This window comes from Micromonospora sicca (assembly GCF_003172935.1).
Taxonomy (GTDB): domain Bacteria; phylum Actinomycetota; class Actinomycetes; order Mycobacteriales; family Micromonosporaceae; genus Micromonospora; species Micromonospora sicca.
In genome coordinates this window covers 1-57671 of sequence record NZ_QGKS01000493.1, presented here as the reverse complement: position 1 = coordinate 57671, position 57671 = coordinate 1, and the positions used below count along the sequence as shown (strand labels likewise).

44 protein-coding genes and 4 pseudogenes (1 of these 48 running past the window's edge) are annotated in these 57671 nt (G+C 69.8%); 27 read left to right on the top strand and 21 right to left on the bottom strand.

Features of this window, described 5'->3' with window-relative positions:
- Positions 1-1823: the 5' portion of a discoidin domain-containing protein gene (locus DKT69_RS35685; RefSeq protein WP_161558014.1), read on the bottom strand. 301 nt of this gene lie to the left of the window's left edge; the window shows 1823 of its 2124 coding nt (coding positions 1-1823); its start codon is at positions 1821-1823; its stop codon lies off the left edge, out of view.
- 958 nt (positions 1824-2781) lie between these two features.
- A complete protein-coding gene (locus DKT69_RS35680; protein WP_236648648.1) occupies positions 2782-3222 on the bottom strand; it encodes an AAA family ATPase in 441 nt (146 codons plus the stop codon).
- Positions 3223-3614: 392 nt separating this feature from the next.
- Between DKT69_RS35680 and DKT69_RS35675 the strand changes: the two genes are divergently transcribed.
- On the top strand, positions 3615-6023 hold the full coding sequence (locus DKT69_RS35675; RefSeq protein ID WP_161558013.1) for a low temperature requirement protein A: 2409 nt from the start codon (positions 3615-3617) through the stop codon (positions 6021-6023).
- Between the two features lie 90 nt (positions 6024-6113).
- Here the strand turns inward: DKT69_RS35675 and DKT69_RS41565 are convergent.
- From DKT69_RS41565 to DKT69_RS35660, 4 genes and pseudogenes are all read right to left on the bottom strand, one after another.
- Positions 6114-6255 (bottom strand): annotated as a pseudogene (locus DKT69_RS41565) (IS256 family transposase); the annotation flags it as partial.
- Positions 6256-6321: 66 nt separating this feature from the next.
- Positions 6322-6723 (bottom strand): annotated as a pseudogene (locus tag DKT69_RS35670) (HD domain-containing protein); the annotation flags it as partial.
- A gap of 67 nt (positions 6724-6790) precedes the next feature.
- Positions 6791-6872, bottom strand: a pseudogene (locus DKT69_RS35665) (transposase); the annotation flags it as partial.
- 28 nt (positions 6873-6900) lie between these two features.
- Complete coding sequence (locus DKT69_RS35660) at positions 6901-7350, bottom strand: nuclear transport factor 2 family protein (protein ID WP_201750029.1); 450 nt, start codon at positions 7348-7350, stop codon at positions 6901-6903.
- A 36-nt stretch (positions 7351-7386) separates the two neighbouring features.
- Between DKT69_RS35660 and DKT69_RS35655 the strand changes: the two genes are divergently transcribed.
- Positions 7387-7854, top strand: a complete 468-nt coding sequence (locus tag DKT69_RS35655) for a MarR family winged helix-turn-helix transcriptional regulator (RefSeq protein WP_109805761.1) — start codon at positions 7387-7389, stop codon at positions 7852-7854.
- A 524-nt stretch (positions 7855-8378) separates the two neighbouring features.
- The gene (locus DKT69_RS35650) at positions 8379-9719 is read left to right on the top strand and encodes an FAD-binding oxidoreductase (protein ID WP_109805760.1); all 1341 of its coding nucleotides are present in this window, start codon (positions 8379-8381) and stop codon (positions 9717-9719) included.
- Positions 9720-10041: 322 nt separating this feature from the next.
- Here the strand turns inward: DKT69_RS35650 and sigJ are convergent, their stop codons facing one another.
- Positions 10042-11037 (bottom strand): RNA polymerase sigma factor SigJ, encoded by a 996-nt coding sequence (gene sigJ / locus DKT69_RS35645; RefSeq protein ID WP_236648645.1) that lies wholly within the window; start codon positions 11035-11037, stop codon positions 10042-10044.
- An 89-nt stretch (positions 11038-11126) separates the two neighbouring features.
- Between sigJ and DKT69_RS35640 the strand changes: the two genes are divergently transcribed.
- Positions 11127-11510 carry a DoxX family protein gene (locus tag DKT69_RS35640; protein WP_109805758.1) on the top strand — a complete coding sequence of 128 codons (384 nt, stop codon included), beginning with the start codon at positions 11127-11129 and terminating at the stop codon, positions 11508-11510.
- A gap of 163 nt (positions 11511-11673) precedes the next feature.
- Here DKT69_RS35640 and DKT69_RS35635 read toward each other — a convergent pair whose 3' ends face one another.
- A complete protein-coding gene (locus tag DKT69_RS35635; protein WP_109805757.1) occupies positions 11674-12876 on the bottom strand; it encodes an erythromycin esterase family protein in 1203 nt (400 codons plus the stop codon).
- A gap of 58 nt (positions 12877-12934) precedes the next feature.
- Between DKT69_RS35635 and DKT69_RS35630 the strand changes: the two genes are divergently transcribed.
- Complete coding sequence (locus DKT69_RS35630) at positions 12935-13657, top strand: TioE family transcriptional regulator (RefSeq protein ID WP_109805756.1); 723 nt, start codon at positions 12935-12937, stop codon at positions 13655-13657.
- A gap of 248 nt (positions 13658-13905) precedes the next feature.
- Here the strand turns inward: DKT69_RS35630 and DKT69_RS35625 are convergent, their stop codons facing one another.
- The gene (locus DKT69_RS35625) at positions 13906-14112 is read right to left on the bottom strand and encodes a hypothetical protein (RefSeq protein WP_146231308.1); all 207 of its coding nucleotides are present in this window, start codon (positions 14110-14112) and stop codon (positions 13906-13908) included.
- A 109-nt stretch (positions 14113-14221) separates the two neighbouring features.
- Positions 14222-15304: an acyltransferase family protein gene (locus DKT69_RS35620; protein WP_109805754.1), complete on the bottom strand. Its 1083-nt coding sequence runs from the start codon at positions 15302-15304 to the stop codon at positions 14222-14224.
- 218 nt (positions 15305-15522) lie between these two features.
- Here DKT69_RS35620 and DKT69_RS38025 point away from each other — a divergent pair, with 218 nt between their 5' ends.
- Positions 15523-15726, top strand: coding sequence for a hypothetical protein (locus DKT69_RS38025; RefSeq protein ID WP_146231307.1), 204 nt, complete (start codon positions 15523-15525; stop codon positions 15724-15726).
- Positions 15727-15786: 60 nt separating this feature from the next.
- Here the strand turns inward: DKT69_RS38025 and DKT69_RS35615 are convergent, their stop codons facing one another.
- Positions 15787-17178, bottom strand: coding sequence for a hypothetical protein (locus tag DKT69_RS35615; RefSeq protein ID WP_109805753.1), 1392 nt, complete (start codon positions 17176-17178; stop codon positions 15787-15789).
- Positions 17179-17337: 159 nt separating this feature from the next.
- On the opposite strand from DKT69_RS35615, the gene DKT69_RS35610 reads away from it, so the two are divergent.
- The 13 genes and pseudogenes from DKT69_RS35610 (at position 17338) to DKT69_RS35540 (ending at position 32839) form a co-directional block, all read left to right on the top strand.
- On the top strand, positions 17338-18039 hold the full coding sequence (locus DKT69_RS35610) for an alpha/beta fold hydrolase (RefSeq protein WP_109805752.1): 702 nt from the start codon (positions 17338-17340) through the stop codon (positions 18037-18039).
- Entirely contained in the window at positions 18036-19118 is a 1083-nt protein-coding gene (locus DKT69_RS35605; protein WP_201750027.1) for an SDR family oxidoreductase, read from the top strand. The genes DKT69_RS35610 and DKT69_RS35605 overlap by 4 nt, the downstream gene beginning before the upstream one ends.
- Before the next feature lie 103 nt (positions 19119-19221).
- Complete coding sequence (locus tag DKT69_RS35600) at positions 19222-19632, top strand: VOC family protein (RefSeq protein WP_109805750.1); 411 nt, start codon at positions 19222-19224, stop codon at positions 19630-19632.
- A 23-nt stretch (positions 19633-19655) separates the two neighbouring features.
- Positions 19656-19965, top strand: a pseudogene (locus DKT69_RS35595) (excinuclease ABC subunit UvrA); the annotation flags it as partial.
- 45 nt (positions 19966-20010) lie between these two features.
- Entirely contained in the window at positions 20011-20475 is a 465-nt protein-coding gene (locus DKT69_RS35590) for a helix-turn-helix transcriptional regulator (protein WP_109805791.1), read from the top strand.
- Positions 20476-20480: 5 nt separating this feature from the next.
- Complete coding sequence (locus tag DKT69_RS35585; RefSeq protein WP_109805790.1) at positions 20481-21107, top strand: VOC family protein; 627 nt, start codon at positions 20481-20483, stop codon at positions 21105-21107.
- Positions 21108-21231: 124 nt separating this feature from the next.
- Positions 21232-21423, top strand: a complete 192-nt coding sequence (locus DKT69_RS35580; protein ID WP_201750026.1) for a hypothetical protein — start codon at positions 21232-21234, stop codon at positions 21421-21423.
- 422 nt (positions 21424-21845) lie between these two features.
- On the top strand, positions 21846-22247 hold the full coding sequence (locus tag DKT69_RS35575; RefSeq protein WP_109805749.1) for a PPOX class F420-dependent oxidoreductase: 402 nt from the start codon (positions 21846-21848) through the stop codon (positions 22245-22247).
- Positions 22248-22856: 609 nt separating this feature from the next.
- On the top strand, positions 22857-25001 hold the full coding sequence (helR, locus tag DKT69_RS35565) for an RNA polymerase recycling motor ATPase HelR (RefSeq protein WP_201750032.1): 2145 nt from the start codon (positions 22857-22859) through the stop codon (positions 24999-25001).
- A gap of 431 nt (positions 25002-25432) precedes the next feature.
- Entirely contained in the window at positions 25433-26074 is a 642-nt protein-coding gene (locus DKT69_RS35555; protein ID WP_109805747.1) for a GNAT family N-acetyltransferase, read from the top strand.
- Positions 26075-26389: 315 nt separating this feature from the next.
- Positions 26390-29203, top strand: a complete 2814-nt coding sequence (locus DKT69_RS35550) for an AfsR/SARP family transcriptional regulator (protein ID WP_109805746.1) — start codon at positions 26390-26392, stop codon at positions 29201-29203.
- Positions 29204-29317: 114 nt separating this feature from the next.
- Entirely contained in the window at positions 29318-29842 is a 525-nt protein-coding gene (locus tag DKT69_RS35545) for a sigma-70 family RNA polymerase sigma factor (RefSeq protein WP_201750025.1), read from the top strand.
- Between the two features lie 117 nt (positions 29843-29959).
- Positions 29960-32839 carry an AfsR/SARP family transcriptional regulator gene (locus DKT69_RS35540; protein ID WP_146231306.1) on the top strand — a complete coding sequence of 960 codons (2880 nt, stop codon included), beginning with the start codon at positions 29960-29962 and terminating at the stop codon, positions 32837-32839.
- A gap of 43 nt (positions 32840-32882) precedes the next feature.
- On the opposite strand, the gene DKT69_RS35535 is transcribed toward DKT69_RS35540, so the two are convergent.
- Complete coding sequence (locus DKT69_RS35535; RefSeq protein WP_109805788.1) at positions 32883-36215, bottom strand: S8 family peptidase; 3333 nt, start codon at positions 36213-36215, stop codon at positions 32883-32885.
- Between the two features lie 1088 nt (positions 36216-37303).
- Here DKT69_RS35535 and DKT69_RS35520 point away from each other — a divergent pair.
- Complete coding sequence (locus tag DKT69_RS35520) at positions 37304-37798, top strand: dihydrofolate reductase family protein (RefSeq protein WP_236648643.1); 495 nt, start codon at positions 37304-37306, stop codon at positions 37796-37798.
- Between the two features lie 310 nt (positions 37799-38108).
- Here the strand turns inward: DKT69_RS35520 and DKT69_RS35515 are convergent, their stop codons facing one another.
- The 4 genes from DKT69_RS35515 to DKT69_RS35505 form a co-directional block, all read right to left on the bottom strand.
- Positions 38109-38840, bottom strand: a complete 732-nt coding sequence (locus DKT69_RS35515; protein ID WP_236648641.1) for a zinc metalloprotease — start codon at positions 38838-38840, stop codon at positions 38109-38111.
- A gap of 533 nt (positions 38841-39373) precedes the next feature.
- Complete coding sequence (locus tag DKT69_RS40785; protein ID WP_255420261.1) at positions 39374-39499, bottom strand: hypothetical protein; 126 nt, start codon at positions 39497-39499, stop codon at positions 39374-39376.
- Between the two features lie 126 nt (positions 39500-39625).
- Positions 39626-40183, bottom strand: coding sequence for a hypothetical protein (locus tag DKT69_RS35510; protein ID WP_109805743.1), 558 nt, complete (start codon positions 40181-40183; stop codon positions 39626-39628).
- 55 nt (positions 40184-40238) lie between these two features.
- Complete coding sequence (locus DKT69_RS35505) at positions 40239-42371, bottom strand: carbohydrate-binding protein (protein WP_236648640.1); 2133 nt, start codon at positions 42369-42371, stop codon at positions 40239-40241.
- An 826-nt stretch (positions 42372-43197) separates the two neighbouring features.
- Between DKT69_RS35505 and DKT69_RS35500 the strand changes: the two genes are divergently transcribed.
- On the top strand, positions 43198-48789 hold the full coding sequence (locus DKT69_RS35500; RefSeq protein ID WP_236648639.1) for a GH92 family glycosyl hydrolase: 5592 nt from the start codon (positions 43198-43200) through the stop codon (positions 48787-48789).
- Between the two features lie 114 nt (positions 48790-48903).
- Here the strand turns inward: DKT69_RS35500 and DKT69_RS35495 are convergent, their stop codons facing one another.
- The 3 genes from DKT69_RS35495 to msrB all read right to left on the bottom strand — a co-directional run bounded on the left by DKT69_RS35495 (position 48904) and on the right by msrB (position 50438).
- On the bottom strand, positions 48904-49380 hold the full coding sequence (locus DKT69_RS35495; RefSeq protein ID WP_109805740.1) for a heme-degrading domain-containing protein: 477 nt from the start codon (positions 49378-49380) through the stop codon (positions 48904-48906).
- 75 nt (positions 49381-49455) lie between these two features.
- Positions 49456-49974 (bottom strand): peptide-methionine (S)-S-oxide reductase MsrA, encoded by a 519-nt coding sequence (gene msrA, locus DKT69_RS35490; RefSeq protein ID WP_109805739.1) that lies wholly within the window; start codon positions 49972-49974, stop codon positions 49456-49458.
- A complete protein-coding gene (msrB, locus tag DKT69_RS35485) occupies positions 49971-50438 on the bottom strand; it encodes a peptide-methionine (R)-S-oxide reductase MsrB (RefSeq protein ID WP_109805738.1) in 468 nt (155 codons plus the stop codon). Before msrB ends, msrA begins: the two co-directional genes overlap by 4 nt.
- Positions 50439-50644: 206 nt before the next feature.
- Here msrB and DKT69_RS35480 point away from each other — a divergent pair, with 206 nt between their 5' ends.
- The 4 genes from DKT69_RS35480 (at position 50645) to DKT69_RS35465 (ending at position 54876) form a co-directional block, all read left to right on the top strand.
- Complete coding sequence (locus tag DKT69_RS35480; protein ID WP_109805737.1) at positions 50645-51235, top strand: NADPH-dependent FMN reductase; 591 nt, start codon at positions 50645-50647, stop codon at positions 51233-51235.
- A 156-nt stretch (positions 51236-51391) separates the two neighbouring features.
- Positions 51392-52477: an LLM class flavin-dependent oxidoreductase gene (locus tag DKT69_RS35475; RefSeq protein WP_109805736.1), complete on the top strand. Its 1086-nt coding sequence runs from the start codon at positions 51392-51394 to the stop codon at positions 52475-52477.
- Positions 52474-53088 carry an FMN reductase gene (locus tag DKT69_RS35470; protein WP_109805735.1) on the top strand — a complete coding sequence of 205 codons (615 nt, stop codon included), beginning with the start codon at positions 52474-52476 and terminating at the stop codon, positions 53086-53088. The genes DKT69_RS35475 and DKT69_RS35470 overlap by 4 nt, the downstream gene beginning before the upstream one ends.
- 126 nt (positions 53089-53214) lie before the next feature.
- On the top strand, positions 53215-54876 hold the full coding sequence (locus DKT69_RS35465) for a glycoside hydrolase family 10-like protein (protein WP_109805734.1): 1662 nt from the start codon (positions 53215-53217) through the stop codon (positions 54874-54876).
- Positions 54877-54917: 41 nt separating this feature from the next.
- Here the strand turns inward: DKT69_RS35465 and DKT69_RS35460 are convergent, their stop codons facing one another.
- Positions 54918-55733: a hypothetical protein gene (locus DKT69_RS35460; RefSeq protein WP_146231305.1), complete on the bottom strand. Its 816-nt coding sequence runs from the start codon at positions 55731-55733 to the stop codon at positions 54918-54920.
- Positions 55734-55929: 196 nt separating this feature from the next.
- Here DKT69_RS35460 and DKT69_RS35455 point away from each other — a divergent pair, with 196 nt between their 5' ends.
- Together DKT69_RS35455 and DKT69_RS35450 are read left to right on the top strand one after the other, a co-directional pair.
- A complete protein-coding gene (locus DKT69_RS35455; RefSeq protein ID WP_236648638.1) occupies positions 55930-56214 on the top strand; it encodes a hypothetical protein in 285 nt (94 codons plus the stop codon).
- On the top strand, positions 56208-56510 hold the full coding sequence (locus tag DKT69_RS35450; RefSeq protein WP_236648636.1) for a hypothetical protein: 303 nt from the start codon (positions 56208-56210) through the stop codon (positions 56508-56510). Before DKT69_RS35455 ends, DKT69_RS35450 begins: the two co-directional genes overlap by 7 nt.
- A 115-nt stretch (positions 56511-56625) precedes the next feature.
- Here DKT69_RS35450 and DKT69_RS35445 read toward each other — a convergent pair.
- On the bottom strand, positions 56626-57671 hold a 1046-nt coding region (locus DKT69_RS35445), incomplete at its 5' end, for a D-alanyl-D-alanine carboxypeptidase family protein (protein WP_109805787.1).

The following is a 57671-nucleotide window of genomic DNA, read 5'->3' as shown; positions in this document are numbered from 1 at the left end:
TTGGCCACCGGGCTGCCCGGTCCGGTCGCGATCGGCTGGCCCCAGTTCGTGCCGTCGTTGGACACAAAGAGCTCGTACCCCCGCGGGGAGTCGCCGCTGCTTCCCGTCGTGTCCAGGACGACCTGGTTGAACGTCTGCTCCGAGCCGAGGTCGACCTGGAACCAGTCGCCGGGCCGCATGCCGCGGCCCGTGCTCCACCGCGTGGCTGGGTCGCCGTCGATCGCCTTATCAGGTGGCTCGGTGGCATTGCTCGCCGATGCCGACACCGTCCACGCGCCACGCGGCAACGGCACTGCGGTCGTCGGAGGGGTGAGCGACGCGCCGGCGGGGAGCGTGTAGCCGAGCCACTGGTTGCCGACCCGCACCTGAGCCTGGTGAGCCAGCATTCCAGCGTCGTAACTGATCAGCGCTCGCGTCCCGTTCGGGTTCTCGAGCGGAATGTCAACCGAGCCGATCGCGGCTGGGTCCACGGTGCCATGCTGGGTGCCGGCCCAGGTGAACGTGGCCGCCGCCCCGCCGGCAAGGCTGTAGGTGAACCACTTGTTGCCCCACTGCACGCGGAACGTCTTTTGGCTGTTCGCGGAGTTGAACGCGACCAGCGCCGTGGAGCCATCGGGGTTGACGAAGGCGACGTCTTGCACGTCACCGGCCCCAAGGGAGTTGGACGCCACCCGGCGGGCGCCCGGACGCACGAACTTGCTGGCGTGACCGAGGGCCCAGTAGTCGACGGTCTTGGTGTACGACCAGTGGCCGGCAGCGTCCTGCGCGACCGTCACGACGCCGCGGCAGGTCGGGCAGCCGCCGTTGGTCGGTCCGTTGTTCTGATCCAGGGCGATGTTCCAGCGGATGACACCCTTTGCCCAGTCACGGGTGCTGTTGATGACCAGGCCCAGCGCCGCGGCGAAAGCGGCCTGCTCGTTGCCCTCCCACGTGCCGCCCGAACACTCCGTGTGCCACGCCGGCTTGTTGGGGTAGTTGTTGTGCGACACAGCCTGGGCCCGCACGTCACCGCCGTAGCAGTGCCACGCCGTGCCGGCGACGAACCCAGTCGCGGCCGGGTCGGCGTACATGGTTTCCGGATAGCTGACGACATCCCAGTTGTGGTCGTAACCAAGGATCCCGGTCTGCAGTTCGCGGTCGCGTAGTGCCGGGCCGAGGTAGTTCTTGATCAGGTTGTTCTGCTGCTCGGCGCTGAGCGACATACCCGGATATCCGGAGGGTACGTAGAGCGGCTCGTTCTGCGGGGTGATGTAGCGGACGGGAACCCCTGCCTCCGCGTAGCCTTCGAGGAACTTCGTGAAGTAGTCGGCCAGCGGCTGGTAGACGTCCGGCTTGAGCGTCCCGCCGATCATCGAGTCGCTGGTCTTCATCCAGCCTGGCGGGCTCCACGGCGACGCCATCACGGTCAGCTCCGGGTTGAGCTGACGGGCTTGCTTGAGCACCGGGATGATGTATGCCCGGTCGTGGTCGATGGAGAAATGGGCGAGTGTCGGATCGGTCTGGCCGGCCGGCATGTCGTCGTACGAGTAGTTCCCGTTCACCGCGAAGTCACTGGAGCCCATCGGCTGGCGCAGGAAGCTCAAGCCGATGCCCTGGCGGCTGAATAGGTCGCGCATCACCGCGTCGCGCTGCGCGCTGTCGAGGCGGGTGCCGACGAGCCAGGCGGAGGAGTCGGTGAACGACGCCCCGAAGCCGGTGATCTCCTGATACCGCCGCTGGCTGTCGACGGTGATTGTCGGTCCCTGCGGGGCCTGCCCGCCATGCCACGACACGGTGGATTGGCGCGACAGGTAGGTCTTGGTGCCGAGGTCGGTGAGAAACACGGAAACCCCCGCCGGCGCGCTTGCTGCGGCGGACGTTTCGGCCGGACAAAGCACGAGTAGGGACAGTGCAGTGACCAGCCCGACGCCTAGCCCTCTTCGTGACACCTCGTGATCCCTTCGTTGCATGGCTGCGCCCCGATCCGGGAACGTTCCGCGCGCGGCGCGAGGATTCGGGACTTCATTCAAGTGTCGAATTATTTACACATTTAACTTATGGCACCGTCAAGGGCCATTGACCGAGTGCCGTGCCAGAGCGCGACGTGCGGGGCATGATCTGCGGCTTCGTTGATCGGTGTCAGGCTGCCCGCTGGTACTTGTCGCACGCCTCGCGGTGCTGTCATGCCACGAGTCGCGCGGTCGATCAGCAGCCCTGCTGATGCCCGACTTGCCCAAATTCGTGGGTGTTCTGGCGGGCGTCACCAGGGATGCCGTCAACGCCGCATGGCGGCGGTTGCTGCTCCGTCGCGGACGTGGGTCGGTCGTCCCGCCCGCGATACCGGCTGGGGAGCGACGCCGTGGAACCAGATGTCGCGCCGTACCCGCTGTGCCTCACGGCACAGCCCGACCAACCGGTCGACCAGCGGCTCGCCGTCAACATCGATGAAGCAGTGCAGCAGCGATACCGGCTGCAAGCCAAGCCGCTTGACCAGCCTCTTCCCGGAGCCGTTCCAACGCCTGCATGGAATCACGGTTTGGCTGCGCGCCGACGTTGAGGCGTGGATCGCCGAGCACGGCCACCTCGGGTGACCGACAGCGACGACGCCGAATAGCTCGCCTGCACCGGAGGGCAACCACTCGGAGGCTCTCCGTCGCTCGCCGGGCTCCACCCGCAGAAGGCGCGGGAGGCCGCGCACCTCGAACGCGGGACGTTCGAGGGAGCCGGCCGGCTCTATGCCCACCCTTTCGGGACCTGCCGCGGGCCGGGCGGCGCCTGCATGTTCGGGTCCGGCGGTGCGGGTCAACGGTCGTCGCCTAACAGGTAGTGCAGGTACCGCTGCGGGTCGGCCAGGAACGAGCGGGTCAACACCACCGGCTGCGCCTCGTCGTAGCTGACCTCGCTGATGGTGCCGGTGCCGTCGATCTGCAGGATCCGCGCGTGCGGTACGGCCAGCAGGATCGGTGAATGGGTGGCCACGACGAACTGCGAACCGGTCTCAGCGAGGTCGCGGATCCGGGTGAGCATCGCCAGGCAGCCGTGCACCGACAGCGCCGCCTCCGGCTCGTCGAGCAGGTACAGTCCACGCGACCCGAACCGGTGGGTAGCCAGGTCGAGGAACGATTCGCCGTGGGAACGCTCGTGCAGGCATTGCTCGCCGGTCCCGCTGTCCCCGACGACCCGCGCGTGATGACGGGGCAGCCCTGGCAGGAATCTTGTTCGTGCTACGAACCGGTGGCCCACTGACAGGAGCAGGGCGTGTGGTGGCGCCTGCAGGGGACGCTGCTGGCAGGGTTGCGTGGCGGGGGCTGCCGGGCCGAGCCCGGTCGATCGCGGCCGACCTGGCAGCATCTGCCGCCTGGCATGCGCCGGCCACTTGTGCTCACCCTCGACCGACATGACGAACGGCCTGGGGAAGGCGGCCACGGTCGGCGGTCGCATATGTGAAGGTCTGTATGACGGACGGTGATCCCCAGCGAGCTGCGTGCGGGCTGGCTGAATTCGGCCTCCGTCCGCCCACCGCTTGGCAGAGTGGGGAGGTGACCAGGAGCCGGTTGGCGCGGCATTCCGGTGAGCGCCCTGCGCGATTCCTCGGGGGCATTCAACTGTCCCCCGGGGGCCCCGGGGTGAGCCGGTTGGAGCTGTTCCTCGACCTGGTGTTCGTGTACGCGTTCCTGAGCGTGACGGACCTCGTGACGGAGAACTTCCGGATCGAGGGCCTGTTCCAGGGCGTTCTGGTGGTCCTGTTGCTGTGGCGGGCCTGGAGCTCGTACACCGTGCTCGGCAACCTCGTCAGGTTGGACAAGGGAATCATGCGGCCGCTCATCTTCGGGGTGGCCGCGACCATCCTGGTGACCGGGATCGCCGCGCCGGTGACCTTCACCGATCGGCCAGGTGGCTTGTTCGGGCCGTTGATCTTCGTCGTCGCCTTCCTGCTGGCCCAGCTCGGCGCGCTACTGATGTTGACGTACACCGTTTCGGGTGGGACCCGAGGACCCCTTCTACGCGCATGGTTGCCGTTCTCCGGCGCCGCGGTCCTGCTGCTGTGCGGTGCGCTACTCCCTCGCCACCTGCCCGCGGGCGTCGACGGTGGGTCCGTCCAACTGGCCCTGTTCTTCGCCGCCACCGTCGTCGATTTCATCGGCGTGCGGGCGCTCGGCGCGGACAACTGGCGGATCGTGTCCGTCCCGCACTGGGCCGAGCGGCACCGGCTGGTCGTGCTCATAGCGTTGGGCGAGACGATCATCTCGATCGGCACTGCCCGTGGCCTCATCGGTGACCCACCGATCACCTGGTCGGTGATCGGGGGCTCCGCCCTGAGCCTCGTCGTCGTGGCAGTACTCTGGTGGCGCTACTTCGACATCGCCGGATTCGCCGCCGAGCAGGCGCTGCAGCGGTGGCCGGCAGCCACCAGGTCACGACTCGGCCGGGACGCATATAGCGTCCTGCACGTCGTCATGATCATCGGTCTCGTCCTCATCGCGCTGGGGCTCAAACGCGCCTTGAGTTCGGTCGAACCCGCCACCGCGTACCGGTGGGACCAGCTGAGCACACTCGTCCTCTACGGAGGTGTCCTGGTCTACCTGCTCGGGCTGGTGGCCCTCGAGCACCGCACCATCCGCCTGCTGGGTCGTAGCCCGTTGCTGGGGATCGTCCTGGTGACCACCTTGGCTCCGGTCGCGGTCCGCCTGCCGCCAGTGGGCGCGGTGGGGCTGCTCGCCGCCGTTCTCACCAGTATGGTCCTGGCCGACCTCACCGTCTTCCGCCGGCGGCATCACTTGCTGCACAGGCAGGCGGCGGAGGCGGCGATCCATGCCGCCACCACCGGGGTCACACCAAAGGAACTCTTCCTCGATCTGGTGGTCGTCTACACGTTCATCCAGGTCACCGTGTTGATGACCCGGCACCCCACCGTGGTCGGGGTCGCCCAGGCCCTGGCCGTGCTCAGCCTGCTGTGGGTCGCCTGGTCCCTCTACACCCAGGTAGGGAACGTCCTTCGAAGCGAGTCCATCCCCGTCCGGTTGAGTGTCCTGCTGATCGTGGCGCTGACCCTAACGATCGGCATCGCTATCCCACAGGCGTTCGACGTTGTACCCGACGGCCTGCCCGGTCCGATGATCGTCGTGGTCTGCTACATCGCGCTGCGCGTGCTGCACCTGATCGCGCTCCGGCTGGTCGTCCGCCCGGACCGGGCACAACACGCCCGGATGCTGCGGGCGGGCGTTCCGACGGCGGCCGCGCTCGTCCTGTTGTTGTTCGCCGCGCTGGCTTCCTCGCGGCCGCATGCCCCGGAGGAGCTGAGCCCGCTCGCGGCGAGCCTCTGGCTGGCGGCCATCGTCGTCGACCTCGCCGGGGGCTACTTCGTCGTCCAGCGGTTCTGGCAGGTGAGTTCGGCCAAACACTGGACCGACCGGTACGCCCTGATCATTCTCATCGCACTGGGCGAGTCGATCATTTCGGCGGGGGTGGCCGTCTTTGGCCGCGCGATTTCCTGGTCGGTGATCGTCGCCAGCGCCACCAGCATGGTCCTGCTGGCCACGCTGTGGTGGGCGTACTTCGACACGGACGCCATCGTCGGAGAGCGCGTCATGCAAGACCGGACCGGCAACCAGCGGGCCGCGCTGGCGCGCGACGCATACGCCTACCTGCACCTGCCCATGATCGTCGGGCTGATGCTGCTTTCCTTCGGCATACGGAAGACCCTCGACGTGGTCAGCGACCCGTCAGGACCGGCGCGTACCCCGCTGGGGCACGCCATCCTCTTCGCCGGAGTGCTCGTCTATCTCCTCGCCAACCAGGCATTCTGGTGGCGCACCCGGCACCAGATCCGCTGGGTCCGGGCCACCGGAATCCTGCTGGTGGCGATCCTCGCGCCGGTGACCAGCCCACTGCCGCCGCTGTGGGCGCTGACCATCCTGGCGGCCGCCACCGCCGCCGTCATGATGATCGACTCCCACCACGCCGCCGAGCTACGGCGGCGGCTTACACGAGCCACCGCCCTCAGCCATCCTGACCAGCAACCGCCCATGAACCCCATCAGCTAACCCGCCGCGATCCCCACCGCCATCGTCCGAGCCGCGCTACCTACGGTCGCGTCCGGGGCTGTCTCGCGAACGGTGTTTCCGGCGATCTTGTTAGTAGGTCTCAGCGGGCCGGGAAGCGGTCGATGAAGGTGATGGCGAAGGCGTTCGAAGCGGGTTTCCAGCGCATCGTCCATCGGGTTCTGCCGGCGCCGGTCGTGTCAAGGGACCGGGTCACGAGGTACAGGCACTTAGCGCGGCCTGCTCGTTGCGGATTGGAGCCATGAGCCTCGGCGGGAGGTCAACGACAAGTGCCTAGGGCTTACTCCGGCGGCGGGGGAGTGAGCCAGGCGAGGGGTTGTCCGCTGAGGGCTGCGTCGGCGAGGCGGTGGGCGCTCGCGGTCTTGAGCGCCGCTCGTGAGCTGTCAATCCAGCGCTGGACGTTGTCGATGCCCTGATGGCGGTGCTCAACCGCTTGGACGAGGCATTCCAGCTTGTCAGCGTCGCGAGCGACCACGGCTTCTGGTGTCTCACCCGCTTCGTATTCCGCAACGGCGGCGGTGATGACGTCGGCGACTGCGGGTGGGCAGGTGGCGACCTGGTCGGCGGTGACGGTGGTGTTGGGTACGGCGGTGAGGTAGCGCTTGGCGATGTGCGGGATGTCGGTGATCCGGGTTTCCTGGGTGTCGTGCAGAACGCACAGCATCGACACCCGGGCCGGCTCCGGCCGCCCAACTCGAGCGCCACCTCGGAAGCGGTCAGTCTCCTCGATGGCCTGGTCGTCCACGATGTCGGCAGATACAACCGCCAATCCAGAGGACACGAGGCGGTGTCGGTTACCGCGTGGACGCTCACCCCGATCTGGCAGTTCGCCACTTCCGGAGGGGCGCGTGATCTCGGTTCACCGCTGCGTCAGCGCTTTCACCACCACCGGCAGGCGTCCCAAGGCGTGCGCTATGCCCAATCCATCCATGTAGTCCCGGGCGTGGACGATCTCGCCGTCGCGCACGCGTAGCACGAGCACACCCGGGAACTCGAACGGCTGACCGGTGGACCGCAGGACACCGCGGACGACCTGTTCGACGACCAGCACCTCGCCGTCCGCGCAGGAATGGACGGCCACCTCACACACCTCCTGCGGTTGCGCGTCACTAACCGCCCAGGCGGCCCGGTACGCGGCGCGGAGACGTTCGCGTCCCTCGAATCGGTCCGGCATGCCCGGAAACAGGAACGGCAGCTCGTGCACCGTGTCGGCGGCGTATAGCTCGGCCAGGTCGTCAGCAGACTTGTCGATCATGGCTTGCTGGTAACGCCGCAGGATCGCCTGCGGCTCGGAATCTGGTGTTCCCACGGAAGGATCCTCGCCGTCAACAAGTAAACTGTCAACATGTCAACAGACGAGCCGGGCTCGTACCAGCGGGTCCTGCACTACCTGCACCGGGCCGACTTGCTCAGCCGCCGTGTCGCCGACCAGCAGCTGGGCGAGCGAATAGGTGTGGGCCGGGCGATGTTCCTGATCCTGGACATGCTGGCTGGTGCGGAGGGCATGTCGCAGCAGGCCATCGCAGATCACCTCGGGCTCACGAAGGCGGCCGTCAGCCGCCACATCGCCACCGCGCGAGACCGCGGTTGGCTGCGTACCTGGCCGTCCTCCGCTTCCCGCCGCGAGAACAGCGTCGCCCTCACCCCGGCAGGTCAGGCACTCGTCAAACGGGGACGCCGCCACCGCACCGACACGGAACGCCACGCCGCGGACGTCCTCGGCGCGGACGAACTGCGGCGTACGGCGCGGACGCTAGAACAGCTGTGCGCACTGCTCGAGGAACGCCTACGCGCATCAGGCGGACCGCTGTGATGGCCCCGTGTACGCGGGCGGTGCTGGTCAGGACGCCGCGCCCACCTGCGGCGGCGGACCGATGAAGGACTATCCCAAGTCAGGATTCATCCGCTGCCTGAAGCGGTACCTTGCCGGCACCGCCTACCGGGTCATCTGCGACGCGCGCGATATCCCTCATCATCGACGTGTGGGCGGCCGCTGCCTACGACCTGGCCACCGATGGGTGGCTCCCCAGCGGGGAGGTGGGGCTCACCTTCGGCGTGGTTGGGTGCGGCTTCTCGGTCTCCGTACCCTGAAGTTCTGACGAGTTCCGGCCCCATGCCGCAGTTCCTCGCTTCGCTGCGGGCACTCGACGTTGACCTGCTGCCACATCCCGTCGCACCTGCCACAGGTCCACTACCTTGACGCATTCCTTGACCGCCATGGCGGCCACAAGCGTCCGGGTGGGAGACGCAGGTCACAGTCGGCGGGGCTCACATCTTTGCCGGGCCATCTCGTCACTCCCACGTACGAATCAGATTCTCCAGCGTGGAAGGAACATCATGAGCTCACCGGCTGAAAGGCTTCGCCGCGACTTCGGCGGCGACATCATCGAACCGGGCGGAGCGGAGTACGAATCGGCGAGCCGCTCGGTATTCGCTTCCGGTAGTCCGGCCTATGTTCTGCGGCCCAAGAGCGTCGGGGACGTGCAAGTAGGTGTCAGGTTCGCAGCCAGCGCAGGACTTGTGCTGTCCGTGCGAGGTGGCGGCCACAGCTTTCCGGGCTTCGGCACCAACGACGGCGGCATCGTGATCGACCTCAGCAAGCTCACAAGCGTGGAGCTCATCGACAAGGAACGTCACCTCGTGCGAATCGGCGGCGGCGCCACTTGGGGTCAGGTCGCGGCCGCTCTCGCCCCGCATGGCCTGGCGATCTCCTCGGGCGACAACAAGAGCGTCGGTGTCGGCGGGCTGACATTGACCGGTGGCATCGGCTGGAAGGTCAGGAAGTACGGTCTGGCCCTGGACAACGTGGTCGCCGCGGAGGTGGTCACTGCCAACGGAGCGCTCGTGCACGTAAGCGCGGAGGAGAACCCGGAGCTGTTCTGGGCGATTCGCGGTGGCGGCGGCAACTTCGGGATCGTCACCGCCTTCCAGTTCGTGGCACATCCGACGACGGACGTCTTCTACGGCAGGATTGCCTTTCCGGCGTCGGAGGCGGGCAGCGTGCTGCAGGGTTGGGCGGACTGCCTCCGTACCGCGCCCGAAGCGCTCACCGCCACCGCGAACCTCGCCAACCCGCTCGCCGGCGGACCCGAAGCGCCGGTGGAGATCTATGTCGCCTTCGACGGCGATGACCCGGCGCTCGCGGCCCACGCAATCGACCCGATCCGCCGGCTCGGCACGCTGATTGACGACGACGTCGCGCTGAGGCCTTATGCGGACACGCTCGTGGACGGCGTGCCTCCGCCGCCGGGCATCGAGTTCCTCACCCGGAGCGCGTTTGTCGAGAAGGAATCGGTATCCGAGGTCCTGCAGATCCTTACCGAGGTCGGGGCAGCGGAGGGGTCGCCGTTCATCGCCGTTCGCAGCGTCGGCGGTGCGGTATCCCGAGTCCCCGACGACGCCACCGCCTACACGCACCGCCAAGCGGAGTTGATGTTCGTGACCACCACGGCGGGCCCGGAGCCGGTCGTCGAGGCCACTCGTCCAGTGCTGGAAGCGATTTGGCGGAGGCTCGCACCGCACGTCAATGGCGCCTACGCGAACTTTCTCGCCACCGCCACCGACGAGGACGTCGCGGCGATCTATCCAACGGAGACCTACCAGCGGCTTGCGGCGGTCAAGCGTCAGTACGACCCCGCCAACTTGTTCGCCCATAACCACAACATCCGGCCTCAGTAGGCCGTTGGCGGGCAGGCAGATCCGACACACCACCGCGGCCCCGGCGGCTTGACCCGCGACCGACCCCGGGACACCGAAGACCGCCCGCGGAAGTTCCTTCTGGCAGGACGACGGCCCCACCCCCGACCGTGCATACGCGGCGGCGGAGTGGGGCCGTAGGCCGCTCATGGACGCCGAAGGGGCGCCGCCTGCATAGTTCTGACAAGTTCGATCAGTCCCCGCAGCTGATCGAGCCCGAACTCCGCCACGGCCTGCGCTGCGAGGCAGTTCGTCCTGTGAGCGGGGTCAGGTACCACCCGCCGGGTCGGTCGCGGCGACGCGGTCAGTACGCCGTCCAGAGCTGGAGCTTCTCGGGGTTGCGCACCACCCAGATGCGCTTGACCCGGTCGCCTGCGACGTCGAAGGCCAGCACCGCCGCGGTGACGCCCTCGTGCTGAACTACCAGACCTGGCTGACCGTTGACCGTACGCTCCAGGATCGTCAGGCCGGCTACGCGGCCGGCGATGTCGACCAGGTAGCGCGCGACCTGCTCGCCGCCTTCCACGGGATGGAGCGCGGCGGCTGCCAGGCCGCCGCCGTCGGCGGTTGCGGTAGCGTCGGGGTCCAGCAGGCCGATGAGGGCGTTGACGTCCTTGGCTTCCCATGCCTGCCTGAGGTGCCTGATGACGACAGCGCCGTGCTGGACCACGGGGGTCGCGGGAACCTGCGGCGCCGCGATGCGGCGGCGGGCCGACGAGGCCAGCTGGCGGCACGCCGCCGGCGTTCGACCCACGATCCTGGCCACTTCGGGGAAGGGGTACCGGAAGACGTCGTGCAGGATGAACGCGACGCGCTCGGCCGGGGTCATCGACTCGAGCACGACGAGGAAGGCCATGTTGACCGACTCGTCGAGGGTGACCCGGTCGGCCGGATCGGCCGTGGCCCCGCCCGGCCGCCCGCTGATCCACTCCGTATGGTCGGGCAGCGGCTCCGGGAGCCACTCGCCCACGTAGCGCTCCCGTCGGGTCCGGGCCGAGCGAAGCACGTCGAGGCAGATGCGGCTGGCGACCGTCGTCAGCCAGGCGGCGGGAGACTCGATGGCGTCCTGCTGCCGCGCAGTCATGGCGTACCAGCGGGCGTACGTTTCCTGTACGGCATCCTCGGCTTCCGCCAGGGAGCCGAGGAGCCGATACGCGAGGTTGACCAGCCGGCGCCGCTCGCTGATGATCGCGCTCAGGCCCGGGTCGAGCTGGCCGCCTTCTGGCTCGGACTGTGTGGTCATGGTGTCGCCGGCTCCCTGTGCCTCGTCGCTGTCTTCACCAACTCGACGAGACAGCACACGGAATTGTGAGGTTGGCGCGCGGCCTCACAGTACGGAGGCCCTCGTCGTCGTACTGCTGACACCGTATGACGTGCGAGGAGTGCCCCATGAACATTGCTCTGTGGATCATCGCTGGGCTGTTGGCCGTTGCCTTCCTGGCCGGCGGCGCCATCAAGCTGGCCCTGCCCAGGAGGAGACTGGCCGCCGCCCCCGGCGGGGGATGGGTCGAGGACGTCAACACCGGCACCGTCAAGGCCATCGGCGCCCTCGAGGTCCTGGCCGCGATGGGCCTGGTCCTGCCAGCCATGCTCGACATCGCGCCGGTTCTCGTGCCGGTGGCCGCCGTCGGCCTGGTGTTGCTGATGATCGGCGCCATCATCACGCACCTGCACCGTCACGAGGCCAAGCCGATCCTGGCAAATGTGGCCTACCTGGCCCTGGCCGTCTTCGTGGCGTGGGGCCGCTTCGGCCCGCACTCCCTGACCGGCTGACCAAGCCCGACACCACAAGGAGAAGCCGATGTGACGCGCGTCTCCGGGGGCGAAGGCCGCACCGCGACGCGGCCTTCGCCCCGTGGTTCACCGCGAGCGCGTCGCCTGACCGGTGCCGCAGCCCATCTCCGGCACCGCCGCGCGTTTCGGCCCAGCCATCACATCATCCCGCCGGGATGTCCTTGACGAACACGATCCCATCATTGCTGGCCACGTGGGCCGGGTCCAACGGGGAGTAGCCGAACCAGGGGGACACGCGGGGAGCGGGCGTCACGTCGCCGAGGACGGTGGCCAGTCGGCGGGCGTCGACGACGTATCGGTCCTCCGGCAGCGTGTACAGCAGCCCCTCGATGGTGTCCGGAGGTGGGGCGTCCACGCCATGGTGGCGGATCGTGCCGAGGGCTGTAGCCAGGAAGGCGTACCCGTCGCCCAGGTGGGCGCTGACGATCGCGCCGGCGCTCCACCATTCCAGCGGCAGGTCGCCCATCCGCATCCTGCTCTTGTTCCGCTGGAGGTGGCCGTTGTGCGCGGACACCAACGCCGGGCCCCGCTCGGCGATGGCGAACAGGTTGGCGGCCATCATCGAGTCCCGCAGGGCCAGCAGCCGCGCCATGCGACCCGGTGACGTGTCGGCCATCCAGAAGTGGTAGCGCAGCAGGCCGGTGGCGGTGCGCCCGTACAGGCATGCCCGGTCCCAGTCGTCCGGTGAGGACGCCGCGATCAGCTGTGGCGTCTGCGCGTCGAGCAGCGTCACCAGGTCGTCGGCGAGCAGCCGCAGCTGCTTGGCCTCGGGTGTCTGCCCCACGGACTGGGATGGGTCCATCATCGCGGCGGGGTTGGTCCACTGGTCGTCGGCGCCGAGCAGGCGGTCGAGCGTATCGGCGGCGCAGGGGAGAAGGTCGGCGTCGGCCCAGGCGGTGAGGTAGGCGTGGAGTGCGGTGAGGGCCTGCCGGGGGCTCGCGGCGCCGGTGATCTCCAGCGGGCCGTCGAAACCGGCGAAGCGCAGCCGCTCGGACGCGTGCCGGCCGTCGTTGTACGCGCGCATCCAGCGCACCAGCTCGCGGTTGGCCGGGAAGGCGCCCCACTCGTGGCTGAAGCCGCGCTCCATGACCTCGTCGAGGTTGCCCGTGCCGGACGTGACGTAGTCGTCCACGACCAGGCCCATCACGCAGTCGCTCTCCATGGCGATCGTCCGGTAACCCTCCTGCTCGACGAGTTGCCGGAAGAGTTCGTTGCGTACGTCGAGCAGGAGGTCCGCGCCGTGGGTGGGCTCGCCCAGGGCGAGCAGCCGCGGCCGGGTCGGGAGCAGCCGCATGACGGCCGCGGCCTCGACAGCATGGGCGGTGTCCTTGGTACCAGCAATCATGCCCTCAACGGTATCGTTGAACCTTCGGTTGAAACTTCTCCGCGATAGTGACAGGACAGTGGGGCGAAACCTTCAAGACGGTGGACGGCTCAGGCCGGTCGACCTGGCGCGCGGGCACGGCCTGTCCACCCAGGCGATCAGGAACTACGAGGCGGCCGGAATCCTGCCGGGCGCCGAACGCACCCTGCACGGATACCGCACCTACACGCCGCTGCACGCGCAGGCCCTCCGTGCGTTTCTCGCGCTCGTGTCAGGACACGGCCACCAGACGGCCACCTCGATCATGCAGGCGGTCAACCGGGACGCGACCGAGGACGCGCTCCGGCTCATCGACGAGAGCCACGCCCAGCTGCTCGACGACCGCCGCACCCTCCAGGCCGTCGAAGCCGCGCTTCGCGACCTCGATCCTGTACCGCGGGAGCGCGGTGACACGTTCGTCGGCCCGCTGTCGCGGCGGCTCGGCATCCGACCGGCCACCCTGCGCAAATGGGAACGCGCCGGCCTGGTCCAGCCGCGCCGCGACCCGCGGACGGGCTACCGGGTCTACAGCGAGGCGGACGTCCGCGACGCCCTGCTGGCCCACCAGCTCAGACGGGGTGGCTACCTGCTGGAGCAGATCGCCCCGCTGATCGCCCAGGTCCGCACCGCCGGAGGCGTCGCACCGCTGGAGTCGATGCTGGCCGACTGGCGCGCCCGCCTCTCGGCCAGGAGCCGCGCCATGCTCGCCGGCGCCGCCGCATTGGACGCCTACCTCGACCGCCGCCCGGCTCCGCCCGGATGACGAGCGGACTGCTGGCCGCGAAGCTCCGGGGTGTCTTAGTGATCGTGACGGAAAGCCGTCCGAGCAGTGCGGGATTGCTCACGGCCGACTCTGACAGCAGCAGCGACAGCAACCGGCCCGGACGATGACGACCAGGCCAAGCCCGCGGTGGAAGACCGTCCGAGGTCACGATCAGGGACGGACGCCAACGGACGCGGCGCTCAGGACTTACAAGCGAGGGGTCGGGGCGGAGACCCTTCCGGCTCCGGTCACCTTTCGCGCAGCAACATGATGCCAACGGCGATTACAGCCAAGCCCACAAGCACGACGTAGAACAGGCTGGTGAGCCAGTAGCCGAGCCGGTCGTCCAGGTCCAGCACCCACCGGGTGAGACCGCCGACAAGCGCCGCCGCAGAAGCGGTCAGGACCAGAACCGCTTTTTCCCCGATGGAAAGCGGTGTCTTCCGTAGCCTCATCGGCCTCATGCCATCCTCGTCTCGCTGTACGGCGCGAAAGTACAGCAACCCACGGCACCGCCACAGCCCTCGCTCGACCGGCCGAGCCTCGCGGCCTGCGAGGCTAAGCTCAGCTCTGGCTGGTCACCGCCGTGGGCTGATGTTTCTTCGCTGGGACGACGTCCCTGAGCAGCCAGCCGACCGGAGGGCTGACCAGCGGACGCAACGCCCACACCACGGGCCGGCTGGCGGTGATCCAGACCAGCGCAACGACCGCGGCGATGAGCACCAGCAATGCTGGGATGTTGTCGACCTGGTCGTCGAGGGGTGACCAGGCGAAGGCCAGGACGACGAACCCGTGCAGCAGATACGGGTACATGGAGTTGGCTCCCCAACCCGTGAGGAACGTCTGGCGACGCGGAGCGAGCATCATGATCGCCCATGTCATCGCCAACCCGACGGCCATCAGTCCAAGCCGGATCAGGACGCCCTCGGTCATCTCCACCCCGAGCCGCTGGTAAGCGCGGTTCCAGTACACCCAGAGGTTCGACAGGCGCGAGGCGACCAGATAGGCCATCGGCGCGGCAGCGATGAGCACGGCGATCGCGGTTAACCGCACAAGCGGAGATGGGCGGTACGCGAGCCTGCCGCGACCGAGCCAGACGCCGAGGACGAAGAAGGGCAGCATTCCTGCCACCCGGTCCAACGACAGGGCGTGGCCGAGCACCGTGGCGGCTCCGGCGGAGAGGGACACCACGATCGCGATGACGACCGCTCCGCGAAGTTGGGCGAAGAGCGGAGCGAGCATCCGCCAGATGAACAGAGCGGGCAGGAACCACAGGTGATAAATCGGGGAGAGGAACTCGTTGACCGTCCAGGGCATCGGCCTGTCCATCACCGTGTAGAAGCTCATGTAAAGCAGCTGAAACACCACGTACGGCGCGAGCAGATCCCGGATCAGCGACGCCGCACGACGGCCGGTGAGCTCGGTTGCCGAGAGCATCCCCGAAAGCATGACGAAGGCCGGCATGTGGCACAGGTAGATGAACGTGTAGATCGTCCTGCCACCTGGCGAGGAGCCGAGCGTCTGACCCACCATGTGGCCGAGCGCGACCAGGACGATCAACAGCCCTTTGACGTTGTCGATGTACGGGTCGCGCCTGATGGGCGCGACAGCGACGCCAGGGCTCTCAGGCATCACCGTGGTTGTCACCCGGCCAGGCTGCCGGTCGGCCGATACCCGATCTAGCTGGAGTGAGCAGGATCACCAAAGGCCGCCCGCGAAGCGCTGTACCTTGCCAGGCTCACCGTTCAAGGAGCGCAGGTCGGCGAACGCGACCGGCCAGAGGCGCAAGCGGCGGGTCCGCGAGGACAATCCGCTGCCCCGCTCTTCGGCCGCATGGTCCCCAATTGCGTGGGTAGCCGGCGGACATGACCGCTTCAGTTGCGCACCTGCACGGCGGGCCACTCGATGGGGTGGACCGGCCAATAGCCGGCAGTCCTGACGAACTCGTGGAATTCACCCATGAGACCCCCGACGGCACTTGGTACGTGGAGTACCGCAGGGCTCGCCGCGCCGATGACGGCTGGCACTACGAGGCTACCGGCGGGATGGATAAACAGGATGAAGAGTGATACGGCCCTCAGAGGGGCCGTTCACCGGCGGGAACTGAGCCGATGATGGAAGCTGGGACTTCAGCCTTCCATCCTCACGGCCGGATAGCGGTGGCCGCGCTGCGCAAAGAATCCTTCGAACTCCCTCAACTCGAGTGGCTCGGGGATCGGGTGCCGGTCGGGTATGGCCCGCAGAGCCGACTGGTAGCGGAAGAACGTCGCAAGGTCGCTCGGGTAGCGACGAGGCTCTGTCCCGGCGAACGATCCCGCCACTCGCGCACGTTGAAGCACCCTGCGCCACTGGTCGACGCTTGCCAGTCCCACGGATTCCACACCATGGCAGAACAGCATGAGGTGTAAGTAGTCGTAGGTGTCCGACTGATCGAGATAGCGCTCGAGTGCGTCGGCCGAACTCTGGACGGGGAAGGTGCTCCAGTAGGGTACGCAACCGGTCCGGAGAGCCCACCAGGGGTCGGCGAGGATGAACGACTCCACCAGCAGTCGGTTGGTTGGCAGGCCGCGTTGTCGGTACCACCAGCGATAGAGGTCGGCGATGAGCGGGCTGAGGTCCTCGGGGTCGTCGAAGATCAGCCGCCGTACCTGATAGCCGTGTCGGCGCGCGAATGCGGTCGCGTCGTCCCGTAGCGCCGGTTCGAATCCCCATTCCGCCTCAGGGCTTTCGCTGTCCGGCGTCGGCGCCTCCCACCGTGTCCGCTTGACTCCGTAACGACGTAGGTATGCGGCTATTCGGGGATCGCCCTCGCGATACTGCGACGGCTGCAGTCCGCCGACGGCACCGAACTGGAAGACGTGTCGCTCGCCGACGCGGGTGGTGGGCCATCGCCGGGTGCACTCGGCGAGCAGGACCACGCCGCCGGGATCGAGCGTGTTGGTCAGGAATCGCTCGTACGCGGGTCCGAGCCGGGTGCGTTTCACCCGGAAGTAGGCCATCCGCCGCGACGTCAACCGATCCTGGTTTGGATCATGCAGGTGGTGCAGGACGAAGTCGGGGTTGCGTGCCAACAGCGCCTGGGCGCTGGCGTCGAAGGCGTGTAGGGCGCGCATCGGATCATCCGGGGGCACCTGCCGTTGACGCAGCGGGAGCAGAAGCGTCTGGGGCAACCAGGCGATACCGAGGGCCGCGCACAGATGCACGAGCGCTCCGCTGGACGAGCCGAGGATGACCGCCGGGTACCGGCGCCGCGGGTAGAGTCGGACGATCGAGGCGGCGACTTGCTCGATGTCGAGGGTCGCCATTCGTGCCGCCGGCTGCGCCTCGGCTCCGCTGGCCAGGCTGTAGATCGTCTCTCTGAGCCGGACCGGAAGCCGGTTCGCGGCGGTCGCGAGGGGACGCAAGAGTCGCCCCGCAGGCCTGCCCATTGGTGGCGTGTCGCGGTGATGAAGGTAGCGGGCAGTTGCCATGACCATGGCAGAAGCGGAGTCGAATGCCGCCACCTCGCGGGGTAGTTTCATCCCACCTCCCGCGGGCGGTTACCCCGAAAATCATCCGGTACGCCCGGTTCCGTCCGTGCCTGTCGGGTAACCCCGGGTATGCGGAAGAGGCCGGAGCCGTATGCGCCACCATTTCCCTCGAATGTGACGACGTCGTACCACGACGCTCCGTTGGGTCGGATGCGCAGCCGGGCGGTCGGCGAGCCGCGAGCCGATGTGCCCGAGCTGGTGCTCGTCCAGGGCATGGGAGTGGCCGACTACCTCATGCCGGGCCTCGGCGCGCTCGGCGAGTGGACGCGTGCGCACCTCGTCGAACTACCCGGCTTTGCCGGCAGCGGTGAACCGCCGCACGAGCTCACCGTGGTGGAGTTCGGCGATGCCGTCGCGGACTGGCTCGCCGCCCAGCGACTCGGTCCGGTGGTACTCGCCGGCCATTCCAGCGGCACTCAGGTTGCCGCGCAGGCTGCCGTCGGCCACCCCGATGTGCGTGGTGTCGTCCTGGCCAGCCCCACCGTCGACCCCGTCGCTCGGAGCCCGCTCCGTCTGCTCATCCGCTGGCGACTGGACGGACGCCGGGAGCCACCCGGGCTGACCCAGTCACACCGCCCCGAGTGGAAGCGGGCAGGGCTTCGCCGCATGCTGCACCTGGCACGCGCACATCTCGACCACACGATCGAGGAACCCGTGACCCGCTTCAGGGTTCCCCTGCTCGTGATCCGCGGACGCGACGACATGATCAGCACTTCCCGGTGGGGCCGCCAGCTGGCTGCGCTACCGTCCACCGGCGAGTACGTCGAAGTCGCCGGCGCCCACACCTTCCCATGGCTGGATCCTAAGGCCTGGTCCGAACCGATGCGCCGCTTCGCGACCGGGCTCGGTTGATTGTCATCGGCCCGCTGAACCGTGAGCGGCGCCTTGCCGTCTTCTGGTATTGCGCCGGTGCGGTGGAAACAGGGGTTGACCTGGCGGGGGTGGGGTATCCGCGGCCCGTGCGGACAAGGGATCTCGTCGTTGTTGTCACCGGGGCGTCCAGCGGCATCGGCCGGGCCACCGCCCACGCCTTCGCCGATCACGGCAACGCCCTGGCCCTGGCGGCGCGGGGAGAGGCTGCGTTGGACGACGTTGTTCAGGAGTGCGTGGAGCGTGGCGGGCGGGCGATTGCGGTGCCCACGGACGTCAGCGACGCGCAGGCGGTGCGGGAGTTGGCCCAGCGAACTCTGCAGCGGTACGGGCGGATCGATGTATGGGTCAACAATGCTGCGGTGAGCGCTTTCGGGCGATTTCAGGACGTTTCGGAGGAAGACTTTCGGCGGGTTCTCGACGTGAACGTGATGGGCTATGTGCACGGGGCCCGTGCGGCACTGCCCGTGATGCGGGAACAGGGCCATGGCGTGCTGGTCGATGTGTCATCGGTTGTCGGGGTGGTCACGCAGCCGTACACCCACGCCTACACGATGTCGAAGTTCGCGGTCCGGGCGTTGAGTGGCAGCCTGCGGCAGGAACTGCAGGTGGAAGGCGCATCCGGAATCCACGTGTGCACGGTTCTGCCGGCGACGATCGACACGCCGATCTTCCAGCACGCCGCGAACTGCACGGGCCGGGCGGTCCGGGCCATGCCGCCGGTGTACCCGCCGGAGCGGGTCGCGCGGACCATCGTGAACCTTGTGCGGCGGCCCCGGCGGGAGGTGGCCGTCGGGACCGCGGCCCACGCCTTGCTGATGCAGTCCCGGCTGACTCCCGGCCTGGTCGAGCGGCTGATGGCCATCCAGGTCGACCGGCAGCACTTCATGCGCCGGCCCGCGCCGGCTACCGCCGGGAACCTGCACCGGCCAGCTCTGGAGTTCGAAGCAATCCACGGCGGCTGGGACAGCCGGCAACAGGCAGCCCGGCGCGTGGCGGGAGCCGCTGCCGCACTGCTGGTCGGGACGGCCGCAGCCGCGCTTCGCCGTTGGTGGCGATGAGTGGCAGGCCGAGCTCCGTGCCACGGCATGGGCGGATGTGCCTCACCAGACCGATCAGGAATCGAGAAGCGCCGGCCGCCGAGCCGCACCTAGCGTGACTGCCATGGACATCACCATTCACACCAGCTCCCTCCCGCACACCGACCCGGACGCCTCCCTGGCCTTCTACCGCGACACCCTCGGCTTCGAGGTCCGCAACGACGTCGGACAGGGCAAGATGCGCTGGATCACCGTCGGCCCCGCCGACCAGCCCGACACGTCCATCCTCCTGGCGCCGCCGGCCGCCGACCCCGGCGTCACCGACGACGAGCGCCGCACCATCGCCGAGATGATGGCCAAGGGCACCTACGGCTGGATCCTGCTGGCCACCCGCGACCTCGACGGCACCTTCGACAAGCTGCAGGCCGGCGACGCCGAGGTCGTCCAGGAGCCGACCGAGCAGCCGTACGGCATCCGCGACTGCGCCTTCCGCGACCCCGCCGGCAACCTGATCCGCATCCAGGAGCTGCGCTGAGCCGTCCGGTCATCGATTCGGCCATGATGGTCGGCGTCGCGACCAGCTGCGAAGAATCCGGCGGCCAGCGCTTCCAGGCCGCTGTCCTCGACCACACCCTCGGCGGCCGCACCATCGCAGAGGTGCTCGCGATGTCGGTCGCCGAGGCCGAGGCGTTCTTCGCCGAGGGCGAGGCGCGCATGCCGGCCGCCCACAAGGGCGATTGACATCCTCGCCGAGCCGACCACCGGTCTCCAGCCGGCCGGCGTCGAGCAGCTGCTCGGCCTGCTCGACCGGCTCGTCGACCCCGGCAAGTCGGTCATCGTCATCGAGCACCTCGCCGCCTGCTCGGCAGGTAGCCGAGGTGCTCGCGGACATCGATGGAAGGAGCTCTCTCTCATGTGTCACCCCTCGTGGGGGCGTGCACTCGCCGCGGCGCAGACCCTCAGCGACCTCGCGCGGCTGCGCCGTGTCCGGGACCGGATCGACCGGGAGTACGCGCAGCCGCTGAACGTCGAGGCGCTCGCCCGCGGCGCGCACATGTCGGCGGGGCACCTCAGCCGCCAGTTCCGGCTGGCCTACGGCGAGTCGCCGTACGCGTACCTGATGACGCGTCGCATCGAGCGCGCGACGGCGCTGCTGCGTCGTGGCGACCTCAGCGTCACCGAGGTCTGCTTCGCGGTCGGCTGCTCATCGCTGGGCACCTTCAGCACCCGCTTCACCGAGCTGGTCGGCATGCCGCCCAGCGCCTACCGGCGCCGCGCAACGGGCGCTGCGGCGGGGATGCCGCCGTGTGTGGCGAAACAGGTGACAAGACCGGTCAGGAATCGAGAAGCTCCGGTCGCCGAGCCGCAACTAGCGTGATGGCCATGGCATCCATCGAATCCGTCACCCTCGACGTGGCCGACCCCACGGCCGCCAACCGCTTCTACACCGCCGCTTTCGGTTTGGACACGCAGATACGCCTGCGGGCCTCGGAGGCACCGACGACCGGCTTCCGTGGGTTCACGCTGGCGCTCACGGTGTCCCAGCCGGCCACCGTCAACGGTCTCATCGGCGCTGCCCTGGACGCCGGCGCCACGGCGCTGAGGCCTGCCGCGAAGTCGCTCTGGGGCTACGGGGGTGTCGTGCAAGCCCCGGACGGCACGATCTGGAAGGTCGCGACCTCGGCGAAGAAGGACACCGGCCCGGCCACCCGGCAGATCGACGAGATCGTGCTCCTGCTGGGAGTCGCGGACGTGGCCGCGAGCAAGCGGTTCTACGTCGAGCGCGGCCTTGCCGTGGCGAAGAGCTTTGGCCGCATGTACGTCGAGTTCGCGGCTGGGTCGAGTCCCGTCAAGCTTGCGCTGTACAGGCGTCGTGCCCTTGCCAAGGACGTCGGCGTCGCTCCCGACGGCACTGGATCGCACCGGCTCACGATCGGCGGCGATGCCGGGCCTTTCACCGACCCGGACGGATTCGCCTGGGAGGCCGTATCGCTGGCACCCACGCCCTGACGGGTCACTGCTGCCTGCCCGACCTGGCCGCCGATCAAGAGACGGCTGCCGGGCGAACCGAGTGATGACCGCTGGAGCCCATCCCCTGGAGGAAGGGCTCTCCACAAGTGACTGGAGAGAGAGCATGACGGGCGCGCTGCCGCGTGGGCTTGAGGAGAGGGACGGGACCGCGTTCCTCATCTCGACGCCGCGCGACTCGGTTACCGGCCGCAACCTGCTGGCGGACGGCCGGGTGCGACTCAGCCTTGGGCCGACGCGCGACGTGGTCGTCATCGACGGCACGTCATGCAGTTGGCGCAGCAGCGTCGCTGCCTGACCAAGCTGGTCGTCGGTGAAGTGCTGCCACCGTTGAGAAACATGACCGGGCACGAACGACAACATGTCACGGCCGTGTCGGTCCCACCCAGGGGCTGAGGGCAGCCGTCGACTTGCTGAAGAGGGTGAAGGACTTCTCGCTTTGCGGCTGCATCCGTAGGCCCATGGGAGATCGTCCTCGGCCGACGGCATTGCCGTACGCGGCGCGCCGCCGCTTTGCGGGGAGGTTGTCCGTCCAGCGGACGATCAAGGGAAAGGGGGTACCCACTCCCTTCCACTCTCAACATATACCGCACCGGGGGCCTTGCGGCAAGACCCGGGTCGTGCCGCAGAATTGCCGGCCGAGGCCAGAACCTTCGGAAATGGGAGTCGCGAAATGCGTGTGTTGTTGTCGACGGTCGGGTCGCGCGGGGACGGGGTTGCATGCTGACGTGTGTGGTCTTCACCCAAGCAGAACTCGACTACCTGGCCACGCAGCGCATCGGGCGGCTGGCCACCGTCTCGCCTGACGGGCAGGTGCAGAACAACCCGACCAACTTCTTCGTCGATGCCGGCACTGGCACGATCGTCATCGGCGGCGGCGCGCTGGGCTCGTCGAAGAAGTTCCGGAACGTCCAGCAGGGCAGCACGGTCGCGTTCGTCGTGGACGACCTGGCGACGGTCGATCCGTGGGCGCCCCGAGGCATCGAGATCCGGGGCACGGCGGTGGCGCTGACGGACCACGAGCCGCCCCTGCCGTACCTGTCCCGGGAGATCATCAGGATCACCCCGACCAAGATCGTCTCGTGGGGGCTGGGCGGGCCGCGAGCGAGCCGTACGGTGTGAAATCTCGCTGGGACGTGGCTACCCAGGCCTGAGCGGGTGGGGACTGGCGACGTAGCACCCGCGGTGGAGCGGGCCTGCGCGGGCCGCTCGCAAGATGCTGTCGCGCCTGGACCGGTTGGGCGACGTGCCGGTCGTGGTCATGCTGCCGTCGCCGCACCACCCGCCGCACCCGCTGCCGGGCGCTGTCCACCCTCACCGGCGACGGGCGCCGCGCGCGGGAAGCGGCGGCGGCACCGCACTGAGTCGCGCGGGGCGCCTGGCCCGTCGGCCACGGGTCAGGCGCCGCGCGGGGCGTACATGATGACGGCCACGCCGCACCGACCACCCCTGGCTGGCGGCGGACCCGATCCTGGGCCCAGGGCAGAAGCCGACGGACCTCGACGTCGTGCAGACCGGCGCGGATCCTGCCGGACGAACGCCCACTCCCGGCCGAGTTGGTGGGGTTCCTGGACGCCGGCACACCACCGGTGTACGTGGACTTCGGCAGCATGCCCAGCGCGCCCCGACTGACGTCGCCCGGGTGCCATCGAGGCGATCCGTGCGCAGGGGCGCCGCGCACTCGTCTCCCACTGCAAGCGACCTCAGATCGGAGCTGATGACGTGAACCCCCTGACCAGCAGCGTGTTTGACCTTCCCGACCCCCTTTCCCCCAAGGCCGACCCGACGCTGATCGCCCGCGACGAGCGGCACTTCGCGGCCCTCGCGGAGAGCCTCGAGCAGTTGTTCGCCGACCTGTCCGACCGCCTCGATGCCGCGCGCAAGGCGCCCGGCGGCAAAGGCCGGCAGGCGGTGGACCGGGACATGGAGATCCGCCGGCTGACCGCTCGCCTGCGCGCACTGCGTCGCTTCGGTTTGGACCTGTGCATCGGACGCATGGTCAGCGCGGACAACCCCGAGCCCGTGTACGTCGGACGACGGGGCCTCACGGACAGCGCGGGTCGTCGGCTGTTGCTCGACTGGCGCTCCCCCGCGGCTGAGCCGTTCTTCGGAGCGACCCACGCCAACCCGATGGGTCTGGCGAGCCGCCGCAGGTATCGCTGGACCCGCGGCCGGATCACCGACTACTGGGACGAGGTGTTCACCGCGGACGGGTTTGAAGGGCACGCCGCGCTCGACGACCAGTCCGCCTTCATCGCCAGCCTGGGCGGCAGCCGGTCGGCCCGGATGCGGGACGTGCTCAGCACGATCCAGGCCGACCAGGACGCCATCATCCGGGCGGAATCACGCGGCGCTCTCGTCGTCGACGGCGGTCCGGGTACGGGGAAGACCGTCGTCGCTCTGCACCGCACCGCCTACCTCCTCTACGCCGACCCTCGCCTCGGTCACCGCCGGGGCGGCGTGCTGTTCGTCGGTCCGCACCAGCCCTACCTGGCCTACGTCGCCGACGTCCTCCCCAGCCTCGGCGAGGAGGACGTGCAGACCTGCACCTTGCGGGACCTCGTGCCCGAGGGTGCCGCGGCAACCATCGAGATCGACCCGGACGTGGCGCTCCTGAAGTCGTCCGCGGACCTGGTGAAGGCGATCGAGGCGGCCGTCAGGTTCTACGAGGAGCCGCCGGCCAAACCGATGACGGTCACGACCGGCGAGTCCGACATCTGGCTGAGCGCCGACGATTGGGTCGAGGCGTTCGAGGCGGCGGGGCCCGGTACTCCGCACAACGAGGCGCGTGACGAGATCTGGGAAGAGCTGCTCACGATCCTGATGGAGAAGTACGACGGCGATGAGCCGGATGACCTGGTCCGCAGGTCGCTGCTGCAGAACAGGGAACTGCGCACGACCTTCAACCGCGCCTGGCCGCTGCTCCAAGCGACCGACCTCGTCGGAGACCTGTGGTCGGTGCCCGCCTACCTGCGCAAGTGCGCTCCCTGGCTCAGCCCCGATGAAATTCGGCAGCTCCAGCGCGGCAACGCCCAGGCCTGGACGGTGTCCGACCTGCCGCTCCTCGACGCGGCACGGCAGCGGCTCGGCGATCCGGAGGCGTCAGGGCGTAAGCGTCGGCATGAAGCCATTGTCGCCGTCGAACGCGCGCGCATGGCTACGGTCGTCGACGACCTGATCGAGGCCGACGCCTATGACGACGGGGAAGGTTTGCTGACGATGCTGCGCCAACAGGACCTGCGGGACGCCCTGGTCGACGAGACCGCACTGCCCAGCACCGACCGGGACCGGCTCGCCGGCCCGTTCGCGCACATCGTCGTGGACGAGGCTCAGGAACTGACCGACGCGGAGTGGCAGATGTTGTTGCTCCGCTGCCCGTCCCGGAGCTTCACCATCGTCGGGGACCGCGCCCAGGCCCGGCACGGGTTCACGGAGTCGTGGCAGGAACGGCTCGAGCGGATCGGGCTCGACCGGATCAACCTGGCCTCTCTGAGCATCAACTACCGGACGCCGAAAGAGGTCATGGCGGAAGCCGAGCCGGTCATCCGGGCCGTGCTCCCCGACGCCAACGTGCCGACCTCCATCCGCAGCGGCGACGTCCCCGTCGTACACGGATCTGCTTCTGATCTGAGCTCGATCCTCGACACCTGGCTCGCCGCGCACGCCGACGGGATCGCCTGCGTCATCGGCGATCCCACGTTCCGGGCGACGTCCCGCGTCCGGTCGCTGACCCCGGAGCTGTCGAAGGGGCTGGAGTTCGACCTGGTCGTCCTCATCGACCCGGAGGCATTCGGCAACGGCATCGAAGGAGCGGTCGACCGCTATGTCGCGATGACCCGAGCGACCCAGCAACTCGTCATCCTCACGAGCTCCTGACAACCTGATCGCCCGCTTGCACGGCCTGATCGACGCCGAGTCCGTCGCTCGCCTGCGCCTGGCCCTGCGCGACCGCCCGGTGCTGCAGGGGTACGAAGTACGCGGATATGCGCGGGACGCCGCTGGCGATCTGGCGATGTTCGCCCCACGGAATCGCCTGCCCCGATGGCTGCCCCGGTTTACGGGGCCGCGTCGACCCGTGCGATGGCCAGGTCGGCGCAGACGTACAAACCGATGAGGCGTTGCGAGCCAGGGCGTCCGGTGAGGCCGTTGGGGAGGTCCGCTTCCTCGCATTCAATGCGTACCTGGCCGCGGGCATGGGACGGGCTGGCTGTTGCGGTGATCGGCTCTGGGTGCACGTTCATACCGATGACAGCGCTGTCTGAGCAAACCAGTAGCGGCGGCGGGGGTTGATCGTCAGGATCAGGCCCGTGCTGTCTGATCTGTGGCCCCAGTACGGCCTCACCATCTTCACGCCACGACTGGAGCTTCGCCTGCCCGGTGAGGAGGAACTGGCGGAGCTTGCTCACCTCGCAGGCAGGGGCGTGCACCGCGCGAACGAGCACCCGTTCCTGACGCCTTGGACCGACGGCAGCCCTGAGGATCGGGCGCGGTTCGTGCTGCAGGGACACTGGGGCCAGCTTGGAGGCTGGAGCGTGGCAGCGTGGCGGCTGGGGCTTGGGGTCTTCCGTCACGGAGAGCCGCTTGGCGTGGTCACATTGCGAGGGCGCGACTTCCCGGTTGTTCGGGAGGTCACGACATCCGCGTGGCTGGGAATAGAACACCAGGGCCAGGGCTACGGAACCGAGGCTCGGGTCGGCCTGCTGGCGCTAGCCTTCGACCACCTCGACGCACGTGCCGCGCTCACCGAGGTGTTCCAGGACAACCGTGCCTCTCAGGGCGTGTCTCGCAAGCTCGGCTATGAGTACGACGGCATCTCGGTTGACGCCCGCGGCGACGAGGCCGTCGTATCCGACCGCCTACGGCTTACCCGGGAGAGATGGATTCAGGAGAAGCGGCCCGCGGTGAGGGTGGACGGGATGGCGGCTTGTCGGCCGATGTTTGGCCTCTGACAGTATCGCTCATGCCGCTGACCGCGCCGAGTTGAGGCATCTGAGCCCAAGTCCTGAAGCCACCCTTTCTCCAGGTCCTGGACCCTTGAGTCCGCACGCCGGTTACTGTGCGAAGTAGCAGCGGCCCTGAAGGGCTCAGCCACATCTCGAAAGGCCGCCCTCGCCGAGGACGCCCTGCCGGACACGTTCGGCCATCGAACTGACCGTCGTCGTCATCGGCCCTGCCTCTCCCGTCGCCGTCCCGGAGACCCAGTCTCGCCCCGGGCCGGTGGCCGCAAGCTCCGAGCGGCGGATCGGCCGGTTACCGTTGCCGGTGTGCGGGCGGAGGCGGGCAAGACGATCGGTTTCTCGGTGCTCGGCTCGATCAGGGTCGTCCGCGCTGGCGCCGAGCTGCATCTGGGCGCCCGCCAGCAGCGCCTGGTGCTCGCGTTGCTGCTGGCCCGGGCCGGTTCACCGGTCTCCCTGGCCGAGCTGGTCGACCTGCTCTGGGACGAGGAGGCCCCGGCCAGCGCCGCGAACGTCGTGCACCGACACGTCGGGGTGCTCCGGCGGTTGCTCGAGCCCGGCCTGCCCACCCGGTCGGCGGGCCGGCACATCCTCCGGGAGCTCTCCGGCTATCGGCTGCGCGCCGACGAGGAGTCCCTTGACCTGCTGAAGTTCCGGTCGCTGAGCCGGCTGGCGGGCCGGAGCCTGCAGGACGGCGACCCGGAGTCGGCGCTGCGGCATTCCCTCGACGGGCTGCGGCTGTGGCGCGGCCGGTGCGCCGCGGGCCTGGAACCGGCCTCCCGCCTGCATCCCGCGTTCCTCGCCGTGGAGGCCGAACGCGCCCAGGCCGTGCGCGAGGCCGCCGACGCCGCCGAGCGCTGCGGCCGGCTGAGCGCGGTGCTGGCGCCGTTGCGGCTGGCCGCCGAGCAGCACCCGCTCGACGAGTCGCTGCAGAGCCGGTTGCTGCTGGCGCTCGCCGCCGACGGTCGCCAGGCGGAAGCCGTCGAGATGTACCGGGTGGTGCGCCGCCGGCTCGCCGACGAGCTGGGCATCGATCCGGGCGAGGAGCTGCGGGAGGCGTACGACCGGCTGCTGCACCAGCGCACCCAGCCGGCGCGTACCGAGTCGCCGTCGCCGTTCCCCCGGCCCGCGCAGCTGCCGCCGGACCTGCCCTTCTTCAGCGGCCGGGACGACCTCATCGCCGAGGCCCGCGCGGCGGTCGCGCGCCCGGGCGGGCCGGCGGTGCTCGCGATCGACGGCATGCCCGGGATCGGCAAGACCGCCCTCGCCGTCCACCTCGCCCACGAGTTCGTCGCCGGCTACCCGGACGGGCAGCTGTATGTCGACCTGCGCGGATACGACGGGCGGGAGCCGGCGATGAGCCCGGCCGAGGCGCTGCGCGGCTTCCTCGGCTCACTTGGGGTGCCCCAGGAGGGCATTCCCGCCGAGCTGCACGCCCAGGCGGGCATGTACCGCAGCAGCCTTGCCGGCCGGCGCCTGCTGATCGTGCTCGACAACTGCCGGGACGCCGAGCAGATCCGGCACCTGCTGCCGGGCAGCCCCGGCTGTCTGGTGATCGTCACCAGCCGCAGCCGGCTCAGTACCCTGCTGACCACGGCCGGCGCCCACCCGTTGCCGGTCGGCCTGCCGAGCGTCGACGAGGCCCGCGCGGCGCTCCTGCGGCCGCTCGGCGCCGGCCGCGTCGCGGCGGACCCGGCCGCGATCGACGCCATCATCGCCAGCTGCGGGCGGCTGCCGCTCGCGCTGGCCGTGGTGGCCGCCCGCGCGGCGAGCCTGCCGCGGACGCCACCGGCGCAGATCGCCGCCGAGCTGGCCCAAGCGCCCGGGAGCCTGGACGGCTTCGACGGCGACGACCCGCAGACCGGCCTGCGTGCCGTCTTCTCCTGGTCCTACCAGGCACTCTCCGCCCCGGCCGCCCGGCTCTTCCGGCTGCTGCCGATCCATCCCGGCCCCGACATCTCGATCGCCGGGGCGGCGGGCCTGGCCGGCGTCCCGCTGCGGAGCGGGCGGGCGCTGATCGGCGAGCTGAGCCGCGCGCACCTGATCAGCGAGGACCTGCCGGGCCGCTACCGCACCCACGACCTGCTGCTGGCCTATGCCACGGAGCTCGGCGAGGAGAACGACAGCCCGGCCGAGCGTGCCGCCGCGGAGCTGCGCTGCCTGCACTTCTACCGGGCCACCGGCTATCAGGCGCACCAGCGGCTGCTGGCCTCCGAGTACCACCCGATGATCGAGCCGGGGCCGGGCGAGACCCCGCTGCGCTTCGCCGGCCACGGCGACGCCATGCGCTGGTTCACCGCCGAGCGGCAGGTCCTGATCGCGCTGGTCGGCCGCGCCGCCCGGCAGGGCCGGCACACCGAGGCCTGGCAGCTCGCCCTGGGCATGCAGCACTTCTTCGAACGCAGCGGCCGGTGGGCCGACTGGACGACGACCGGCGAGGTGGCCCTCGAGGCCGCCCGGGCGGGCGGCGACCTGGTCGGGCAGGCCCGGATGCACCGCAGCCTGGCCGGGGCGGCCTACTTCCGGCACGAGCACGAGACCGCGGTCGGGCATCTCGACCAGGCGGTCGAGCTGCTCGCCCGGCTCGGCCTGTACGACGAGATGACCCGGGCCGGGATCAACCGGGCGATGATTCTGAGCGCCCAGGGGCGACACGAGGAGGTCGTCCGGGCGCTTTCCGCGGCGCTGGGGCCATGGGCGGCCGGAGACGACAAGCTGCTCGCGGACGTCCTGGTGATCATGGCCGCGAGCTACGCCGAACTGGGCCGGGCGGAAGAGGCCGTGCGCTGCGCCGAGCAGGCGATGGCGCTGTCGCGCGGAGCGCAGTACAGGCTCGGCATCGCCGAGGCGTGGGAGGTGCTCGGCCAGGTGCATTCCGCCCGCCGGGAGCCCGGCAAGGCGGTCGACTGCTGGCGCGAGGCGGCCGTCGCCTACCAGGAGGCCTCGGCGTCGGCGCCGGCCGCGGAGGTGCTGGCGCTGCTCGGCGACGCCCTCGCCGCCGGCGGCGACCAGGACGCCGCGGTGCGGGCGTGGCAGGAGGCGCTGGCTTTGATCCCGTACGCGCAGACCCGGACCGGCCGGCGGCTGGCCGGCCTGCTCGCGGCGGTCACGTCGCGTCCGTGACCGATTGCGATCCGCGACGGCACTCGATCCGCACTTAGGCGTCAGTCCATTCGCATCGACCGTCCCTAGGCTCGTGCCTCATTCACCGTTGCTCCTGCCTGTGGGGGAGATATCGTGCTGCGGGCGCCCGACGAATCACCGGCCGGCCGGGCCGAGCGCATGACCGCGCTGCATGCGGACCACTCCCGAGCCGTGCTGCGTCTCCTGCTCGTGCTGACCGGCGGCCAGCGGCAGACCGCCGAGGATCTGCTCCAGGAGACGATGCTGCGGGCCTGGCGGCACCTCGACTCGGTGCCGGCCGAGCCCGATGCCGCCCGCCGGTGGCTCTGCACCGTCGCCCGGCGGCTCGTCATCGACGGCGTCCGGCTGCGGCGGGGCCGCCCGGCCGAGGTCCATCTCGTCGACATGACCTGGATTCCCGCTGGTGACGACACCACCGGCACCGCGCTGGCGACGCACGCCATCCGGCACGCGCTCGGCCGGCTGAGCCCGGCGCAGCGCAGTCTGCTCTCCGAGGTCTACCTGGTCGGGCGGTCACCGGAAGAGGTCGCGGGCCGGCTGGGAGTGCCGATCGGCACGGTGAAGTCCCGGACCCACTATGCGCTGCGCGCCCTGCGCACCGGCCTCGAGGCGGCCTGAGCAGGGACGGCCGGCCGGCGATCCGGCCGCTGAGTCGAAGCTCACATTGCCGCATCGTGCGCCCAATTCGCGGCGCGCGCCCTGCCATGCTATGGCGATTGTGGCAAGCAGCCCTAGTTGGATCGCATCAAGATGACCAGCCCGCTCTCTTTCGCCGTTCTCGGCCCGGTGCGGGCCTGGCGCGGCCAGTCCGAAATCGATCTGGGCACCCGGCAGCAGCGGCTGATCCTGGCGTTGCTGCTCGCCCGGGCCGGCGGCGCGGTCAGCGTCGCCGAGCTCGTCGACCTGCTCTGGGAGTCCGACCCTCCATCCAGCGCGGTAAATGTGGTGCACCGGCACGTCGGGATGCTCCGGCGGCGCTTCGAGCCGGGCCTGCCGACGCGGGCAGCGGGCTCGGTGCTGATCCGCGACGGCGCCGAATACCGGCTGCGGATCGACGGGGAGTCGCTCGACCTGCTGCGCTTCCGGCGCCTGGTCGCCCAGGCCGCTGGCAGCTCCGGCGAGCCGGCCGTCGAGCTCTACCGGGAGGCGCTGGCGCTGTGGCGCGACCGGTGCGCCTCGGGCCTGCAGGCCGGCGGTCGGCCCCACCCGGAGTTCGTCGCCGTCGACGGCGAGCGGTTCGCGGCTGTCCGGGCGGCGACCGACGCCGCCCTGGGGGCCGGTTGCGTCCAGGCGGTGCTGCCCGCGATCCGGCTGGCCGCCGAATACGAGCCGCTGGACGAGGCACTGCAGGCCCGGCTGCTGCTCGCGCTCGCCGCCGACGGCCGGCGGGCCGAGGCCCTCGCGGCTTACGCCGACATCGAGCACCGGCTCGCCGACGAGCTCGGCATCCAGCCGGGCAGCGAACTGCGCGCGGCCCGGGACAGCCTGCTCGACCACGACGCCCCGGCCGCCGGCTCCAGGTCGCGGCGCGGCGTCAGACCGGCCTTCATTCGGCCCGGAGCGCCGCCTAGCGGCGCGGAGGCCGAATTATGGCCGCCAGCCGAGCTGGAGTTGTCGCAGCCGACCTGGGCCGAGCGGCCGGCGCAGTTGCCGGCCGACCACCCCTACTTCACCGGCCGCCGCGGCGTCGTGGCCGCCGCGGCGGCGCTGCTCGCCGGTGACCAGCGGACCACCGCGCTCGTCATCGACGGAATGCCCGGCGTCGGCAAGACCACCCTCGCGGTGCACCTGGCCCACCAGCTGGCCGCTCGCTATCCCGATGGTCAGTTGCACGCGGACCTGCGCGGTTTCGACTCCGGCGACTCGGTGATGACACCGGCGGAGGCCCTGCGCGGCTTCCTGTGGTCCCTCGGGGTCGCGCCGGCCGCCATCCCGGCCGAGCTGCACGCCCAGGCCGGCCTCTACCGCAGCATCCTGGCCGAGCGCCGGATGCTGATCCTGCTCGACAACTGCCGCGACTGGGACCAGATCCGGCACCTGCTGCCGGGCACCGGCGGCAGTCTCGTCATCGCCACCAGCCGCCGCCGGATCACCGGCGTGAGCGGCCCGGCGGGTGCCCACCCGCTGCACCTCGACCTGCTGACCGACGCCGAGGCCCGCGAGCTGCTCACCCGCCGGCTGGGCGACGCGGCGACCGCCGCCCCGGCCGCCGTCGACGAGATCATCGCTCGGTGCGGCCGGCTGCCGCTGGCCCTGGCGCTGGTCGCCACCCGCAGCGTCGGCCGGCCCGGGCTCAGCCTGCCCGCGGTCGCCGGCGAGCTGGCCGAGGCCGACGGCCGGCTGGCCGGCTTCGGGGACGCACACGCCGATCTGGAGGCGATCTTCTCCTGGTCCTACCGGGCACTGACTCCCGAGGCAGCCCGGCTCTTCCGGCTGCTGCCCCTGCACCCGGCCCGGGAGCTGAGCACGGAAGCGGCGGCTGCCCTGGGCGGCCTGTCCCTGCGCTCCGCCCGCGGCCTGCTCGCCGAGCTCGGGGCGCAGCTGCTGGTCCAGCCCGGCGACGGACGGTGGCGGATGCATGATCTGCTGCGCGCCTATGCCGTGGAGCTCGGGGAGGAGCACGACGACGCGGCCGAGCGGGACGCTGCCATCGAGCGGGTCTACGACTATTACCAGCTCAGTGCGTACGCGGCACATCTGCCCTTGCTGCCGCAGGTGCCGCTGCCGGAGCCGGAGCCGTCCGAGCGCGGGGTCACCGGGCGCGGCTTCACCGGCCGGGCCGACGCGATGGCCTGGTTCGCCGCCGAGCAGCGGGTGCTGACCGACATCGTCGCGCGGGCCACGGAGCGCGGCCGGCCTCGCACGGCCTGGCAGATCGCGTTGGCCCTGCAGAACTTCTTCCAGGACACCGCGCAGTTCAAGCAGTGGGCGGCAACGGCGAGCACCGGCCTCGCCGCGACCGGGGACGACCCCGCCGCCCAGGCTCTGCTGCACCGCAGCCTCGCCGGCGCCTGCTACTTCCTGGCGGATCTGGACCGCGGGCTGTCACACCTGCAGCACGCCCGGGCGCTTTTCGACCGGCTCGGCCGGCGCACCGAGCAGGGCCACGTGGAGAACAACATCGCCGAGATCCGGCTGGACCAGAGGCGCTACCACGAGGCGATCCGGCATGCCGAGGCCGCGCGGGCGCTCTTTCGCGCCGAGGGCAATGTGCGGGGCGCCACCAACGCCCTGCTGGCCATCGCGCGGGCACAGGGCTGGCTCGGCCGGCAGGCCGAGGCGCTGGGCATGTTCGTCGAGGCGTGGCGGCAGTTCGAGGCCCTCGGCGACCTGCACGGGGTGGGCACCACCCAGGCCTGGCTGGCGCACACGTACTCGATGATCGACGACCTGCCGCACGCGATGGCGACCTGGCAGCAGGCGATCGACACGTTCCGCGCCGCCCGGGCCACCCACCACACCGCGGAGGTGCTGGTCTCCATCGGCGACTTCCACTCCGCCAATGGCGACCCGGCCCTGGCCGGGCAGGCGTGGAGCGAGGCCCTCGCCGAGCTCGACGGGACGGACTCGCCGATGGCCCGGCGGATCCGCGACCGGCTGCTCTGGCACCGGTGACCCGGACGCGGCGCCGGTCGGCGCCGCGTCCGGGGCCCAACCCTCAGTACCGGTAGGCGCGGATGACGGTCTGCTTGACCGTGTTACCGCTGGTGTCCGTCGCGGCGGCCCGCAGCGAGACGAAGCCGGTGCCGGCCGGGTTGTGCACCCAGGCGACGGCCTGCTCGCCGGAGCGCTGCACGGTCAGCTGCCGCCAGGTCTTGCCGTCGTCGAAGGATGCCTCGACGGTCAAGGCGCTGGTCTGGCCCGGTGCCGCCCCGACCTGACGGTCGAGCGAGACCGGGATCGCGAACAGCCGGTTGGCCGGCGCGCGGTTGTTGATGTTGAGCTCCGGGGTGTACCGGATCGCCGTCATCGGCAGCTTCACCAGGTCGCCGTCGCCCACGTGCCCGGACTTGAAGGTCCACTCCGCGTCGACCACCGTCGACAGGGTGAACGCCGGGTCGCTGCGGAAGGTCGCGGCCAACCGGTAGTCACCCGGCTCCGCAGGCACCTCCCACACCCAGGGCGCCTGGTTCGCGTCGCCGACCTTGACCCCGTTGCGGTAGAGGTTCACCTCGACGCTACCGCCGCGGACATGCCGGAAGCCCATGTGCCCGGTGCCGTCGCCGTGCAGCGGCCCCGGCCCGCCGATCAGGTCGCCCCAGTAGCGGGTGGCAAACTGCTGGCCGAAGTTCGGCTCCGGGAAGACCGGCCCGGCCACCGCGTTGGCCCACTTCACGTTGTACGTGCGCCCGGGCTGGAAGCTGGTCCACGCCGACTGGTAGTACGTGTACCTCAGCTGGGCCGAGGTCGACTGCCACACCGCCTGCTTGTCCTGGTTGTAGTACTCCGTGATGGTGCTCGGCACGTCGTAGCTGAAGCTCGGCGGGACGTTGCGCTCGTCCCGGTAGATCGGCGAGTTGCCGGGCGCATGCGCGACCGCGGTCCGCGCAACCGGCACGCCGGCCACGTCCGCGCTGATCTGCGAGTTGACCGTGGCGAAGTCGTCCGCGCCCAGCTTGCGGGTCAGCCCGGTCATCATCTTCTCCGGCTCATAGAGGTAGACCCGGTAGACGTACGGGCTGTTGTGCAGGCTGCCCTGACGCACCTGGCCCCACATCCCGTTGACGTAGGAGACGAAGCCGGCCGTCTCGCCGGCCCCGATCTGCGCAGTTCGCAGGTGGTCGAAGGGAATGCCCATCAGCACGCCGAACGGGTCGTTGCTGCCCCAGATCTGCGGCTGCTCAATCCGGATCGTCCAGCCCAACTCCTGATGAACCGCGGTGGCCTTCGGGTTCGGCACCGACACCGCGATCGGCTTCGCCAGGCGGGTGTCCATGGTGAGCGCCTGGTCCGTGGTCAGGTCGAGGCTCGGGCGCATCAGCGAAGCGATGTGCGGAAGGTACGGGTCGCCGGTCAACAGATAGGTCTGGACCAGGTAACGGCCCGGACGGATCCGGTGCTTGGTGACCGCGGGGTTGTCGAAGACCAGGATGGTCTGCCGATCCAGATCGGTCAGGATGGTCACCCAGCCCTGCTCGGGCGTGGGCGCTCCGCCGTCCGGCCCGACGAGCTTGAGGGTCAGCTCGCTGCGGGCGATGTCGAGCGCGACCGGGGTCTGCACCTGCACGCCGCCGCCGGCGGCGGTCACCTCACCGCCGAAGTAGCGGTCGGGCAGGTCGGCGCCGGCCTGCACGCTGACGGTCACGGTGGCCGTGCCGCCGGCCGGGACCGTCACCGAGGAGGCGCTGAGGCTGAACAGGCCGGCCGGCGCCGGGGCGCCGTCGGCGTCTTTGGCGTCGAGAGACACAGCCAGAGCGAGGGCGGAGGAGCCGCTGTTCGCGTACGTGATCGTGCGCTGCTGCGCGGTGGCGGTCCGCTCGAAGGCGACGCTCACCGGGCTCGTCGTGACGGTCTGCTGGATCGCCCGGCTCACGTTGACGAAGCCCGCGCCCTGCTCGTAGACGCCGGTGGCGGCGTTCGGCTGCGCGGCTGCCATCAGCGTGGACTTGATCTGCTCAGGCGACCAGTCCGGGTGCTGCTGGGCCAGGATCGCCGCTGCGCCGGTCACGTGCGGCGTGGCCATCGAGGTGCCGTTGAGGCTGGTGTACTGCGGGTTCTCGTAGTACGGCTCCAGGTCGGAGGTCGAGCTGCGGGCGGCGAGGATGCCGACGCCGGGCGCGGTGATGTCCGGCTTGATGCCGGCGTCGCTCGCGCGCGGACCACGGCTCGAGAACGAGGCCAGCCAGCCCGTCTTGGTCACGGCGCCCACGGTCAGCGCCTCGGTCACGCTGCCGGGCGAGTTCACGGTGGACTCGCCGGCCTCGCCGCTGTTGCCCGCGGCGACGACGAAGAGCACGCCGTAGTGGTGGGTGAGGTCGGCCACGGCCGCCTCGATCGGGTCGGTCTCCGGGCTGTCCGGTCCGCCGAGGCTCATGTTGACGACCCTGACGCCCTGCTGCGCCGCCCAGGTCATGCCGGCCAGGATCGCCGACTCCGGGCAGCCCTCTTCGACGCAGACCTTGGCGCTGTAGAGCGTCGCCCCGGGCGCCATGCCCTTGTAACGGCCCTGCGACGCGGCCGCGGTGCCGGCGATGGTGGAGGCGACGTGGGTGCCGTGGCCGACCCGGTCAAGGGTGTCTGGGTCCGAGGTGAAGTTCTCCGCGGCGGCGACGCGGTCGGCCAGGTCGGGGTGCGTCTGGTCGATGCCGGTGTCGATCACGCCGACCTTCACCCCCGTTCCCGTCCAGCCGGCCTGCCAGGCCTCCGGCGCGCCGGTCAGCGGGACGCTGACGTCGAGGGTCGGTTGGCGCAGCCCGTCGAGCCAGACCTTGTCGAGCCCGGCCCGCAGTTGCCGCTCCGTGCCACTCCCGGTGGAAGTGACGTTGTTCCAGAAGGACACCGCGTCCGCGCGGCTCTCCGCGACAGCGCTCGCCCCGGAGAGCTTCCGGGTGGTCCGGGCGCCGGCGAGGCCGGCGGGGGCGGCGCTGCCGTGCTGGACGATGAGCGGCAGGGTGGCCCGGGTGTCGTCGTAGCCGAACTTGACCAGCATCGAGATGTCGAAGAGCCGCTCGTCGAGCTTGCCCCGGTTGAGCAGGCCGACGGCGTCGGCGGGGATGACCCGCACGTCCTTGCCCGCGCTGTGGGTGATGAACGGGATCCGTTCCCGTCCCTTGCCTGGCACCACGTTGACAGCCGTCTGGCCGTCCACGGTGCTGAGGTGGACGGTGTCGCCGGTGAGCAGAGTGACCGTCCGGGGCTTGGACGCGACCGGGGGTGTGGTCGCCGGCTTCGCGGCCCCGGGCTGCGCCGACGCGGGCACACCCCCCGGAGCCACCGCCGAGACGCCCAGCACCAGCAGTGCCAGCGCCGATATCTTGCGAACTGAACGCATCATTCTCCCTGGATGAACGCTGAGGTATCCAGGTGTTCCTGACGTGACCGGCGGGTGAAAGTTCATCCCGAGTGACCTGCGTCACTGCCGCTGAACTTGCGGGGCCCACGTCTGGACCGCCGAGCCCATCTACGCATCTGCATACCGGCCCGCGCAGCTGAGCGGGCCGAGGAGCCCGATGCTCGCGAAACCGCTGGTTCTTGCCCTGGTCGGCACCGCCCTGAGCGCACGCCGGCCGCGGCCGCTTCCCGGCCTGGCGCCCCGGCCACGCCGCCGCCCTCCTCCGCCACGGTCACCCTGCTGACCGGCGACCAGTCACCGTCGAAGCCATCGGCTCCGGCTGCGGCCGGGCGAGAATCGCGTACGTGCTTGACGCCGGGCGGTGAAGCGCAGCCGGCTCGGTAGGTACCTCGCCTCATTCCTCGGATCGTGTGAGAGGAACGCCCGCTGGTTCGGCCGGGTCCGGACCGGTGAGGTGGGCTCGGGCGTATTTGCGGAAAGCCGCGACGAGGCGGCCGCGGTCGCCGGCCCGGGTGACCAGTACGACGTGGCTCGGCTCGACCCCGTGCAGGGGGATCGTGGTGAGGTCGGGGCGGAGGCTGTTCATCCACAACTGGTCCGACTTCGCTGGCGCCGCCGAGACGGATCGGCGCGCCGTCGAGACGCTGGGCGAGGGGCTACCGGGCCTCATACCGGTGCCGGGCGTGGTACTTCCAGCGACTGGGGGCACCACTGAGCCCCCGATCTGCTTGGTGATGACCGGCCAGCGGACGTCGCCCGCCACTACCCAACGGAGAGAGCCCGGCTCAACGGCGAACAGGCATGAGCACAACCGAAAGGAACAGCACCATGAACAAGCTCGCACTCGTCACCGGCGCCACCTCCGGTAGTGGCTGCAGACCTGTCCACCGACGCCGGTGTGGACGCGATCGCCGATGTGTGCGCGTTGGAGCCGCTGACCATGCTGGTGAACAACGCCGGTGTGTCGCATAGCCCGACCGCCGGTCTACCCCATCGGCGGTACTCCTGCGAAGTGCGACCCCTTCGGTACTCCATCAACGTCACATTGGACGGGTGCTGCGATCATCGTGCAATTCCCGCAGGACGAAGACTTGCATCGTCACCACGTCGGGAACCTCAACCAGGCCGATGCGCTTCTCTTTGGCCGGGTGACTTACGAAATGATGGAGGCAGCGTGGCGGCCGCCGGCGCCGACGGAAGCGAGACCTGATTGGGTGGAACCCTTCGCCCCGACGATCAACGCGGCAAAGAAGTACGTCGTGTCGAGCACCCTGGAGCGGGTCGATTGGAACGCGGAACTCGTGCGCGGAGATCTGGCCAAGGCCGTTCAGCAGCTCAAGCGGGAGCCTGGTAAGGGACTGTTCGTAGGAGGCGTGAAGCTCCCGCTGGCGTTGACGGAGCTGGGATTGATCGATGAGTACGAGTTCGTGGTGCAGCCCAGGCTCGCGGGCCACGGGCCGACGTTGTTCGCCGGACTATCGAAGCATGTCGACTTCAAGCTCGTGAGCCGGCTGGAGTTCGGCTCGGGCGCGGTGGCGATGCGGTACGAGCCGAGAAGGTAGCCATCGGGCTTGTTAGCCCGAGCCGGCCGCATCATGGAGCCCTGGTTCGCGGCTCTTGAGCGCCCCACCGGTTCCCTCCGCGGCGAACCGGCCACGCCAGCTGGCCCACCTCGTCGCGATGTCCCAGACGCTGAGCGCCGAGCTCGAGGGGACGGGCGTCAAGGTTGAGGATCGCGCAGATCCGGGTGATCCGGCCGTTCTCGGCGGTCAGGCATGCCGTATCGCCTGAGGTGATCCAGCAGCCACAACAGGGGTTGACGAGCCGCCGGCCGCGGCCCGTCAACCCCGACACGTGCCCACCAAGGCTTGGTTACTGGATGCCACCGGCCCGGAATGCCACCCAGGCGTCGCTCATCCGGTCCGCCTGTCCGGCGGTGAACATGTTCATGCAGGAGTCCTGCGTGTAGTCCATGAAGTTGTGGATCGGGTCCAGCCCGGGTGCCGTGCAGGTATCCGCGCCCACCGGGCAGTTGAACTGCGGCGCCGCCTCCCGCGGAGTGTCCGCGACGTAGTCGCCGGAAGCGGAGCATCCGTGCGCGAAGGTGTGCTCCAGCATCAGCCAGTGCCCGACTTCGTGCGTCAGCGTGTCACCCAGGGCGTACTTGCCCGCGGTTCCGCCCGGCATCGACTCATCGAGCATCACCACGCCGTCGATGTAGTCCCGGCCGTTGTTGTAACCCTTCGGGAAGTACGCCCAGCCGAGGAGCCCCCCGCCGATGTTGGCCGCGTACACGTTCAGGGTGCGGGAGTCGCCGCTGTACAACGCATGCTTCATGTCCCGCTCGTTCTTGCCCGGCACGACCGTGTACCAGTCGCTGTTCACCGTCCACGTCGTGTCGACGAGAGAGAACCGGAACGGCGTGTCGGAGGCGTTCGCCGCCGTGCGGCCCGCGAACGAATCGTTGAGCACCGTCATCTGCGCCGCGATCAGGGTGTTCCACCTGTTCGTCTCGGCCGCGCCGAGGGCGTGGTCGGAGATCATGTGGAAGACGGTGGGGACGGTGATGCTGCCGTTGGGCAGGCGCGGCGAATCCTTGATCACGCCGTAGGCGTTTGCCTCATTCTTGGACTACAGCTCCGGCTCCTGTGCGGTGGCGCCCTCGCTCACCCGCGCCGCGCTGTGCCCTTCGGCACCCGGCTCACACGCCGCAACACCCGCGGAGGCGATCGCGGGCGCTGCCGTCCCCACCGCCGCGACGGCTCCACCGGCCGACAAGAATGTCGCAGCGGTAGCGGTCAGGACTGCCAGTTGGAACGTCGATCTCCTGTGCATCGTTGCACCTTTCACATATGGGGATGGAGGGTCACCGAGCGGGATGGACGACGGTCGCCGCGACAAGGTCACTGACCTCGTCGTCCCGTTATAAGAACACGCCATGCGTTGACAAAAGACCTCAAGATCGGGATCGCTTCGCCAGATCCCGACCTCGCCGCAGCTGGAACGGACGCGGGTGGCCGTCATCGATCAGCCGCCGTACCGACGATCCTGGAATGCCGCCCGTCCCGACCCCCTGATGCCTCCGACGGTGACCGTGCACGGGCCGCTACCAGCCCATGAGGCCGCGCGCTGGCCGGTCAGCCGCGGATCAGGGCGACGACCCGGGCGAGTTCGTCAGGGGTGACGCGGGCGTCGAGGAGGGTCCCGATGCCGCCGAGGTTCCACTCCCGGAGCTGGTCGACGTCCTGGCCGGCCGCCCGCATGCGCTCCTCGACGAACCAGTACCGGTCGACCCGTTCGGCCAGCGTGGCCCGTTCCGCAGCGAGGTCAACGCCGGGCAGGTTGACCCTCCCAACGCATTCGGCGACCTGCCGGCTGAGGTCGTCGCCCTACAGCTCCAGTTCCCAGCCCGGCCACAGCTCGGACCAGTCCTGAGCCAGCCCGGCCAGCGGCCGGATACTCCACAGCCCGGCCCGGCGCCGGGCGACGTCGAGGTGCAGCCCCGCCGCCGGGTGCGCCGAGCACGCAGTGACGAGGTCGCGCGAGTCGAGCCGGTCCAGCAGGCGTGGGCCGAGGCGCCATGGCGGGCAGGACTCGAAGGGCAGGGCGTACGGACGGCACCGGCCAGCGTCGGCCACGCTGACGAGGTATTCCACCGGGCCGTCCGGCCGCTGCCCGCCGTCGGGGTACAGGCCGTCCCACCAGGCGCGCTCGCTGCGTACCTGGTCAGGCTCTTCCCCCAGGTATGCCACCAGGTCGCCGATCCCGTCGTACGCCCAGCTCACCGTCCACCCGCCCCAGGTGCGCCGGTACGCGTCGAGCAGCCCCGCACGGTAGGCGTACCGCTGCTCAAGAGAGAACTGCCCCAGTTCGGTGAAGAGCAGCAAGTGCCGCGCATCAACGTCGATGAGCACCCCGCCTTCGCAACTCAGGTCGTCGAACCACACGTCGTCCCGATAGGGCGGTTGCTGGCTCAACCCCGACGCCGAGTCGCCCGCCGCACTACTGCGGCGCGAGCCGGAAGTAGTCGAGGTTGAACCCGCCCTTCTCGCAGTACACCGTGACCAGTTGGTCGCCGGCCGTCAGGGCGACCGGCACGTGCACCGACTGGTAGCTCGCCCAGCCGCCCGTGTCCGGCACCGACGCCGTTGCCAGCACCTGACCACTCGCGTCACGGAACGACACCGCACCCGCCACGGCGGCACCCGTGCCGTTGGCCACCCGCAGTTCCAGGTCGTAGGTTCCCGGCTGGGCGATGTCGACGCGGTACTTCAGCCAGTTGCCGGCGGCGGTCCAGCCGATGTTCCTGCCGCCGCTGGCGGCGGCGTTGCTCTCGACGAAGTTGCCACCTCCATCGGCCCAGCCGTGCTGCTCGACGTACGACTCGGCCTCGACCTTCTCGCCGACCGGTGCGCCGTGCGGCCGCACGGTTACATGGACGGTCAGCTTGTCGCTTGCGACGCCGTCGGTGACGACGACCGTCAGGTCCCGCTCACCGGCCGCCGTGGGACGAAGCGTCACCACCCCCGTCGCGGCGTCGATGCTGGTGCCCTCCGGCAGGTCGGATGCGTAGAAGGCGAGTCGGTCGCCGTCGGCGTCGGTGGCCGTCAGCGGCACCCGCACCGGGTGGTACTGGTCGGCGACCACATCGGCCACGTTGTCCAGCACCGGCGCGTGATTGCCCTTCGTCGGCGGCAGCGGTGCCTTCCACCGGAACGTGGCGAACGAATGCGCGGGCACCGTCTCGACGAAGGACTGGCCGGCGAGCACCACACGTACCCTGGTGGCGGCATCGTTGCTGTTGCCGAGCACGGCGACGAAGTGGTTCGCCTCGCCTCGGTAGACCACGTTGCTCACGCCGTTCGCCGCGGCGCTCGACTCCACCCGTACGTCCTCCGGGCTCAGGTACCGCGCGAACTGTCCCAGCTGGTACAGCTCGTTGCGGACGCTGAAGTCGCCCTTCGTGGTGTCGACCTTGACCAGGCGGTCGGGCCACTTCGACGTCCGGCCGACCTCTTCCCAGTCGATGTTGTTGTTCCGCTCGCCCGTCCAGTGCAGCGTCCCACCGTCCTGGTCCGTCGCCTGCGCCCAGAGAATGTAGGAGCTGGCGTTCAGCCGGAAGTAGTTCAGGATCGTGGCGGGGGAGAGGTCGCTCGTCTCGGTCATGTGTACAGGCTTGCCGGTCTGCTCGTACGCGTCACGCATGACCGTCGGGTCGCCCCAGTACGGGTGGAAGGCGATGGCGTCGGTCGCCGCACGCACCTGCTCACCTGTCACCGAGCCGTCCGGTGCGTCCTGCAGGATCCGGTAGTAGTTCTTCGTCTCGGTGCTGTTCGGGTCGCGCCAGTCCCAGAAGTTGAAGTCATGCACGTAGAGCTCGGTGTCGAGCCTGGCGGCGGCGAACTCGCGGTCGATCGCAAGAGCCAGCTTCTGCTGCTGCGCCACGCTGATGTCCATGGCCGGATAGACGACGTCCATGCCGGGCTCGTTCAGCAGCGTCAGCGCGTCGATGTGGATGCCGTGCTTCGCGTACGCCTGGACGAACTTCACGTGGTAGCGGGCGAAGACGTCGATGCAGTCGTCGCGCAGCTTGCCCACCTGGTAGTAGCTGGTGGTGCTGCCCGGGCGGAGCGCGACCTCGCCGGTGAACCGGTTGTTCGTCTTCATCCACGCCGGGGCGCTCCACGCGGAGGCGAAGAAGGTGGCGCGCGGGTTGTAGCGCTGGATCAGCTTGATGGTGTCGATGATGTGCAGGTCGAGGTCGTGCTGGATGGAGAAGTAGTTCAGGCCGAAGTCTTCGGTGACGCCCGCGGGCAGTTCGTCCTCCGACCAGAAGGGCAGATGTTCGATGACGTCGGGGCTGCCGATCGTCACCCGGAACCGGTCGAGTCCCGCGCCGTGCTTCGGGTCGACGAGCAGCCGGATGGCCTCCTCGCGTTTCGCCGGGCTGAGCTTCCAGAGGTTGGAGACGCTCGTCTCGTCGAGGGAGAAGCCGATCCCGGAGTAGCGCTGGCGCGTCTCGCTGGGGTCGACGACAACGGTCGCGTCGGCGGGTGCGCCCTGGTCGTCGCCGACGTGGACGGTGGGCAGCTGGTGCCACCCGGTCCCGGCCTCCGTGGAGTACGTTCCGGCCACGGCAGGGCCACGGTATGCGGTACCTGCCGTCGCTGCCGCCGGCAGCGCGGCTGTGCACAGCACACCGGCTGTTGCCGACGCGGCGACCAGCGCCGCGATGGTGGGTCGCCTCACGGCGCCTCCTTGGGTCGGGGGAGCGTCCTTGCGCACGCTTCGGCCTCAGGAGCCGGAGGCGCCCGTGGGACGGCCGGTGCTGGCGTCAGCGAGCTTTGCTCCCCGCCAAGGCTCAAGTCAAGATATTGCCAATACTTAATTCAACATCCGTTTTAAGTCCTGCTCTCGTGCTGGACCATTGACACGGCCGTGGTGTGGCCGGAACTATCAGCGACAGTCCACTACGCCTGTCTTCGTAGGTCACGCGTCCTTGTGACAACGATGTCATGGCCCGCACGGTGCAACTCCGAAGGAGAGTGCATGGCCGAGATGCCCGGGTCGGCACCAGGGGCGCGAGCGTCCTGCCGGGTGGCGCCATGACGCCGTCGGTCGAGCCCGCGTCTTCCCGGCGACGTCACGGGCCGGCCGGAGCGAAGCGGTCGCCCAGGTGGTGCGGCCGTCCACCTCGGACGGCGCTGCGTTACACCTGTTCGACGTCGCCCCCGGATCAGGCCGATCAGCAGGTCGTGCCGGCGCCGACGAGGGCGCCGACGCCCACGCCGACCGGCGGTTCCCCCGGCCTGAGCGCCCGGTAGGCACATTCGCGCTCCATGGCAATCGATCGACCGCAGTAGCCACGCCACCGTCCTCCCCGCCCAGACGTTCGACGCACTCGACCCGGATCGAGTCGAAAGGCCCTGCCCCCATGTCGTACCCGTCCCTTGCGCGCCCTTTGTCCCCCCGACTGATCGCCGCGACAGCCGCCGTCCTGCTGCCGGCGGGACTGCTCGTCGCCGCACCTGCGGCCAGTGCCGCACCCGCGTCGCCCGGCAGTTTCAGCTCCTCGTTCGAGTCGGCCGACCCACAGCCTGCCGCGAGCACCGTCGAGGTCGACGCGAGCGGTAAGCCGGTCCAGGCGAACCTGAGCGGCTCGAGCCCCACCGGCCTGCCCGGCAGCCTGCTCGGTCAGGTCGATGCGGTGACCGCGAGCGCCGAGAACCCGCCGAACGAGACCGCCGCGAACCTCACCGACGGCAATCCGTCGACCAAGTGGCTGGCGTTCAGCCCGACGGGCTGGGTGACCTACCAGCTGGCCAAGCCGGCGGCGGTGGTGCGGTACGCGCTGACCTCCGCGAACGACGCACCGACCCGTGACCCCAGGGACTTCACGGTGCAGGGGTCCAACGACGGCAGCACGTGGACCGACCTGAACCGGCAGACCGGGCAGAGCTTCAGCGGCCGGTTCGCCACGAACACCTACAGCTTCAGCAACACGACCGCCTACGGCTACTACCGGCTGAACGTCTCCGCGAACTCCGGTGACTCCCTCGTTCAGCTCGCCGACTGGGACATCAGCGACGGCTCGAACGTCAGGCCGCCGGCCACCCCGATGGTCAGTGTCGTCGGCGCCGGGCCGGTCAGTGGGCACAACATGAAGCCCGGGGCCGGATTCACCGGGCTGGCCTCGCTGCGATACTCGGGCGGCGCCGAGGCCGACGGTCGTTCGAATGCGACCAACAAGCTGTTCGACGTCGACATCCCGGTCGGGCCGAAGACCCGGTTGTCCTACAAGATCTTCCCCGAGTTCACCGGCCAGGACACCCGGTATCCGTCCACCTACGCGGCGGTCGACCTGCACTTCACCGACGGCGGCTACCTCAGCCTGCTTTCGCCCGTGGACCAGCACGGATACCCGCTCACAGCCGCCGGGCAGGGCGCGTCGAAGGTGCTCTACGCCGACCAGTGGAACGCGGTGCAGTCGGAGATCGGGGCGGTCGCGAACGGCAAGACGATCGACCGCATCCTGCTCGCCTACGACGATCCCCACGCGACGGCCTCGACCCGCTTTCAGGGATGGCTCGACGACATCACGCTTGCGGCCGCTCCGACGCCGATCGACGACTCCAGCCTGACCAATTACGTCGACACCCGGCGCGGGACAAACGCGTCGGGCTCGTTCTCGCGCGGCAACAACCTGCCGATCTCGGCGATGCCGAACGGATTCAACTTCTTCACGCCCGTCACCAACGCCACCTCGAACTCGTGGGAGTACGAGTACCAGCGGAACAACAACGCGGCGAACCTGCCCACGCTGCAGGGACTTGCGATCTCGCACGAGCCCAGCCCGTGGATGGGTGATCGCAACCAGATGTCGGTCATGCCGGTGCCGGCGGGCGGATCGCTCACCGGCGCGCCCAGCCGTCGGGCGCTCGCCTTCAGCCACGACGACGAGATCGCACGGCCGGACTTCTATCAGGTCACCCTGCAGAACGGCCTGGTCGCGCGGATGTCGCCCACCGACCACGGTGGGATCATGGCGTTCACCTTCCCGTCCGGGCAGGCCACCGGAAGCCTCGTCTTCTACAACGGCACGTTCACCATCGGTACGGACGGCACGTTCACCGGCTGGGTCGACAACGGAAGCGGCCTGTCGGCCGGTCGCAGCCGGATGTTCGTGTCCGGCACCTTCGACCGGGCGCCGACGACGTCCTCCGCCACCTCCGCCACCTTCGACACCTCCGGGAACTCGCAGGTGACGCTGCGCATCGCCACGTCGTTCATCTCGGTCGACCAGGCGCACCGGAACCTCGACCTGGAGGTCACCGGCAACAGCCTCGACCAGGTCCACGCGGCCGCCACCGCGGCATGGGAGGACCGGCTCGGCCGGATCGACGTCCAGGGGGCGAGCGAGACGCAACTGGTCACCCTGTACTCGAACCTGTACCGGCTGAACCTGTATCCGAACTCGCAGTCGGAGAACACCGGCACCGCCACCGCGCCGCACTGGCGGTACGCGAGCCCGGTGTCGGCGCCGACCGGCCCGTCGACGGCCACCCAGACCGGCGCGAAGATCGTCGACGGGCAGATCTACGTCAACAACGGGTTCTGGGACACCTACCGCACGGTCTGGCCCGCGTACTCGCTGCTGTACCCGGACGTCGCCGCCAGGATCGCCGACGGGTTCGTCCAGCAGTACCGAGACGGCGGGTGGATCGCCCGCTGGTCGTCGCCCGGCTACGCCGACCTGATGACCGGCACCAGCGCGGACGTCGCGATGGCCCAGGCGTACCTCAACGGCGTCAAGCTGCCCGACCCGCTCGGCGCCTACGACGCGGCGATCAAGGACGCGACCGTGGCGTCCGGGCGCAGCGAGGTCGGCCGCAAGGGCATCGAGACCTCCCTGTTCCTCGGGTACACGCCGACCTCCACTGGCGAGTCGGTGTCGTGGGCGTTGGAAGGCTTCATCAACGACTACGGCATCGGCAACATGGGCGCGGCCCTGGCCAAGGACCCGGCCACGCCGAGGTCGGAGCGCGACCGGCTCAACGAGGAGTCGCGGTACTTCCTGCAGCGGGCCCGCAACTACGTCAACCTCTTCGACGCAAAGACGAAGTTCTTCCAGGGACGCGACCCGGCCGGCAACTTCCTCGCCGGCGACCCGCTGGACTGGGGTGGCGTCTACACCGAGACCGACGGGTGGAACTACGCGTTCACCGCCCCGCAGGACGGTCAGGGGCTCGCCAACCTGTACGGCGGGCAGGAGGCGTTGAAGGAGAAGCTCGACCAGTTCTTCGCCACCCCGGAGAACGCCGACCATCCGGGCGGGTACGGCGGAACGATCCACGAGATGCTCGAGGCGCGTGCGGTACGCATGGGCCAACTCGGCATGAGCAACCAACCGTCGCACCACATCCCGTACATGTACGACTCGGCAGGCGCGCCCGCCAAGACGCAGGCGATCGTGCGGGAGATCCTGCAGCGCCTCTACGTCGGCAGTGAGATCGGCCAGGGCTACCCGGGCGACGAGGACAACGGCGAGCTGTCCGCTTGGTACATCCTCAGCTCACTGGGCATCTACCCACTGCAGGCCGGCTCGTCCAACTGGGCCATCGGCTCGCCGCAGTTCACCCGGATGACCGTCCACCGGCACAGTGGCGACATCGTCGTCAACGCGCCGAACAACAGCACCAGGAACGTCTACGTGCAGAGCGTGGAGGTCAACGGCAAGGCGCAGCGCGAGACGTCCATCGACTCGGCGGTCCTCGCCCGCGGCGGCACGATCGACTTCCAGATGGGCGCGAATCCGTCGTCCTGGGGCACCGGAAAGACCGACGCGCCGCCGTCCCTGACCCAGGGCAACGCCGTGCCCAAGCCGTTGCAGGACACCACCGGCCCCGGTCTCGGCACCGCCACCGCGAGCGGCGGGCAGGACGCCGCCAAGCTGTTCGACGACTCGTCGACCACCCAGCTGACCTTCGCCACCGGCACGCCGCAGATCACCTGGGTGTTCCGCGGCGGCAAGCAGACGCCGACCTACTACACGCTCACCTCCGGGGCGAGTGCGGGCGACCCGACGGACTGGCGGTTGCAGGGCTCCAACGACGGGATCACCTGGACCACCGTCGACTCCCGCAGCGGCGAAGCGTTCCCGTGGCGCGCCCAGACCCGGCCGTTCAGGATCAGCGATCCGGGGCAGTTCGCGCAGTTCCGCCTGGCCGTGACGAAGACGGTCGGCGCCGAGAAGACGACCCTCGCCGAGATCGAGTTGCTCGCCGGCGGCGACGTCGAGCTCGGCGGCGGCGCCGTCGCGGTCACCGCCGCGAGCAGCGTGCACGCCACCTCCGGTGCCGCGGTGTCGGTGCCACTGGCCACCGTCACCGGGGGCGCCGCCACCGGCTACCAGGCCACGATCGACTGGGGCGACGGCTCGCCGGCCACCCCCGGCACGCTGGCCGTGAGCTCGCGCGGCGTGTACAGCGTCAGCGGCTCGCACACCTACGCCAAGCCGGGTTACCACCAGGCCGGCGTCACGGTGACCGACGGCAGCAGCCAGAGCTCGGCAACCGTCGGCGTCGACGTGGCCTACGCGCCGAGTTCGGGCCTCACCGCGGCCTTCGACACCGTCTGCATCGGCGACGAGGGCGCCCTCGCGGCGAACTGCGACGCCAAGTCGTGGTCGTACTCGCGGGCCGCCCTCGCGGCAGCCGGCGTGACCCAGGGCCAGCAGCACCAGGTACCCGGCACGGGCCTGCACTTCACGCTGCCGGCGATCCCGGCCGGGCAGCCGGACGACGCGACCGGCAACGGCAGGACGATCGTCCTCAACCTTCCGACCGATGCCAAGAGCGTCTCGTTCATCGGTGCCGGTACGCAGGGCAACCAGAGCACCACCGGCACGGCGACGTTCAGCGACGGCAGCACCGCCAGCATCCCGATCCAGATGAGTGACTGGACGCTGGGTGGCAACGCGAACGGCACCCCGTCCTACGGCAACATCGTCGTCGCGAAGGCCGCGTACCGGCTGAGCGGCACGAGCCGGGACGGCGCCCAGCCGTTCCTGTTCGCCACCACGCCGTACCAGATCCCGACGGGCAAGACGCTCGTGTCGGTGACCCTGCCGACGCAGACCGGCGACCCCGGGTCGGCGGGCCGGATCCACGTGTTCGCCATCGCGGACGACGGCACGCCGGCCCCCGCGTTGGCCACCACCGCCCCGAAGGACCAGACGGCCACCGCCGGACAGGTCCTCTCGGCGAACCTCGGCTCGGTCACCGGCGGCGTTCCCGACCCGACCGGCTACCACGCCCGCGTCCAGTGGGGTGACGGCACGGTTCCGGACGACGTCACGGTCGGCCCGGCCGGTGCGATGAGCGGACAGCACACCTACGCGCAGGAGGGCACGTACACGGTGCACGTCACCGCCTGGGACACCCGGTCGAGCAGCACGGAGACCTTCACCGTGACCGTGGCGCGTGGCGGACTCCAGCCGACGACCGCGGTGTCCGCGTCCGCCACCGTCGCCGCCGGTGACGCGATCACCGTCGACGGCAGCGGGTTCGCCGCCGGCGAGCAGGTGACCGTGACTCTCGGCACCAGTCCCGCGCGGAGCATGACGGTCGCGGCCTCCGGGGCGGGAGCGGTACACGCGTCGATCGCGACGTCCCGTGACGCGCAGCCCGGCCGGTACTCCGTCACCGCCACCGGCGCGTCCTCGCGGACACCGGCGACGGCGACCGCCCGGGTGACCGGGGAGCCGGAAGAGCCGACGTACCAACCGCAGGTGGCGCTGTCGACCACGTCGGGACCGCGCGGTACGACGATCACGGTCGACGGTTCCGGATTCGCGCCGAACGAGGTGCTCACGATCAGCTTTGGTGAGGGCCTCGCGACCAGCACGGTGCGGGCGAATGGTGACGGCGTCATCTCCGGCGCGACCGTCAGCGTTCCGGGGAATGCGGGGGCGGGCTCGACCAGCATCACGGTGGCGGGTGCCGATTCCGGGACGCGGGTTGCGCTGCCGTTCACCGTCACCGGCCCGAAGTGAGCAGGGGGTAGCACAGCGCCTGGGCGGGCCGTGATCACGGCCCGCCCAGGATCCGCCTCTCAGCCTTGCCGGGGTGCGGTGCGGCCGGTCGGGCTGCACGGCAGCGGGAGACAGCTAGTGCGAGAACGTGCGAAGCGTCTCAACGACGAAGCGGTGGTCCGCCAGTTGCGGAAGCCCGGAAACGCCGAACCAACCCACCACGCCGGTGGCGCGAACGCGCAGTGGCACCGCGCCCCCGGCGGCCGCGTACCGCGAGGCGGGCAACCCGAACTTCTCCGTCAGCGTCACCTGCTGGTCCCGACAGAGCCGGGACATGTACAGGGACGAGTGCTCGAACCGCATCACCACCCGTCCCTTGCGGCGCAGCCACCCGTCGTTGTCCCGCGTCGAACCCGGCAGGCCGCAGTGGAACAGCTGGCGCCCGGCCCGCCACACACCCACCGCGATCGGTAGCCGCTGCTCCCGCGCGGCGGCAACGGCCAGCATCCCCAACTCGTACGCGTCCGACTCCGACAGGCCCGGCAGCTCCAGCTCGCCCTCCTCGCGCAGCAACTCCTCCAGCGTCGGCCACGGGTCCTGGTCAGGTGGCATACGCACCTCCGTCTCGTCGAGTGGGGACTGCCCCGGTTCGGTGAAGACCGATTGTCCCCTCCCGCGCTGGAGTACCTAGCTGCCGCTCTCCCCGCGGCGGGGAAGTTTCCAGTCCGGCCGTACGAAATGGCACGTGTAGCCTGCGGGATACCGCTCCAGGTAGTCCTGATGTTCCGGCTCAGCCTCCCAGAAAGGTCCGGCCGGGCTGACCTCGGTGACCACCTTGCCCGGCCAGAGGCCAGAGGCGTCGACGTCGGCGATCGTGTCCTCTGCGACCTGCCGCTGCTGGTCGTCGCAGTAGAAGATGGCTGACCGGTAGCTGGTGCCGACGTCGTTGCCCTGACGATTCTTCGTTGTCGGGTCGTGGACCTGGAAGAAGAACTCGAGGAGATCCCGGTAGGACAGCTTCGCCGGGTCGAAGACGATCTCGATCGCCTCGGCGTGGGTGCCATGGTTCTGGTACGTCGCATTCGGGACGTCCCCGCCGGTGTACCCGACCCTGGTGGCCAGCACGCCGTCGCGTTTGCGGATGAGGTCCTGCATTCCCCAGAAGCAGCCGCCAGCCAGGATCGCCTTCTCAGTCGTGTCGGTCATCGCTTCGCTCCCCGGTCTGCCTGCTCGAACACGTTGCGGTACTCCCCATAACCCGCACGCTCGAGGTCGTCGCGGGGGATGAACCGGAGTGCGGCGGAGTTCATGCAGTAACGCAACCCGCCGGCTTCCGGGGGACCATCGTCGAACACGTGGCCAAGGTGGCTGTCCCCGCGCGCCGACCGGACCTCGGTGCGGGTGATGCCGAGGGTCGAGTCCTGGAGTTCGACCACGTTTTCCGCTTCGACCGGCCTGGTGAAAGTCGGCCAGCCGGTACCGCTGTCGTACTTGTTGACGGAAGCGAACAGGGGTTCACCGGACACGATGTCGACGTAGAGGCCCGCCTCCTCGTTGTCCCAGTACGCGTTGTTGAAGGGTGGCTCCGTCTCGGCTTCCTGGGTGACCCGATACTGCTCCGGCGACAGCCGAGAAATCGCCTCCGGGTTCTTGCGATAGTCGTGTGACACCGTCGGTCCTCCCCGATGGGTCGTCGGCAGGAGGGGCCAGGTTCAACCGGCCCGCACCAGACACGTCAGCAGGGCCTACCCCGCCTGCGCTTGACTAACCGCCGTCTCGGCGGGCGACCGGAACGCCCGTGCCCGTTCGAAACCACGCAGACGGGGTAACCGCCGACGGCTCCCGAGCGCCTCGGGACACGGAAGGAAGGGCGGCAATGACCAGAATCGGCATCATCATCGGCAGCACCCGTCCCGGTCGTAACGGGGAGGCGGTGGCCCGCTGGGTGCACGACATCGCCAGCAAGCGTGGCGACGCCGAGTACGAACTCGTCGACCTCAAGGACTTCAACCTGCCGCACCTCGACGAGATGACACCCCCGTCGATGGGCCAGTACACCCAGCCGCACACCCTGCGGTGGGCCGAAAAGATCGCCTCGTTCGACGGGTACATCTTCGTGACGCCGGAGTACAACCACTCCACGTCCGGGGCGCTGAAGAACGCGATCGACTTTATCTACGCCGAGTGGAACAACAAGGCGGCCGGGTTCGTCAGCTACGGCAGTGTCGGCGGCACCCGGGCGGTGGAGCACCTGCGCCTGGTGGTGGCCGAGTTGCAGATCGCGGACGTACGGGCGCAGGTGGCCCTCTCGCTCTTCACCGACTTCGAGAACTTCAGCGTCTTCAAGCCCGGCCCTCACCAGGTCGATGCGGTGAACACGATGCTCGACCAGTTGGCGGCCTGGAGCGGCGCGTTGGCGACCCTGCGGGCTGGCACGACGATGGCGACGGCCCAGTCCGGTACGTAGCCCGCCGCGCGGCGGTAGGGGAAGCCCGGCGCTCGCCGGGCGCCCCGTGAGCGCCGCCACTTCAAGATACTTGCTTGGTCAAGGAATTTGCCTCGTTCGCCCCGGGTTGCTGATGGGGTCAAGCGTCATCGGAACGAGCGAGGCAGGCGAGCTGAGATGCAGTTCGGAATCTTTGGCGTGGGCGATGTGGCCCGCGACCCAATGACGGGACGGAATCCGTCCGAGCACGAGCGGATCAAGGCCGTCGTGGAGTACGCGAAGCTGGCCGAGGAGGTGGGCCTGGACGTCTTCGCCATCGGTGAGCACCACAACCCGCCGTTCTTCCCGTCCTCGCCCACCACGCTGCTGGGCCACGTCGCTGCCCGGACGGACAAGATCGTGCTGTCCACCTCGACCACGTTGATCACGACCAACGACCCGGTGAAGATCGCCGAGGACTACGCGATGCTCCAGCACCTGGCCGACGGTCGGGTCGACCTGATGATGGGGCGCGGTAACACCGGACCGGTCTACCCGTGGTTCGGCCAGGACATCCGCAACGCCATCCCGCTCGCCGTCGAGAACTACGACCTGCTGCGCCGGCTGTGGCGCGAGGAGGTGGTCGACTGGCAGGGCAAGTTCCGCACCCCGTTGCAGTCGTTCACCTCGACCCCCCGGCCGCTGGACGGCGTACCGCCGTTCGTGTGGCACGGCTCGATCCGCAGCCCTGAGATCGCCGAGCAGGCGGCGTACTACGGCGACGGGTTCCTGCACAACAACCTCCTGTGGCCCAAGGAGCACGTCCAACGGATGGTCGGGCTCTACCGCCGGCGGTTCGAGCATTACGGGCACGGCTCCGCGGACCAGGCCATCGTGGGCCTGGGCGCGCAGGTGTTCATGCGGAAGAACTCGCAGGACGCGGTCCGCGAGTTCCGCCCGTACTTCGACAACTCGGCGGCCTACGGGCATGGGCCGTCGTTGGAGGAGACGATGCGGCAGACGGCCCTCCTGGTCGGCAGCCCGCAGGAGGTGATCGACCGGACCCTGGCCTTCCGCGAGTACGCGGGCGGCGACTACCAGCGCCAGCTCTTCAACGTCGACGGGATCGGCGTGCCGCGGAAGACGGTGCTCCAGCAGATCGAGATGCTCGGCGAGGTCGTGCAGGTGCTGCGCAAGGAGTTCGCGGTGGGCCGCCCCGCACACGTGCCGAACGCCCCGACGCACGCCTCGCTGAAGGCCGCTGCGGCGGGGGAGAACCGATGAGGCGGACCATCGCAGTCGTGTCGGCCGGTCTGCGGCAGCCGTCGTCGACCCGGATGCTCGCCGACCGGCTCGCCGCTGCGGCCCGGCGCGAGCTGGAACAGCTCGGTGCCGAGGTCGACGTCGAGCTCATCGAGTTGCGCGACCACGGGCACGACCTGGTCGACAACCTGCTCGCCGGCTACCCGTCCGAGGAGCTGAAGCGGGTGCACGAGACCGTCGCGCGCGCGGACGCACTGATCACGGTCACGCCGACGTTCAGCGCGTCGTACAACGGGATCTTCAAGATGTTCGTCGATGTCCTCGACGACACCGCGCTGGTGGACAAGCCGGTACTGATCGCCGCCACCGGGGGGACGGGACGGCACTCGCTGGTGCTGGAACACGCGCTGCGGCCGCTCTTCGCCTACCTGCACGCGGTGGTCCTGCCGACCGCGGTGTTCGCCGCCCCGGAGGACTGGGGTGCCGGCGACACGGCACAGGATCAGCTGGTCCACCGGATCGACCGGGCGGCCGGCGAACTGGCCCGCGAGGTCGATCGGCGGGAAAAGCCCACCCACCTTGATCCCTTCGACGTCCCGACGCCGTTCGAGCAGCTGCTCGCCGGCGAGTGACCTCAGTCGCGGCGCGCCGGGCCGCCGCACCGCGTGGCCGCACAGCGTCAGCGGTCGGCCTTATCTGATCGTTAAGTAACGGTCCAACTGGTTCACCCCGCGGGCAGCACTGGGAAGACTGGGGCAATGTCCGCCGCCGCTCCGCCCGTCCGTCGCCGTCGTACCCGAGCACTCGCCGCGGTGGTCGCCGCGCTCGCCGTGGCCGCCGGGGTCGGCGCCTGGTCGCTGCGGGATCGGGTGATCGGCGACGGCGGTGCACCGGGGCCGGGCGACGCGGCCGTCCTGGGCGCGGGGCCCGGCGCCGGCCCGGCGGGTGGCACCGCCGCCTGTGCCGGCCGGCCGGCCCGGGCGCCTCGCGAGTTGCGGGGCATGTGGATCACGACGGTGAACAACATCGACTGGCCGAGTCGGCGCGGGCTGCCGGCCGAGACGGTGCGGGCGGAGTTCCGGGGCTGGCTGGACCTGGCCGTGCGGCACCACCACAACGCGGTCTTCGTGCACGTGCGGCCGAGCGGGGACGCGCTCTGGCCGTCCAGCTACGCGCCGTGGTCGGAGTGGCTGACCGGGCGACGCGACAGCCGCGACCCGGGCTGGGACCCGATGGAGTTCATGGTGGGCGAGGCGCACGCCCGCAACCTGGAGTTCCACGCCTGGTTCAACCCGTACCGGGGCGGGCAGCCGGCCACGGTGGGCGGGCCCGGCCCTCGGCTGGACCAGCTCGCGCCGACCCACCCGCTGCGGCGGCACCGCGACTGGGTGGTGACCTATCCCAGCGCCGACCGTCCCGGCAGCCGCCTCTACTTCAACCCGGGTGTCCCGGAGGCGCGCACGTTCGTCGAGGACTCGATGCTGGAGGCGGTCCAGCGGTACGACGTCGACGGAGTGCACTTCGACGACTTCTTCTACCCGTACCCGGAGGCCGGGCAGGACTTCCCGGACGACGCGGCGTTCGCCCGGTACGGCGGGCGGTTCGCGGACAGGGACGCCTGGCGCCGGGACAACGTGAACACGCTGGTCCGCGAGATGAGCGAGCGGATCAAGGCGATCAAGCCGTGGGTGAAGTTCGGGATCAGCCCGTTCGGCATCTGGCGCAACGAGCGCACCGACCCGGCCGGCTCGGCGACCGCGGGCCTGCAGAGCTACGACGACATCTACGCCGACACCCGGCTCTGGGTGCGGAAGCAGTGGCTGGACTACGTCGTGCCCCAGCTCTACTGGCACATCGGGTTCGGCAAGGCCGACTACGCCAAGCTGCTGCCGTGGTGGGCGGCCACGGTGCAGGGCACCCGGGTGCAGCTCTACATCGGCCAGGCCGACTACCGGGTGGGCGAGCGCGGCGCCTGGCGCGACCCGGCCGAACTGGACCGCCAGCTCGCCCTCAACCGCCGATACGGCGTGCGCGGAAGCGTGCACTTCAGCGCCAGGCAGGTCCGCGCCGACAAGCTCGGGGCGGTCAGCCGGTACAGCAAGGCGCACTACGGGGGCCCGGCGCTGGTGCCCGCGATGGCGCAGCTACCGGCGGCGCCGCCGGCCGCACCGGCGGTCACCGCAGCGCGGCGTGCGGACGCCGGCGGGGTGGTGCTGACCTGGCGCGGGGACGGCGCGACGAGTTACGCCGTCTACCGGGTGGACGGCGACGCGGCCCGGCTCGTCGGCACCGCCCGGGGCGCCGGCTGGGTGGACCGCACCGCCCCGGCCGACCGCCCGCTCTCCTACTGCGTGTCCGGACTGGACCGCAGCGGAAACGAGGGCCCACTCAGCGCGCCGGCGGCCGTCGCCGCGCAGTAAGGGTCCGTGGCGTCCGGTGGCCGAACGCAGGTGGTGGCGGGTCACCATACGCAGGATCGGGGCAGGAAAGCCCACGCGATCCCTGCGGCGAAACGGTTCCCGGTCCACTTCGCCATGATCCACTGACGGTCCTTGGTGACGTACCGGATGTCGATGCTGGCGCCGGCCGGTGCGGTACCGAGTCGATGGACGGCGACCGCCGGTCCCGACCCGTAGGCCGCGGCGGCGCCGATGTTGCCGTAGGCGGTGCAGGTGGTGCGGGCCGTGGTGGTCTTGAGTCCGCCGCCCTTGTTCTCGCTCCACACCCCGTACGGGCTGCACAGCGGGTCGACGCTGTTGGCAGTGCAGAACACCTGCTCGGAGTGCCACCAGCGCAGCTGGTCCGGGGACCCGTCGGCGTTGCTGGAGCCGACCACGTTGGGGCCGCCGGCACAGCTCGAGGACATGAAGCCGGTGCGCTCGATGGCGAACTTACGGGTGCCGTAGGCGTAGGCGCACCCGTCGAAGCTGCCGCCGGCGTACCCCCAGGGCCAGCGGGTGATGCCCTCGGTGTTGCCGGCGCTGGCGTCACCGGTGTCGCGGATGTCCATGTGGTCGAAGCTGGACTTGACGACGCCGTCGGCGAAGACGAAGTCACGGGCGAACAGGTAGCCCACCATCGGCCCGTTGGCCTTGTAGCTCAGCAGCACCCAGCCTGGTCCCATGCCGGTCTGCGCCCACGAGTCCTCGGCCGCGGTCTGTACCCGGTTGACGCCGTACCCCCAGGCCACGGCCGGCGACGGGGCGACCAGGGCGGTCACCGCCATGACGACGGCCAGCACCAGACCGGACCTTGTCGCGCTACGTCGCCAGCCCATCGTCACTCCTCGATGAAGGTTAGGCGACAACCTACAACGACAGCTGACGATGTGGCAATCTCCTTCTCCCGCGGCTTGCAGGAAACCTGCGGACCTTGTCCGCATCTTGCATACATCTTTCAGGCCCTGCTACCTTGGCGCGCACACCCTTCCAGGGAAAGGGATCAATATGCGATTGCTACCCAAGGCCGTCGCGATGGCCACGGCACTGGGCATCATGTTGGTCGCGCCGTCCGCTGCCCAGGCCTATGTCGTGCCGCGCCACGCCATCAACATCTGCCAGAGCGCCAGCTTCTACGACAACTACGACTCGGTCTCGGGCCCGTACGGCCTCAAGCGGGTGCTGTACTACGGCGACAAGATCGGTCACACGCCCGGAGCCCACCCGGTCTACAACGGCTGGGCGGCCACCTTCGACTTCGGCCCCAACGACTGGGGCTACATGCGCATCGAGTGCATCGGAGGCTACGACTCATGGTGACATCGCCATCCCGGCCCGTGCGCGCGGCCCGCTTCGGGGTCGCGGCCGCAACCGCTGCCGCACTGCTGGCGATCGGGTCGCCGGCGCAGGCCGCCAACGGCACCATCGGCGTGCGCGAGACCGTCTGCGCGGACTCGTTGTTCGTACGCACCGACCCGGGAGGCGCCTGGATGGGCACCCTGTATGCCGGGCAGACCTTCCTGGTGCAGGGCCCCAGGAGCGGCGGCTACATCTACGGCTTCGCCTACGGCCACGTCAACCGCAACGGATGGGTGCAGGACGGCTGGTTCTGCTGAGCCCGCCGGCTGCCGACCGACGTTGGTCCCGCACCTGCCCAGGCGGGGGCGGGATCAGCGGCGCGTCATTTCCCGGCAACAGGAAACCGGGTCGTGCGAGTGCGGATCGACCTGGCTACCCTTGGCGGGCTCCTCGCCTCGCACCCGTGCGCCGCCACGGAACTGCCAGGATCAGGACGGCCAGGACGAGGGCAGCGCCGATGCCGAGCCCGGTCGGCCACGCGAACGATGACGACTCCGCTGGCCGACCCTCCGGCTCGCCCTTGACGGGGACCACGGGACGCTCGTTCTTCTTCTCCTCCGGTGTGACCAGCCGGCCGACGGACGCGCCGGGAGGAAGAGCGAAGCCCCAGTTGAGCAGGGCTGTCGCCTCTCCGAAACTCCCCAGCGGCGCGGTCTCCGCGCCGAGCAGGGTCACCGCGAGCCGCCGGCCGTCGCGTTCGGCCACGCCGACGTACGTCTGCCGAGCCAGGTCGGTGAAGCCCGTCTTCCCTCCGAGCGTTCCGGGATATATGCCCAGCAGCGTGTTGTCGTGGGTGATCTGGAATCCCGGCGTTCCCGGCCGTTCCGGTATCTGCGCCACCGTGGTCGCGATGTAGCGCCGAAAGTCTTCCCGGGCGAAGGTGGCCCGCGCGATCAGCGCGAGGTCGTACGCGCTGGTGTATTGACCGGGGCCGTCGAGGCCCGAGGGGGTTGCCGCGTGGGTCTGGTTCGCGCCCAGCCGGCGCGCTTCGTCGTTCATCGCCTGCACGCCACCCTGCCTGCCGGCGTTGCCGCCGCCGACGCGAGCCAGCACGTTGGCCGCGTCGTTCCCCGATCGGAGCAGGAGTCCCAGCCACAGGCTCTCGATCGAGTACCGGCCGCCCTCGACCACCCCCATCAGCGAACTGGCCGGATCGAGATCGCGCAGATCCGCCCGGGTCACCTCGACGACCTGGGTCGGATCGAGGCGGGGCATCAGGGTCGCCGCCAGCAGCAGCTTCTGCACACTGGCCGGCGTTCGGTGCTCGTGGGGGCCGCACCCGCCGAGCACCTCACCAGTGTTCAGGTCCGCCACCAGCCATGAGGTGGCGGTCACCGCCGGCGCCGTCGGCGCGTCCGCGGGAATGGCCAACCCTGATGTCGCCAGCGCCTGCCCCCCGACTGCCGCCTGGGCGGGGT

Excerpts from the sequence above, each read along its gene's own strand:
- DKT69_RS35655 (WP_109805761.1), top strand. The coding sequence starts at position 7,387 with ATGTCAACAGACGAGCCGGGCTCGTACCAGCGGGTCCTGCACTACCTG.
- DKT69_RS35650 (WP_109805760.1), top strand. The coding sequence starts at position 8,379 with ATGAGCTCACCGGCTGAAAGGCTTCGCCGCGACTTCGGCGGCGACATC.
- DKT69_RS35640 (WP_109805758.1), top strand. The coding sequence starts at position 11,127 with ATGAACATTGCTCTGTGGATCATCGCTGGGCTGTTGGCCGTTGCCTTC.
- DKT69_RS35635 (WP_109805757.1), bottom strand. The coding sequence starts at position 12,876 with ATGATTGCTGGTACCAAGGACACCGCCCATGCTGTCGAGGCCGCGGCC.
- DKT69_RS35625 (WP_146231308.1), bottom strand. The coding sequence starts at position 14,112 with ATGAGGCTACGGAAGACACCGCTTTCCATCGGGGAAAAAGCGGTTCTG.
- DKT69_RS38025 (WP_146231307.1), top strand. The coding sequence starts at position 15,523 with ATGACCGCTTCAGTTGCGCACCTGCACGGCGGGCCACTCGATGGGGTG.
- DKT69_RS35615 (WP_109805753.1), bottom strand. The coding sequence starts at position 17,178 with ATGAAACTACCCCGCGAGGTGGCGGCATTCGACTCCGCTTCTGCCATG.
- DKT69_RS35610 (WP_109805752.1), top strand. The coding sequence starts at position 17,338 with ATGCGCAGCCGGGCGGTCGGCGAGCCGCGAGCCGATGTGCCCGAGCTG.
- DKT69_RS35600 (WP_109805750.1), top strand. The coding sequence starts at position 19,222 with ATGGACATCACCATTCACACCAGCTCCCTCCCGCACACCGACCCGGAC.
- DKT69_RS35590 (WP_109805791.1), top strand. The coding sequence starts at position 20,011 with ATGTGTCACCCCTCGTGGGGGCGTGCACTCGCCGCGGCGCAGACCCTC.
- DKT69_RS35585 (WP_109805790.1), top strand. The coding sequence starts at position 20,481 with ATGGCATCCATCGAATCCGTCACCCTCGACGTGGCCGACCCCACGGCC.
- DKT69_RS35580 (WP_201750026.1), top strand. The coding sequence starts at position 21,232 with ATGACGGGCGCGCTGCCGCGTGGGCTTGAGGAGAGGGACGGGACCGCG.
- DKT69_RS35575 (WP_109805749.1), top strand. The coding sequence starts at position 21,846 with ATGCTGACGTGTGTGGTCTTCACCCAAGCAGAACTCGACTACCTGGCC.
- DKT69_RS35535 (WP_109805788.1), bottom strand. The coding sequence starts at position 36,215 with ATGCGTTCAGTTCGCAAGATATCGGCGCTGGCACTGCTGGTGCTGGGC.
- DKT69_RS40785 (WP_255420261.1), bottom strand. The coding sequence starts at position 39,499 with ATGCGGGCGGCCGGCCAGGACGTCGACCAGCTCCGGGAGTGGAACCTC.
- DKT69_RS35495 (WP_109805740.1), bottom strand. The coding sequence starts at position 49,380 with ATGCCACCTGACCAGGACCCGTGGCCGACGCTGGAGGAGTTGCTGCGC.
- msrA (WP_109805739.1), bottom strand. The coding sequence starts at position 49,974 with ATGACCGACACGACTGAGAAGGCGATCCTGGCTGGCGGCTGCTTCTGG.
- DKT69_RS35480 (WP_109805737.1), top strand. The coding sequence starts at position 50,645 with ATGACCAGAATCGGCATCATCATCGGCAGCACCCGTCCCGGTCGTAAC.
- DKT69_RS35475 (WP_109805736.1), top strand. The coding sequence starts at position 51,392 with ATGCAGTTCGGAATCTTTGGCGTGGGCGATGTGGCCCGCGACCCAATG.
- DKT69_RS35470 (WP_109805735.1), top strand. The coding sequence starts at position 52,474 with ATGAGGCGGACCATCGCAGTCGTGTCGGCCGGTCTGCGGCAGCCGTCG.
- DKT69_RS35465 (WP_109805734.1), top strand. The coding sequence starts at position 53,215 with ATGTCCGCCGCCGCTCCGCCCGTCCGTCGCCGTCGTACCCGAGCACTC.
- DKT69_RS35460 (WP_146231305.1), bottom strand. The coding sequence starts at position 55,733 with ATGGGCTGGCGACGTAGCGCGACAAGGTCCGGTCTGGTGCTGGCCGTC.
- DKT69_RS35455 (WP_236648638.1), top strand. The coding sequence starts at position 55,930 with ATGGCCACGGCACTGGGCATCATGTTGGTCGCGCCGTCCGCTGCCCAG.
- DKT69_RS35450 (WP_236648636.1), top strand. The coding sequence starts at position 56,208 with ATGGTGACATCGCCATCCCGGCCCGTGCGCGCGGCCCGCTTCGGGGTC.